Source organism: Christiangramia sp. 3-2217-3z (genome assembly GCF_051195275.1).
Classification (GTDB): domain Bacteria; phylum Bacteroidota; class Bacteroidia; order Flavobacteriales; family Flavobacteriaceae; genus Christiangramia; species Christiangramia marina.
This window is the reverse complement of sequence record NZ_JBNJLI010000002.1, coordinates 1-57,369: the sequence shown is the minus strand read 5'-3', so window position 1 is coordinate 57,369 and position 57,369 is coordinate 1. Positions and strand designations below refer to the sequence as shown.

Below are 57,369 nucleotides of genomic sequence, written 5' to 3'. Positions count from 1 at the left end.
TTTCACTACTTAACTTTATTGTAAAACCTATCCTGGTGCTTTTTACTTTGCCTGTTACCATACTAACTCTCGGGTTATTTCTTTTAATCATCAACGCGATTATCATATTTATGGCAGATGGTTTCATCGATGGATTTAGTGTGAGTGGATGGTTTATGGCTATAATTTTCAGTTTATTGCTTTCCCTGTTCCAGTCGGTACTTTTTTCTATTCTGAAATCAGATTAGATTTAACTGAATTTCAACAAATTGAAAGTTTGCAGACTTTAAGAAAAAGCGTAATTTTGCACTCCAATTTTTATATAAGATCAAAATGAATATTACCAGAGAGAATATTGATGAATTAAACGCGGTAGTAAAAGTTGATATCGCTAAAGAAGATTACGCCGGTAAAGTAGATAAGATTTTAAAAGATTACCGAAAGAATGCCAATATTCCCGGTTTTAGAAAAGGTCATGTACCAATGGGAATGGTCAAAAAGCAATATGGACAGGCTGTTTTGGTGGATGAAGTGAACAAGCTTCTTCAGGATAGCCTTAATAAATACCTAACGGAAGAAAAGTTGGATGTTCTTGGAAATCCACTTCCGAAGGAACAGGAAAATTTTGACTGGGATCGTGAGAACTATTCTTTTGAATTCGAACTTGGACTTGCTCCAGAATTTGATGTAGATCTCGATCTTAAAGATCCGGTAAGAAAATATAATATCGTTGCCGATGAGAAAATGGTGAACGATCAGGTTGAAAGCATCCAGAAGCAATATGGTAAGCTGAAGACTAAAGATGTTGTAGAAGAAGGAGATACCGTTGCGGGAACTTTCAAGAATGAGGGAGAAGGTATTGAGAATGATACCACAATTGAGCTGGCTGCAATCAAAGGAAAGAGAAACCTTGGGAAATTTGTAGGAGCTAAAGTTGGAGATACTCTAACTTTGAAGACTAAAAATCTTTTTGAAGATGAGCATGCTTTGGTAAATCACCTAAGCATCGATCAGGAAAAAGCTAACGATCTTGATATTGAAGTAGAATTCACTATTTCTGAGATCAATGAAAGAGAACTTGCAGATCTTGATCAGGAATTATTCGACAAACTTTTCGGTAAGGATAAGGTGACTTCTGTGTCTGAATTGAAGGATAAGATCAAGGAGGATGCAGCAAAGCAATTTGAGCAACAGAGCGATCAGCAATTGATGAATGATATTACTGAAAAGCTTATCGAAAATACTAATTTCGAGCTACCTAAAGATTTTCTTCAGAAATGGATACAGACTGTTGGTGAGAAACCACTAACAGATGAGGAAGCTGCTGAAGAATATGAAAAAAGCGAGAAAGGTCTTCGCTACCAGTTGATCGAAGGTAAAGTAGTAAACGATAATGATCTTAGTGTAGATTTCAACGATCTGAAAGCATTTGCTTCAGAAAAGATCAAGGAACAAATGGCTCAATTTGGTCAAATGGATCCTTCAGAAAAAGAACTTGATGATATCGCTGCAAGAATTCTATCTAACCAGGATGAGGTTAAGAGACTTTCAGAGCAGTTAATGAACGAGAAACTTCTCAAATTTTATAAGGAAAGTATGAAATTTGATGAAAAAGAAGTGACTTACGAGGAATTTGTGAAAGCAATCTATAAGTAAGCCTTTTTAGGATATATTAATTATCTTTAAGGCGTTAACTCAACCCGAGTAACGCCTTTTTTGGTTTTATTCGGGAAATTGTTTAAGATTAGAAAAATTCAAAAAAATTGATGGACTACGGAAAGGAATTTCAAAAATATGCTGTTTCAGATCATAACATCAACAGCAATTATTACGATAAGATAGTGAGCAGCATGCTTCCTACAGGGATGACTCCTAACATCATTGAAGAGCGACAAATGAATGCTGTAGCAATGGATGTTTTTTCCAGATTGATGATGGATAGAATTATCTTTTTAGGAACAGGAATTAATGAACAGGTAGCAAATATTGTACAGGCTCAACTTTTATTCTTAGAGAGTACAGATGCTTCTAAAGATATCCAGATATATATCAACTCACCAGGAGGTAGTGTTTATGCGGGTTTAGGTATTTATGATACTATGCAGTTCATAAAACCTGATGTGGCTACGATCTGTACGGGAATGGCTGCCAGTATGGGAGCTGTGCTATTATGTGCAGGTCAGGCTGGAAAGAGAAGTGGTTTGCCACATAGCCGTGTGATGATTCACCAGCCAATGGGTGGTGCTCAGGGACAGGCGAGCGACATTGAGATCACTGCCAGAGAGATCGTAACTTTGAAAGAAGAATTATATAAGATCATTGCGAAACATTCAGGACAAACCTACGAGAAGATCCATGAGGATAGTGATCGTGATTACTGGATGAAGGCTGAAAGAGCCAAGGAATACGGAATGATTGACGAAGTACTTAAAAGAGAGGCATAATTGTGCGGGACTTCAAAGGAAGTCAAAATCTGAAAAATTAAATAATGGCGAAAGAAGATTTAGAATGTTCCTTTTGTGGTAGAAAAAAACCTGAGACCAATTTATTGATCGCAGGCCTTGACGCTCACATCTGTGATAGATGTATCGAGCAGGCTCATGGCATTGTGATCGAGGAGTCGAAACAGGGAGAAGCGAAAGAACTTTCTTCAGATCTTATGCTTAGTAAGCCTAAGAAGATCAAATCCTTTCTGGATGAGTACATCATAGGGCAGGAGGAAACGAAGAAGGTGATGTCTGTTGCGGTTTATAATCACTACAAAAGACTATTACAACCTGAGAAGAATGATGATGTAGAAATTCAGAAAAGTAATATAGTGATGGTTGGGGAAACCGGTACCGGTAAAACCCTTATGGCCAGAACTATTGCGAAAATGCTGAATGTGCCACTAGCCATCGTAGATGCTACGGTACTTACTGAGGCAGGATACGTAGGTGAAGATGTTGAAGGTATACTTACCAGACTTTTACAGGCTGCCGATTATAATACTGAAAAGGCCCAGCGTGGGATTGTATTTATTGATGAGATCGATAAGATCGCCCGTAAGAGCGATAATCCTTCTATTACCAGAGATGTTTCCGGGGAAGGTGTTCAGCAGGCGTTATTGAAATTGCTGGAAGGAACTACGGTTAATGTACCGCCTAAAGGTGGTCGTAAGCATCCAGATCAGAAATTTATCGAGGTAGATACAGAGAATATTCTGTTTATCGCCGGAGGAGCTTTTGATGGGATCGACAAGATCATAAGCAAGCGATTGAACATGCAGGCTGTTGGTTTTAGTGCATCAAAAAGTGAGGACAAGATCGAGCGTACGAATCTATTGAAGTATATCATCCCTAAGGATCTTAAGGAATTTGGGTTAATACCGGAGATCATTGGTAGATTGCCAGCGCTTACTTATATGAATCCGCTGGATCGCGAAACACTTAGAGCAATTCTTACTGAACCTAAGAACGCCATCATCAAGCAGTATAAGAAACTCTTCGAGATGGATGATATCGATTTTGATATCACTTCAGATGCTCTGGATTATATTGTAAATAAAGCCATAGAATATAAGTTGGGAGCACGAGGATTAAGATCCTTATGCGAAGCTATTTTGACCGATGCTATGTTCGAGATGCCAGAGAGTGATCAGGATCACTTTACGGTAACCAGAGAATATGCTGAGGATAAACTGAATAAATCTACTATGAGCAAGCTTAAAGCAGTTTCATAGAATGATAATTATATAGAAAAAAAACCGCCAATTCGGGCGGTTTTTTTATTGTTTGATATTTAAGCTGAACTTTGTAAGTAGGCCTGGTAACGCTTCCAAATCTAATTTAGCCTGCTTTATAAGGTTGACCTCAGGGTCGAGCCTAAGATTACTTGTATTCAAAAGATCTGCCTTCTTCAACTCTGTGCGTTCGAAAATAGCATTTGTAAAATCTGATCCTTTAAAATAGGCTTCTTTCAGGATTGCCTCAGTGAAATCTACATTATTAAAGCTACAGTTCTGTGCTCGAAAACCTGGTAATCTGACTTTATAAAAACTGGAATGATCGAAAATGCTGTTCTGTGCTTTGAAATTAAAACCAAACATTTCGCATTGATCAAAAGATAGTCCCATCAGTTTGCAGGTATCAAATAAACAGTCCTGAATGGATGTTTTAAAAAGCCTGCAGTTACTTTGATCGATTTGATCAAAGCTGCATTCACTGAAGCGAACATGGGACAGATCTCTATCGGGAAAGCTACAGTTTATAAACTGGCATTGCTCAAATTCGGAATCCAGTAGGTCAATTTTCTGAAATGTGGTGTGTTTGAAAGTTTTGTCGAAAAATACTCGGTTTTGCATAATACGGTTTTACCAGCTTCCACCAGCTCCACCGCCACCAAATCCACCACCGCCGAAGCCGCCACCGAAGCCGCCACCGCCGCCAAAACCTCCACTGGAGCCACCTCCAAAACCGCCACCACCACCAAAACTGCCTCTTCCAAGACTACTTAAAATGATAGCGTCCCATAAGATGCTTCCGCCGTTTCTACGCCCGCCATTACGACCACCGCCACGTTTATTGAACATGGAAATAATGACGATCACGAACAACACGAGGAAAACGATTGCTCTAACAGGAATGCCTCCACTATTATTGTTGGTTTGTGGAACACCTTCGTAGCTGCCAGCGAGAACCTGAAACATAGCATTGGTTCCTTTATCTAGACCAGCATATATATTATTATTTCGAAATTCTGGCAGGATTATTTGTTCTACTATCTCTTTAGACTTTGCATCGGTCATATAACCTTCTACGCCATAGCCCGTGGTGACCCAGATCTTTCGGTCTTTCTCAGCCACCAAAACAAGAAGTCCGTTGTCTTCATCCTTTGTCCCAATTCCCCACTCATGTGCCCAATCTGCCGCATACGTACCTATATATTCTCCCTGCAGGCTTTCAATCGTAGCAACTACTATTTGGGTACTTGTAGTATCGGCATAATTGATAAGCTTTTGCTCAAGGGCTTTTTCTTCAGAAGCATTTAGCATATCTGCTTCATCAAAGACACTGGTTTCAACTGCTGGCTTTGGGGGTATTTCCCGTTGCGCCTGGAGATTGAATGTGCAAATTAAGACGAGTAAAAGTAGTAGTTGTTTGATAAGTCTAGCCTTTTGAAATTTGATCTGAAAGTTCGTTAGTATCCATTTCATCCCAAGGGAAATGCTTTTGAAGTTCCTCGCCAGCCTTTAGCACACCATCGATAAGACCTTTAGCGAAATCTCCCTTTTTAAATTGAGTAACGATCATATCCTTGGTGCTTTCCCAGAAGTTATCTGGAACCACATCATTAATCCCTTTATCACCATAGATCACAAAATTTCGATCTTCAACAGCAACATAGATAAGGACGCCATTAGCCTGCTTGGTGTTGTCCATTTTCAGAGCGTGAAAGACCTCCATAGCCCGATCAAAAATATCCAGTTTACCAGCACTTGGTTCAATATGAACACGAATCTCTCCGCTGGTTTTTCTTTCTGCCGTTCTAATGGCATCAACGATCTTCTCTTCCTCCTTTTTGCTTAAAAAAGCTTCTACATCCTTATTCATAAGTCTAAAAATCGAATTCTACGTCTGGTGCGTTTTCAGCTCCGGCATCTGCCTGGAAGCGCTCCATTTTTTCGAAACCGAACATCCCTGCAAACAGCGTATTCGGGAAGGTTCTTATGTAAGTATTAAAGTCGGTTACCGCAGCATTGTAACGGTCTCTCGCAACATTGATCCGGTTCTCTGTTCCTTCCAGTTGTGATTGTAGTTGTAAGAAGTTCTGGTTGGCCTTTAGATCAGGGTATCTTTCCACAGTTACCAATAATCTTGATAATGCTGAAGTGACTCCTTGCTGAGCCTGCTGAAATTGTTCAATTTGTGCAGCGCTAAGATTTTCAGCATCTACATTTACTGAAGTAGCTTTGGATCGTGCTTCTATAACATCCTTTAAGGTTCCTCTTTCAAAGTCTGCAGCTCCTTCTACAGTTTTCACCAGATTACCAATAAGATCATTTCTTCTCTGGTAACTGCTTTCTACGTTGGACCAGGCTAGTTTGGCATTTTCTTCTTTGGTAACCGCGGTGTTATTGAATCCGGCAGTTACTTGCCAGACTACTATTACAAGGACTACTATGATTGCTATTGGAAGCCACTTTTTCATGTTATAATTGGTTTTTTAGGTTAACTAGTTCAGCTTTAATTGTTTCTAATTTTCGAATAATATCGAAGTTACTTAGCGTTTTATTCTTTTCTTCCTTAAGATGGATTTTAGCACCTTCCAGCGTAAAACCTCGTTCTTTTACCAGGTGATAAATCAGCTCAAGATTTTTAATGTCTTCAGGGGTAAATTTACGATTTCCCTTGGCATTTTTCTTCGGTTTGATGACATCAAATTCTTTTTCCCAGAATCTAATTAGTGACGTGTTAACGTTGAATGCCTTGGCAACTTCACCAATACCATAATAACGTTTTTCAGGAAGTTCGATATGCATTAATCCAGGGATTGGTTTTCACGTTGAGCTCTTTCCAGCACTTCGCCAAATTCTTCAGGAGATAAGTTTCCGTAGTAAAAATTAATAGGATTGATCCGGTCTTCATCTTTAAAGATCTCGTAATGTAAATGCGGCGCTTCAGATCTTCCGGTGCTTCCCACAAATCCAATAACATCACCTCTTTTTACGGTTTGTCCCCTACGAACGTTGTACTTATATAGATGGGCGTAAAGACTGGTATAGCCATAGCCATGATCTATTCTAATATGATTCCCATAACCAGTAGACCTGCTATCTGCTCTTACAACCTTGCCATCGCCGGTTGCATAAACGGGAGTACCTCGTGGAGCGGTAAAGTCCATACCGTAATGGAATTTTCTAACTTTGGTGAATGGGTCATTTCTCCAACCATAACCAGAAGCGATCCTGCTTAGATCCTGGTTTTTGACCGGTTGAATAGCTGGGATAGCTTCCAGTAATTCACCTTTTTCCCTCGCAAGTTCAGCGATCTCATCTAGGGATTTGGATTGAACCACAAGTCTTTTGGTAAGGATATCCATCCTTTTAGTGGTTTCGGTGATAAGTTTACTGTTGTCAAATCCTTCCAGGTCCTTATACCTGTTAATACCGCCAAAACCAGCCTTTCGCTGTTCTTCAGGAATTGGATTCGCTTCAAAATAGAGTCTGTAGATGTTGTTATCGCGATCTTCAATATTAGCCATCACATCCTGGATCTGGTCCATCTTTTTATTCAGTAGGCCATATTGCAACTGCATGTTATGTAATTCACGCTTTAATGCTTTTTCCTTCGGAGTTTCAATTTGAGGAATATTCAAATAAATGACGAGTAAAATAAAACCGGCCAGAAACGATCCAGTAATACTTAGAAGAGCGATACCTAGTCTTTTCCCTTTTTTCTTCTCAATTTTCTGATAAGAAAGGGTCTCGCTATCGTAATAATATTTAACCTTCGACATGAGTTAAAATTATGCTATTTTTGCCATTCGAAAACGGCTCGAATACCGTGTTATATCGTACGGTAAACGAACAAATATATGAATTGTTTTGCCGTCTTCATAATTTAATGAAATTTGCAACAAATTAGCCAAATGAAGTCACAGGAGATACGCCAGCAATTTCTGGAATTTTTCAAATCAAAAGCTCATAGTATTGTTCCCTCTGCGCCAATGGTGATTAAGGACGATCCTACACTTATGTTCACCAATGCAGGAATGAACCAGTTTAAAGAATTTTTTCTGGGAAATTCAGAACCTAAGAACAGCAGGCTTACCGATACTCAAAAATGTCTTCGGGTAAGTGGAAAGCACAATGATCTGGAGGAAGTGGGGCATGATACCTATCATCACACCATGTTCGAGATGCTGGGTAACTGGAGTTTTGGTGACTACTTTAAAAAGGAGGCGATCAGCTGGGCATGGGAACTGCTTACAGAAGTTTATAAGATCGATCCTGAAATGCTATATGTTTCAGTTTTTGAAGGTAGCGAGGATGCAGATCAACTTGGTCAGGATACCGAAGCACTGGAACTTTGGAAAAAGATCGTTCCGGAGGAGCGTATTATCTTCGGAAATAAAAAAGATAATTTCTGGGAAATGGGAGACCAGGGGCCTTGTGGTCCTTGTTCTGAAATTCATATCGATATAAGATCTGAAGAAGAGAAAGCGAAAACTGCGGGTAGAGATCTTGTGAATATGGATCACCCACAGGTTGTGGAGATCTGGAACCTGGTATTTATGCAATATAATCGTAAAGCCAATGGTTATCTCGAGGATCTTCCAGCCAGGCATATCGATACCGGGATGGGCTTCGAACGTTTGTGTATGGTATTACAGAATAAGAAATCCAATTATGATACAGATGTTTTCACTCCCCTACTAAGTGAGATTGAAAAGATCACTAAATCTTCTTACGGTCCTTCGGAAGAAAAAAATATTGCGATGCGTGTAATTGCAGATCACGTAAGAGCAGTATCATTTTCCATTGCAGACGGACAATTACCGAGCAACACTGGAGCAGGTTACGTGATAAGAAGAATTCTGAGAAGAGCGATTCGTTATGGCTTTACATTTCTTGATACAAAAGAAGCTTTTATCTACAAGCTGGTGCCGGTATTGAGTAAGCAAATGGGTGCTACTTTTCCTGAAATGACATCTCAGCAATCACTTATCGAAAATGTAATTAGAGAAGAAGAGCAGTCGTTTCTAAGAACTCTTGATCAGGGATTGGTACTTCTGGAGAATCTAATGCAGAATTCAGGGTCCAAAACAATTTCCGGAGAGAAGGCATTTGAGTTGTATGATACCTTTGGATTCCCAATCGATCTCACCGGACTTATTTTACGTGAGAATGGGTATGAGCTGGATGAGAAAGGTTTCGAAGCAGAATTAAAAAAGCAAAAAGATAGGTCAAGGGCGGCTACACAGGTGAGTGCAGGAGACTGGACCGAGATCAAAGCGGTAAAGGAGCAAGCTTTCATAGGTTATGATGAGCTTGAATCGAGTGCATATATTTCGAGATATCGAAAAGTAGACTCTAAGAAAAAGGGAGAAATGTACCAGCTTGTGCTGGATCAAACTCCTTTCTATCCGGAAAGTGGAGGACAGGTTGGAGACAAGGGAATGTTAATGACTGCAGATGGTGAAACGATCAAGGTTCTGGACACCAAGAAGGAAAATAACCTGATCATTCACTTCACTAAGAAATTACCTGCCAATCCTGAAGCAGAAATCAAAGCAATCGTAAACTACAGAGAGCGTGCAAATACTGCAGGTAATCATACTGCAACTCACTTGTTACATCAGGCGCTTAGAAGTATTCTGGGTACTCATGTAGAACAGAAAGGATCTATGGTGAATGACAACTACTTAAGATTCGATTTTTCACATTTTAGCAAGCTTACTTCAGAGGAGATTGAAAAGGTTGAAAATTTTGTAAATGCTCGTATTCGTGAGAACTTGAAATTAGAAGAGCAGCGTAACACCAGTTATGAGTCTGCCCTTGAACAGGGAGCTATTGCATTATTTGGAGAAAAATACGGTGATTCCGTAAGAGCCATCAAATTTGGTGATTCTTTGGAACTTTGTGGTGGAACGCATGTTTCGAATACTTCAGATATATGGTATTTCAAAATTACCGGGGAAGCCGCTGTGGCTTCAGGAATTCGTAGAATCGAGGCTATTACCGGAGAGGCTGCAATGCAGTATTTTCAGGAACAGGCATCAACTCTTAGCGAGATAAAGAATGGTTTAAAGAATTCCAATGATCCTGTAAAAGCGATCCAGAATATTCAGGAGGAAAATAATGAACTTAAGAAACAGGTGGAGAGTCTTTTAAGGGATAAAGCGAAAGCTCTTAAAGTTGAATTAAAAACTGAGGTTGAAAATATTAACGGGGTCAACTTTTTATCAAAAAAGGTAGACCTGGATGCAAATGGTATTAAAGATCTGGCATACCAGCTAGGTGAGGAGTTCGATGATCTTTATATTTTATTTGGAACAGAGCAAAATGGTAAAGCGCTTCTGTCCTGTTATATCTCCAAAGGACTTGTGGAGAAATCTGATCTAAATGCCGGGCAGATCGTTCGCGAATTAGGCAAGTATATTCAGGGAGGTGGAGGAGGCCAGGCCTTCTTTGCCACCGCTGGAGGTAAAAAACCAGAAGGTATAGACGAAGCCCTTCAACATGCTAAAGACTACTTAAATAAATAGTAAGAATCCCGACCTCTCGTCGGGATTCTTTATTTTTATAGCATGCAGTTTAGAACCATTGTGCCCGTTAATCCGTCTCCCTGGAAAATAGATCATAAAACCAGGGTCATGTTAATGGGTTCTTGTTTTGTGGAGAATATTAGCAGGAAGCTCGAATATTCAAAGTTCCCGGTCTTACAGAATCCCTTCGGAATTGTTTTTCATCCTATGGCGATGGAAAGACTCATCAGGCGTATAGTTTCCAGAAACTTATTTACAGGAAGTGATCTATTACTGAAGAATGACCAGTACTTGAGTCTGGAAACGCATTCTATCATGAATAGGAGTAATGCTGAAGAATGTGTTCTAAATCTTAATGAGTCGCTGGAAACATCCTATGAATTTCTAAGGGAAGCAGATGTTTTAGTGTTGAGCCTGGGGACGGCCTGGGGTTATGAACACGAAAGCCTGCCCGGAGTTGCTGCAAATTGCCATAAGATTCCGCAGAAAGAATTTGAGAAAAAGTTGTCTTCCATAGATGAGATCACAAATTCCTTAAAGGGAATTGCTAAATCTCTTCGGGAGATCAATAAAGATATTAAGGTTCTTTACACGCTATCACCGGTAAGACACTGGAAAGATGGGGTAGTGCAAAACCAGCGGAGTAAAGCTCATTTGCATGCTGCGATCCAAGAAGCGGTTGAGGTTGATGCGAAATCTTATTATTTCCCATCCTATGAAATTTTACTGGACGAACTACGAGATTATCGATTCTACGCTAATGATATGTTGCATCCCAATGAGGTGGCAATTGACTATATCTGGAACAGGTTTTCTGAAGCCTATTTTAATGAAAGTACGAAGCAATTAAACACTGAAATCGATAAAGTGCAGAAATCGCTTGCTCATCGACCGCTAGCAGAAAACTCACTTGATCATCAGAAATTTCTTACGAAATTACAAGCTAAAATCGAAGAAATCCAACAAAAACACCCTCAAATAACGTTTTCTTAGGCTGCGTTGTTATTGAGTTTATCGGTTTTTGAAGTTATGATAATCTAATTTTAACGTTTTATTCTAATTTATTTGTAAATTTACAAAGCAAGTCCGTTACAATTTACGTCTGGAAATTATTTGAGCATTGCTCAGGTAATCAGATAATTATAAGGATTTGTTTTCTAAAATTTGTTGGGGTAGATTTTAGAGTTTACAAAAGGACGGGTGGGGCCGTCCTTTTGTTTTTTACTTCTCAACTTTAACTTTCTTTAATATTCTTCAGGCATTTTCAACAGGCTATTTTTTATACTTTGCTCTCTTATAGATCTTAGCTTATGAAGAACTTTCTTATAGTAATCCTTTTCGCTGTCTTGTGTATATTCGGCTATTTATACTGGGAAAAACGCAATGATGAGAAGGAAAGTCTTCAGCAAAATACTGCGCTTATCCAGGAACAGATTAGGAATGTAGGTAAGCTCGTGGTTACTGAAGGAACTTTCTCGCAGGTGTTCACTTATAAGAACTCGAAAAGCTTCTATTTCGATGTGCTTTCAGCAAGGAAAAAAGCGCTTATCATCGTAAATGCCGACGTTAGCGTAGCTTATGATCTAAGTAAACTTGATGTCGAGATCGATGAAGAGAATAAACGAGTCATTATACATAGCATTCCAGAAGAAGAAATCAAGATAAATCCTAATTTTAAATACTATGATGTCACTCAGGATTATCTCAATCAATTCGAAGCCGAAGATTATAACAAAATTAAATCCAGGGTAGAGAAGGGTTTGCGAGAGAAGATCGAAAAATCACGACTTAAGACTAATGCGAAAAACCGACTCATAAGTGAGCTTCAAAAGATCTATATTCTAACGAACTCAATGGGATGGTCACTGGAGTATCAGGACCAGGTTATTGAAAATAATAAGAAACTCGAAAGAATAAAGCTTTAGGGGCTAACAAGTTTTGTTTCGGTCATTTCGATGCCATCCTCGATCAAATGAGCAATTTCTGGTCTTCGCTTCTTAAGTTCCAGAAGATAAGTTTTTACTTCATCTGCCATACTTTGATCATTATCGACAGCAAGCTCATAAATCTCTATCGCCAGTAACCAGTCATTCTTATGATGTTTTTTCAGAATATCAAAAGCAGCGTTCAATGAGAACTTTGTATTCTCCCCGTGACGAATGTTCGAAACTGCCTTGTACAAGGACTCCAGTTCTTCCCGTTCTGGTGTTAGTTGACTTTTAATCGTTGTACTGGATGGGTTGTGTGTAATTAGATCAAAAGAATAATGATCTGCAGGTCCGGCAAAGGCAGAAATGATTTCTTTTCCTACCGCCATATCATATCGTCCCCAATCTGGTTTAAATAAGATCTCATCTTCATGAGTAACAGTACAATCTTCAAAACTAATAATGATGATCTTGCCCTGTAGGTTTCTAGTTCCTGTAATGATCGAACCTTCCACCTTGATGCCGCCCTCAAATTCAAGACTTACTCTTTCACCTTCGTAAATTGCATAAGCTCTAAGATCCCGCGGACTCATATCCTCAATAGCAAGATTAATGCCTTTTAGTTTTCCAATTGGTGACCCAAATCCATCTGCATGGGAAGATGTGCCATGTCCAACAAGCTCTTTTTCACGGTATGAAATTGCAGTTTTCCCGGTTGTTTGAATATATATGGGGCGATCTTCGTGTTCCAGAACCCGGCTAAAATTACCAGAAACCTGGATGCCGGTCGTAAACTCTATAGTTCCAAGATTTTTAGAATCAATTAATTTTTTAATTCCTGAGAGTCCACCACGTCTAAGCGCCATTTTATTCGCGAATTCTTCCAATACAAGGCTAAGATGCGCAAAATCTGGAGTCACGTAGAGTTGTGGCTGAGGTTTAGTGATATCAAACTCCTGTTGTGAAGCTTCAATCGTGTAAGGAATCTTCTTTACTTTACTGGTCATGCAGGATTTACTTTCTCCAATAGAGGAAAGTAAGCCTGCTCCATAGATCTTAGGATCTTCAGGAGTACCAATCAAACCGTATTCTACCGTCCACCAGTGTAAATTTCTAATCTGCGACATTTCGCTAGGATTCACTTTTTTATTCTGAAGATCCTCCACTCGTTTTTCAACAGCGATGATCTTTTCTTCGGAAGTGTTTTCAGCTTCCTTTAATATGGATAGTTCACGAATAGCTTCGTAAACTTCAAAATCATGAGAGCTGGAGATCGCTTTACATCCAATTTCACCAAACCTTCTCAGGTATTCAGCATATTCAGGATTGGCAATGATGGGTGCATGTCCTGCTCCTTCGTGGATGATATCTGGCGCCGGCGTATATTCAAGATGTTCGAGCTGGCGAATATCACTTGCAATCACTAAAACATTGTAGGCCTGAAATTCCATAAAAGCTGCAGGAGGAATAAAACCATCTACAGCAACTGCCGCCCAGCCTATTTCCTCGAGGATCCTGTTCATTCCATACATATTCGGAATACTGTCTATAGAAATCCCTGTTTTCTTGAGTCCGTCAAGATAGGATCTATGGGCAACCTTGCTCAGATAATCCACGTTCTTACGCATTACATATCGCCAAACCGCCTGATTAATAGGTGTATAATCTTCGTAATTTTGCGGTTTGATATATTGCTGAAGATGGGCAGGTAACCTGTCCAGAATTTCGTTTGATTGAATATTATCGAGCATGATCTTCCTTTACTAAAACGTTTGCGTTAAAAGTACAAAATTTGACATAGAATTTCCATAATCCTCGCAGAGCATTGGCCATAAAAAAAGCCCCGAATAGGGGCTTTACTATTTTTTATTTCTCCATTCCGGGAGGATATTTTTCCATGATCTTGGCAACGATCTCATTGATACGTTCCTGTTTTTTATTTACTTCCCTGGCTAATGCTGCAGTTCCCATTCCCTGCCACACTAATTCTTTATTTTCAGAATCGATAAGGTCTATATAAAGCGTTCCTTCACTGGTTCTATTTACGGTATTGAATCCGCTTCCCCAGTACCACGGGTTCCAACCCCATCCATAACCCCAACCAGCAAAGTTGTTCTGGTAGATATTGATGTTCTCGTTAGTTTTTGTAAAGATGCTCACTAGAAGATCAGGGTTTTCAGATTTTGTGAAGCCATTCTTTTGCATTTCACTCTCGATGGCTCTAAGAATTCTTTTCTTATCAAGATCAGAAATATCGGCTTTATCTATTCCTGGCTTGAAAAATGCGAAGGATTTGTATTGATTAAAATCGGCTTCCCGATCGTAATCCGATGCTACACGCACACTACTACACGAGCTGAAGATAAGTGCCAGTAGCAGCACTAGAGGAGTAATTTTTAAAAATCTCATAGGTTAGAATTTAAATTGTTCGTTGTAAACTGAAGAAGAAAATCATATTTCCAGTAAGAATACCAGATAATATCAGATTCTTCAGTCATTTAAAAGTCTCAAATATCGTGCCGAAGGATTGATTAGAAGGCGATTGAAGTTCAAGAGCCAATAGAGGATATCAGTTAATTTACTCCTGTTTATTTGTTTTCTTATTATATCCATAAGGACAATGACGACAACCACTTTCACAACAATAACCACGTTTCAAGTGATATTTTTCAGTAAAACAGCGGTATCCTTCCGGGGTCAGGTAATAGTCTCCGTCTTCGAGTGGGATTCTTTTTCTCTGAAAATTCATAGCGCTAAAATACAATTTCTTATATTCATTCCATGATTTTGATCGTGAACAGAAGGTTGTTATCAGGGAGATTCAAAGGTATTAGCCTCTGGCCTTTTGTAATACTTGAGAATATTCATCTTAAGAAAGACAAATATTTTATCAACCATGAGCGTATTCACCTTCGGCAGCAAATTGAGTTGCTCGTGATATTCTTCTATATATGGTATGCGCTGGAATTTTTTGTTCGATATGCTTCACTTAAGAACGGGATGCAGGCTTATCGAAATATTAGCTTTGAAAAGGAAGCTTACAGACGCGAGACCGACCTTAATTATTTAAAAAAACGCTCCTTCTGGGCTTTCACTAACTATATGTGATAAGCCCGTAGAATTTCACTGCTAATTCTTTCTTCTAAAGCGGATGCATTATTTTTGCAGTTATGAATTCCATTTTTCAGACTTCTGAAGTTATTGTTTCTGAAAATCAATTTGTTACTGAATTTTCAAATTCAGTGACTCTATATATCAAGCGTGAAGATCTTTTACATGCTGAAGTTTCCGGCAACAAATTCAGAAAACTGAAGTATTCGATATTACAAGCTTCAGAATTGAATAGGAGCAGCCTACTTACTTTTGGTGGTGCGCATAGCAATCATATCGCAGCCACGGCAGCAGCTGGAAAACTGGAAGGTATCTCAACTATTGGTTTTATTAGAGGGGACGAACTGGAATTTGAGAAAGAAAAATGGAGTCCAACATTGAAGTATGCAGATTCCTGCGGAATGAAACTGACATTTATTAGCAGGGAAGCATATCGGGATAAAGATTCTGAAGCATTTCTGAATCAATTGGAATCCCAATTTCCCGATGCGATGATCATTCCTGAAGGCGGAACAAGTGAACTGGCGATCAAAGGTTGTGAAGAAATTCTTTCTGAAACCGATGGGGAATATCATTATATATGTACTTCAGTAGGAACCGGAGGCACTATGGCCGGGCTTGTTAATGCTTCTCTCTCTCACCAAAATATACTGGGATTCTCAGCACTCAAATCTGAACACCTTTCCGAAGAAATCAAGAGAATGACCACCAATACGAACTGGTCCATCAATACCGATTATCATTTTGGGGGTTACGCGAAGACCTCTGCAGAGCTAATTCAGTTTATGAATGATTTTTTCAGAAAAACCGGAATCAAACTCGATCCGGTTTATACCGGGAAATTACTTTTTGGTATTTTTGATCTTGCGCAGAAAGATTACTTTCCGAAGGGTTCAAAGATCCTGGCAATTCATACCGGAGGCCTGCAGGGAATAGAAGGAATGAACGAGAGATTAAGAAAAAAAGCGCAGCCACAAATTATAACCGAACTATGAAATTGAATAGAGTTTTACTGCTGCTCATTGTTGCCGTGTTTGCTGTTTCCTGCGGAAGTCGTAAAAAGGTGGATACCAGGAAAGATGATGTTGTGAAAAGCGATCGACGGGAAGAGAATAAAAATTCCCCAGCAGAAATCGTTGATGATGTGCTGGAAGAAATGCCGCGCAATTCGTACCATTATCGGATAGAGGATTATATTCGGGATTATGCCGGTATTGCCCAGGAAGAAATGAAATTATATAAGATCCCGGCGAGTATCACACTTGCACAAGGAATTTTAGAGTCTGGTGCCGGTAATGGGCAGTTGACCAGGCGGGCAAATAATCACTTTGGTATTAAATGTCATGATTGGAATGGTGAAAAAGTGTACCATGATGATGATAGAAAGGGAGAATGTTTTAGAAAGTATAAGCACGCAAAATATTCGTACAGGGATCACAGCCTCTTCCTTTCGGGACGTGGTAGATATTCAGAACTTTTTGAACTGGATGCTGATGATTATGAAGGCTGGGCCAAAGGTTTAAGAAAGGCCGGTTATGCGACAGACAGGCGTTATCCAGATAAATTAATCGATCTTATTGAACGTTACGAGTTGTATAAATTTGATGAAAACGTCAACGGAAAATCTACTCGTAGCTATGCTGCACAACCTGAAACTACAAGCGAAAGTCATGTGGTTCAAAAAGGAGACACCTTGTATTCGATCTCCAAAAAATACGATACTACAGTTGAAGATATTAAACGAAGGAACGGCCTGAACGGAAATAACATCACCATTGGCCAGATCCTGAATGTAAAATAGAGGAATAGAATTATGATTTATAAGAGAAGTAGTGCCTTGTTCGCAGATGCCAAAAAAGTAATTCCGGGCGGGGTGAATTCACCGGTGAGGGCTTTTAAAGCTGTTGGCGGAGATCCGGTTTTTGTAAAGCGCGCCACAGGAGCCTATTTATATGATGAGGATGATAATCAATTAATAGATTATATAAATTCATGGGGTCCGCTAATTCTGGGCCACGCCCACAAACCGGTAGTAGATGCTGTAGTTGAAAAAGCGAGGATGGGAACATCTTTTGGAACGCCTACAGAAATTGAAACCAGGATCGCAGAACTGGCGGTTAAAATGGTACCCAACATTGATAAAATAAGAATGGTAAATTCCGGGACTGAAGCCTGTATGAGTGCTGTGCGACTGGCCCGAGGTTTTACCGGAAAAGATAAAATCATCAAATTTGCAGGTTGTTACCACGGGCATAGTGATTCTTTCCTTATACAGGCTGGGAGTGGCGCAGTAACCTTTGGATCACCAAACAGTCCGGGAGTTACCCAGGGAACGGCTAAAGACACCTTACTTGCTAATTTCAATGACCTTGAAAATGTAAAAGAGCTGGTAGAAGCGAATAAGGAGGAAATTGCCTGTATCATTCTGGAGCCGGTGGCCGGGAATATGGGATGTATTCCACCTGCTCAAGGCTTTTTGCAAGGTTTGAGAAAACTATGTGATGAAACCGGAATTTTACTTGTTTTTGATGAGGTAATGACTGGTTTCAGGCTTGCAGCCGGAGGTGTGCAGCAGCGGGAAAACGTTGTTGCTGATATTGTTTGCTTCGGAAAAGTAATTGGAGGTGGATTGCCTGTTGGAGCTTTTGCAGCAAGAAATGAGATCATGGATCATCTGGCTCCCATTGGACCAGTGTACCAGGCCGGAACATTAAGTGGAAATCCACTGGCTATGGCTGCAGGGTTAGCTATGCTAACAGAATTGGACTCTAATCCAGAAATCTTTGAAAGCATTGATAAGAAAACAGCCTACCTGCACGAGGGTATGGAAAAAGTATTAAAACAAAATGAGATCGATTTTACGGTCAATAGATACGGTTCTATGATCTCGGTACATTTTGGACTGGACGCTGTTACAGATTTTGCTTCCGCGGCGAAGTCTGCGAACTTAGGGACTTTTAATAAATTCTTCCACGGGATGTTGAAGAACGGAATTTATATCGCACCTAGTGCCTATGAAACATGGTTTATAAGTGATGCACTTAGCTATGAAGATCTTGATCGTACGATCGAGGTAGTAGATAAAGTAGCTAAAACACTTTAGAAATATTAGATCCGGCGGTAATTATTGTCGGATCTTTTTTAAAAACTTCTATTCTTAAAATAGAAGTCTTCATCAGCTTTAGTGATCTCCCTGATCACTTTGCAAGGATTTCCTGCTGCAATCACATTGGAAGGGATATCACGGGTTACTACACTTCCAGAACCAATTACTGTATTATCACCAATACCCACCCCTGGATTTATTACTGAATTTCCACCAATCCAGACATTATTACCAATTGTTACAGGAATTGCATATTCCCATTCTTCATTTCGCTTATTTGCAGCTATAGGATGTCCGGCGGTAAAGATACTTACGTTTGGAGCGATCATTACATGATCACCTATCCTAACTTCAGCACAGTCCAGTATGGTTAGATTATAATTCGAATAAAAATGATTTCCAAGGTGAATATTGTAGCCATAATCACATTGAAATGGCGGCTGGATATAAAATTCCGGAGAAACTGAACCCAGAATTTTGCGAATAAGATCGTGTCTTTCTGTAATTAGTTCAGGCGAACTATTATTGAAATCAAAACAAGTTTTCTGAGCATGCAGTCGCTCTTCAAATAAATCTTTGTCTGAAGCTTTATAGGCTTTCTCACTGAGCATCTTTTCTTTCTCGCTCGCCATAGACTAGTTGCTTAATTTCAGCAATTCCTCAAGATAAGTCCTGGAATTTGAAAGTCTTGGTACTTTATGCTGGCCACCAACTTTATTGTGCATTTTCAACCAATCGTAAAATAAATCAGGACGCGCCTGGTGTACAAGTGGCGCATTAAGGGTCATGTTGTTATACCTTTTTGCCTCATAATCACTATTAACCTCCTGCAAGGCAAGATCAAGCTGAAACTTGAAATTATCGAAATCTTTCGGTTCGTTCTTGAATTCAATCATCCATTCATGCGCACCTTTCTCCCGGCCTTCCATAAATATAGGCGCAACTGTATAATCCTTGATCTCACAGTTGGTTAAAAGGCAAACCTTTTTGAGAGCAGATTCGGCATTTTCAATGATAAGTTCTTCACCAAAAACGTTGATATGATGTTTGGTTCTTCCGGTAACTTTAATACGGTAAGGATTGGTATTGGTAAACTTAATGGTATCACCAATCTTATAGCGCCACAAGCCGGCATTTGTCGTGATCACTACGGCATAGTTCACGCCTATTTGCACTTCATCAAGTGGGATCGCGTGTTCCAGGGCAGAGCCGTAGCTATCCATAGGGATAAATTCATAGAATATCCCATAATCCAGCATGAGGAGCATTTCTTTGGAATCGTTAAGATCTTGACAGGCGAAAAAGCCCTCAGAAGCATTGTAGATCTCATAGAACCTGAAATCTTCCTTCGGTAATATTTTTTGGTACTGGGAAGCATAGGGCTCGAAACTTACTCCGCCATGAAAATATGCTTCCAGGTGAGGCCAGACTTCAAATACGTTTTCCTTGCCGGTACTTTGCAACACATTATTCAGTAAAACCAGCATCCAGCTAGGAACACCGGCAAGACTGGTTACCCGTTCCTTAATGGTTTCGTTTACAATTGCCTGCATTTTGGTTTCCCAATCATGCATCAACGAAACTTCATTACTTGGAGTGCTGCTAAACTCTGCCCAGAAAGGCATATTGTCGATAAGAATGGCAGAAAGATCTCCGTAACTAGTTCCGTTTTCCTGGTAAAGTTCCTTACTGCCTCCCAGGCGCAAACTTTTACCGGTAAACATCTGTGAACTAGGATTATTATTCAGGTAGATACAGATGAGGTCTTTCCCGGCAGCGTAATGGCAGGCTTCCAGTGAATCCTGACTAACGGGAATAAATTTGCTTTTTGCATTGGTCGTACCGCTTGATTTTGCAAACCATCGAATAGCTCCCGGCCAGAAAATATTATGTTCACCTTTACGGCTTCGCTCAATATCACTTTCGATATCTTCATATTTCTGAATAGGAACACGTTCCCTGAATTTCTGGTAATTATTTATCTCAGAAAAATGGTAGCGCTTCCCAACTTCAGTATTCTTTGCTTTGGTAATGAGGTTTCGAAGCAGCTCTTGTTGTACCTCATGAGGATACTTAATGAACAATTCCATTTGATGAATTCTCTTCTTTAAGAACCAAGAAGCAATGGAGTTGACTAATGGAATTGGCATTATTTATTTCTATCTTTAAACCTTGTTTTGCAGGCGTGACGTTATCTGGTTAAAAATAACGGATTCTTTGAAGCCTGCAAAAAAATAATTTAGTCTTAAAAATAAAATTCAATGATCTATAGCGGTGTCCTTACCAAAATGAGAACCGAACTTAGCGATACAGTACAGTATTATTTAGTCTGGAAGGATGATTTCATTCATATGAATCAATTGATAGGCAAGAAAATATGTATCAATTTTCTAAAATATGAGTGTTTAAACTGTGGGCTTCAGAAAAAAATTTTCAGACAGGGTCTATGTTATGATTGTTTCAGCTCTATACCGCAGGCTGGGGAATGGGTGATTAGTCCGGAGAAAAGTAAAGCGCATTTGAATGAAGAAGATCGTGATCTGGAGTATGAAAAAAGATCGCAGCTGCAACCGCATATCGTCTACCTGGCAAATTCCAGTGATGTAAAAGTTGGGGTTACGCGCAAAACCCAGGTGCCTACAAGATGGATCGATCAGGGTGCGCATGAAGCGATCGAAATTGTGGAGGTTCCCAATCGTTACCTTGCCGGTATTACGGAGGTTGCCTTAAAAAATCATGTAGCTGATAAAACCAACTGGAGGAAGATGTTAACCAACGATGTGCTTGATCTGGATCTTCATGCTGAAAGAGATAAACTGAAGCAATTCATTCCAGATGAAGCGCGTGACTATTATCTCGCCAGTAACAAGGAGACTGAAATTAAATTTCCAGTAGAGAAATACCCTGAAAAAGTAAAAACCCTGAATTTGAGTAAGAGTCCGTTTTATGAAGGCTTATTACGCGGGATCAAAGGTCAGTACCTCATCTTTGATGATGGAACTGCATTTAATGTAAGAGGACACGAAGGTCACGTAGTCGAGATCAAAGTAGTGCTGTAATTTTAGATACAAATCAAAGAAAAAGAAGAACCGGAAGGTTCTGCTTTTTTGTTTCTAATTGTTTTTGGTAGTGGTATCGGTTTTCTTTTTGTTATTCTTCAAGATGCCACCTAGAATATTCTTTGCAGCATTCTGAACCTGCTCCTTCTGTGACTTCTGAATACTATCAGATTTAGTCGTTTTACTTTCGGCGATGCTGTCCTGTTTTACGGCAGTTGTATCATTTTTACTGAAAGGTTTTTTGGGATCACGTTTCCCCTGAAGGATATCGTTGATCGCGTCTACAGCCTTCTCTTCCAGCTTGCCTTTTTGCTTTTCAACCACCTTCTGGGTAAGACTGTTAACCGCCTGCTGCATATTTAAATTGATTTTTGGATTCTGAAAACTCCCGGTGATTCCAACGGGTAGTGCAACCATCATATTAGCGAAGTCCTCACCACTCAGTTTTCCGAGTGTTCCGCCGACATCATTCCCAAGATATTTTGCCGGAATGTCCAGCTTCAGGTCATAGTTCATATTCATATCGAATCCATGAGTACCACTAACCTGAAACTTTACTCCTTTAATGTCAAAATCAAATGGTGCAATAGCTACCTGTCCATCATTGAATGAAAGCTTCGTTTTAAGGTTGGAAAGATCGATCTTATCGAAATTGATGAAACCAAGCTGACTATCAAGTTTTGATAATAATGCTGCTTGTTGCGGGTCGAGTTCTGCAGTAAGTAACTCTGCAAGCGCATCACCCACAAGGCTGGTAAGTTGCGGGGTAAGATCTTCGTTCAGGTTACCCTTTAAATTTACTTTGGACTGTACTTTTCCTTTCATGGCTTTTGCCAGTGGAGCAAGATTCTGCATAAGTTCAAGTCCGTTAAAAGAGGACGCGATATCCAATGAATTAAGATCGAGGTTCATCTCGAAAGTAGGAGTAGGGTTTTTTGTGGATAAAAACCCATTGGCACCAATACTACCATTAAAGATATTGGTGGACACGTTCTGCAATCTGGCAGATTCATCTTTAATAATCAATAATCCAGTTACATTCTTTAATTCCAGATTATCATAAAAAACCGTATTAGCATCAAATTGTAACTGAATATCCAGAAAAGAAGGGATCTTTACGGCTTCCTTTCCAGTGGTCTTGCTTTCTGTCTTTTGTTCTCCATCTACAGTGGTCGTGGTGACCTCTTCAGTTTCAGCTAACATAAAATCATTCACAGAAAACACATTCGATCTAGCTTTAAAATTACCTTTTAGCTGCTGATCTGTAAACAAAAATCCAATCAGGTTTTGAATGGTTCCATTTGCAGTAAGATCGGTTTTTCCGGTGCTAAGCTTCAATTCTGGAACACTTACATTTCCCTGGTTGAAACTCATATTTGCATTGGAAATATTGATCTTGTTTGGAATTTCAGGAGAGGCATAACTAAAGTTTGAAATAGAAGCCGTTCCCTTACTTTGTACATTTTGATATTGTTCTTTTTCAATAGAATTCATATCGAAACTGGTCTGTACATCTGCAGTAAGCCTTCCATTGAGATCTTGTTCAAGTTCCAGCGGATAGGCTTCGTTGAGGTTAGCCAGATTTATACTTCCCTTTAAGGCTAGACTTACCAGCATATTTTCAGTAAGATTGCTCACTTTTCCATTGGCAGAAAATTGATCTTCATCTATTCTGAAGGTAGCCGTATTGATATCGATATAAGTGTCTTCTGCAATTCCCGTATTATTAAGAATCACCATATCCAGATTGATATCCTGAACACTTTTAGGCAGTTCTGGATATTTGAAAGAAGCGTTACTGGAAGATATTTTCACGTTCAACTTCGGAATATAGGTGTCGTCAGCTTTTCCGAAGATTCCACCGTCAACGATAAAGTCTCCGTTGGTCTCCACGTTCTCAATATTCTGCGCGTAAGTTTGCGGAATCACCGCCAGGAAATTCTTGAAATCTGAAGAAGGGGTTTTAAAGCTCAGGTCCATCTCCGTATCACTTTCATTTACCTGTACATAACCATCAAAGGTTAATGGTAACTGGTTCACCATGGCTTCGTTTTCAAGAAACGTATAGCGCATGTTCTCCAGGTCCATTTCCAACACAGCATCAAGGCTAACAGAATTCTGATTCAGATAATTTACTCCGTCATATTCGAGACTTACCAGCGCTTCGGAATAGGTTTCCAGTTCAGAAGTAGCAAGAGAGAAATCGCCATTACCTTCATGATTCAGGTTTTCAACATCCAGAGCGATTTTCGCCGACTCATCCTTATACTTGATCCTGGTATTGTTGATTTCGTAGTGCTTCAGGTCTAAGCTGAATCCTGTAGCGGTCGAATCTCCGGCGGTTGCCGTGGTATCTTCAATAGCAATATCATAATTAGCCTGTCCCAGTGAGTCTACCTTAATATTTAGATAAGCGTTATTGATCTTTATCTGATCTACTTTTTTAGGTTCAGAACTACTCTTAAAAAGTTCCTTGACAGACATTTCCAGAATGATCTCCTCACTAAGTGCCAGGGTATCTCCTTTAAAAGGTTCATTATTTATAATACTAAGATCCTCGATCACCAAAGTGGCATCCGGAAAATTTCGAAACATACTAAGGTTAATATCTTCAAAATCTACCTGAGCATCCATGTTCTCGTTCAAAGTCTTCCTCACGAGATCCTTCAGCTGAGATTCAAATACAAAAGGTGCAATCACTAATAAGATGATGATCGTGAGTAGTGTAAATCCAATTATTTTAAATGCTTTTTTCATAATTCTATGTTTTAGAACAGCTATGCTATTCGAGAGTAGGTTGATCAAATTGTAATTCTTCCGTAGGCTCCAGCTTAAAATATTTTCTGAAGGCGAAAACCGCAGCATACAAAAATGGTGTGTCTATCGCAGCGATTAAAACTTTAAAAAGAAATCCGCTCAATAAAAGTCCGCCAAAGAGTTCCCATGAAATTTTATTGAAAGTACAGAGCAAGAATAGGACCGAGAATGTATCTACAAACTGGGAAAGGAAGGTAGAGAAATTGTTTCTTAGCCAGAGATGTTTCCCGCGGGTCAGTTTCTTCCAGAAATGAAATAGCTGAATGTCCACATACTGAGCTAGTAAATAGGCGACCATGCTGGCAAAAACCGCAATAGCTGTAGCTCCAAAGACCCGTCCAAAAATTTCGTTATCAATAGGTGACCAGCTGGTAGCAGGAACATAATCTGCGATATAAATAATCAATAAGGAAAAAACCGAGGCAAAGATTCCAGTAGTTACTACCTGGTTGGCCTTCTTTTTTCCATAGATTTCGCTAATAGTATCGGTGATCAAAAAGGTTATTGGATATGGTAAAATTCCTACGGAAATCTCAAAAGTGCATATTCCGAAGAAATCCCAGTAAAAAAACTTTTGAAAGATCAGGTTGGAGACTACCAGAGAGGTAATGAACAACGCGCTCAGGATCATATAAATTTGTAAAGCCCTGTGATTCTTTTTCCGGGAAAGTTTACTCAAATTTTTTTATTAAGTCTTGTTGCAAAATTAAGAGTATGTGCTTTTGTTTTGCTTAATTTGCTGTGAAATTATTTGAAGCTACCTATTAAAATTTTCTTAATCCGTTTTGAATTCCCCTAAAACAGTACTATTGGCCTTAGGTAGTAACCTTGGCGACCGTCTAGGTTATTTGCAAACTGCACTTGATCAAATTCATGAAAAGATTGGTTGGGTTCGGGAGGTTTCAGGTATTTACGAAACTCCGGCCTGGGGATTTGAAGGTAATTCATTTTTCAATGCCTGTACGAAGATCGAAACAAGGCTGGATCCGCAACAAATTCTAAAAAGTTTACAGAGAATAGAAAATGAACTGGGACGAGAGAGAAATAATTCCGGTGTCTATCAAAACCGGGTAATTGATCTGGATCTTCTAATTTTTGAAGATGAGATCATTCAGGTCGAAAACTTGCAGATCCCGCATCCCGGAATTCCAGATAGAAAATTCGTTTTACTACCGCTTCAGGATATTGCGGCTAAGGAAATTCACCCGGTTATTAAAAAATCTTATCGCGATCTACTGGCAGATACCAATGATACTTCAGAAATCAATAAGGTTTCAGAGAAATTAAATATTCCGGGTAAGAAGTATAATTTTCCTGGTTGTAATTATATCGCGGTAGAAGGAAATATTGGTGCCGGTAAAACGAGTTTTTCCACGATGGTTTCCGAAGATTTTAATGCAAAACTGATCCTCGAACGCTTTAAGGACAATCCATTTTTACCTAAGTTTTACGAGGACAAGGATCGCTATGCATTTTCATTGGAAATGTCTTTCCTGGCAGACAGGTATCAGCAACTCTCAGATGACCTGGCGCAGTACGATCTATTTAAGGACTTTATCATTTCAGATTATGACGTGTTCAAGTCGCTTATTTTCGCAAGAATAACACTTCATGAAGATGAATATTCACTGTATCACAAGTTATTTCATCTCATGTATAAGGAGTTGGTAAAGCCGGAACTTTATATCTATTTGTATCAAAATACCGACAGGTTGCTTCAGAATATTAAGAAAAGAGGCAGGGATTATGAGCAGAATATTCAACCGGAGTATTTGATTGAGATCAATAAGAGTTACCTGAATTTTATCAAGTCTCAAAGTAATATGAAGGTGCAGATCATCGATATTTCTGATCTGGATTTCGTGGCGAACCGGCAGGATTATTTAAAGCTTCTGGCCGAGATCGATAAAGCTGTAAACTAGTTTATCGCTGTAATTTCGAGAATAGATCCCATACTACAACCCCTGTGCTTACTGAAATGTTCAGAGAATGTTTGCTGCCCAGCTGAGGTATTTCGATAACCGCATCACTGGCAGTTACTACTTCCTGTTGCACACCTTTCACCTCATTCCCTAATATTACTGCGGAAGTCTGATCCTTTAAAGGTTCAAATTTATCCAACATTACAGCATTTTCGGCTTGTTCTATGGCGTAGACCTTTTTTCCTTCCTGCTGAAGTTTTGTGACAAGTTCAAGAGTATCTTCGACATATTCCCATGTGACAGTTTCCGTGGCACCCAGAGCAGTTTTTTGGATATCCTTGTGTGGTGGTCTGGCAGTAATTCCGCATAAATAGATCTTTTCGATCAAAAATGCATCGGCAGTTCTAAAAACCGATCCAATATTATTCAGACTTCTAATATTGTCCAGAACGATGATAATTGGAGTCTTGGTTGCTTCTTTAAATTCTGAAACCGTTTTCCGGTCCAGTTCTGCATTTTTAAGTTTCCTGTTGGCCATGTTGGCAAAAATAGCAAAACTTCAGAAGCAAATAGGGCTATCCAATTTCACAGCTTGTACAAATGTTAGGATTAAGTTGTAATTACGACCTAAGCAGCTCATTTTTTATCGCTTTCGCTTAAATTGCGAGGCATCCAAAAATTAGAATTTGCCAAGAAGAAAAAAGACCTTAGAAGCTAACAAGATCAATTTTAGAGAGAGTTTTGCCTCTCTAAAATTCATCCCCAGATTTTTTAAAGAAATAAGGAAAGTGAATCCATCACTTTTTTATGCTAATATTTTTGGTCGTGTTTTAAATGCGGTGTTACCGGTGATCATGCTTTTGCTGGGAAAATTAATCATTGATGAAGTGATCCTGCAAATAGGGAATGAATTAAAAGACCTGGATAGATTATGGATGCTGGTGGCGGCAGAATTTGGACTGGCTATACTTTCAGATCTGTTAAGTCGTGGGATTAGCTTAAGTGACGCACTTTTAGGCGATCAGTACTCTATTGATACATCGGTAAGAATAATAAAAAAAACTTCAGAGCTTAATCTGGATCAGCTTGAAGATTCTGAATTTTATGATAAACTGGAAAGAGCGCGGCAGCAAACCACGGGAAGAGTAGGATTAATGTCTAATATTTTAACCCAGGGTGAGGATGTTATTGTGATTATCTCCTTACTTGCCGGGGTCGTTGCTTTCGAGCCGTGGTTAATCATTCTTTTGATCGTTTCGATCATTCCTACCATCATTAACGAGATCAAGTTTAGCGGAACAAGCTATTCTCTGGCCCGAAGCTGGACCCAGGAAAGACGGGAACTTGATTACTTGCGTTATGCGGGTGCCAGTGATGTCACTGCAAAAGAGGTAAAGTTGTTCGGACTCTCAGATTACCTTGCGGGAAGATTTCAGAATCTATCAGCCAAATATTATAAGCAAAGTAAGAGCCTGGCGAAGCAAAGAGCTGGTTGGGGTTCAGTCTTTAATATTGTTGGAACAGGAGCCTATTATGGTGCTTATGTCTTTATCATCTTTAGAACCGTTGCCGGGATCTTCAGTATTGGTGACCTGACATTCTTATCTGGATCCTTCAATAGATTGCGATCTAAACTACAAGGTTTCTTCACCCGCTTTACTCAAATTACCGAGAGTGCTCTTTATCTTCAGGATTATTTCGAATTCCTGGATCTGTCTTTCAGTAATGAAAATTTAAAAGAAAAGCTTGAGTTACCAAAAGAGATCAAACATGGTTTCGAGTTCAAAAATGTCGGGTTTAAATATCCAAAATCTGAAAAATGGGTAGTAAGAAATATCAACTTTCATTTGAGAGCTGGAGAAAAACTGGCCTTTGTTGGAGAAAATGGGGCGGGAAAAACGACTTTGATCAAACTGCTTCTACAATTTTATGAACCTACGGAAGGGGAGATCTTACTTGATCACGTTCCAATTCAAAAGTATAACCAGGCGGCGTATCAACAATATTTTGGCGTGATCTTTCAGGATTTCGTGAAATTTGAATTGACGCTACGAGAGAACATTGCAATGGGTGAAATTGGAGAAATAGGTAATCAATCGCGAATAGATAGTGCTGCTCAGAAAAGTCTGGCGCAGGAAGTAGTTTCAGAATTACCGCTTGGCTATGCACAGCAGCTAGGGAAAAGATTTAAGAACGGGAAGGATCTTTCCGGAGGTCAGTGGCAAAAGATCGCGATCGCCCGGGCTTATATGAAAGATGCAGAGGTGCTGATCCTTGACGAACCAACTTCGGCTCTCGATGCCCGTGCAGAAACCGAGGCATTCCAGCGCTTTATTCAATTAACTCAGGGTAAAACTGCGGTGATCATTTCGCATAGATTTAGTACCGTGCGTATTGCAGACAGAATTATGGTATTAAAAGACGGTCAGGTAGAAGAAATTGGAACTCACCAGGAGTTGATGGTGAAGGATAAATTATATGCCGAGTTGTTTAATTTGCAGGCTGCGGGATATCAATAATATATGGAGTCGATGGAATTACAAACGATCAGACTTTTGCTTGATTTCGGACTTATGGTCCTGATCTGGATCGTGCAACTGGTTATATATCCTGGGCTTTGTCATTACGGGCAGAATGAACTTGGTGACTGGCATAAAAAGTACACCGGAAGAATTGGGGTGATCGTGGGGCCTTTAATGATCTTGCAATTGATCGTTGCGATTTGGCAATTTTTCCTACATCAGGGTGTTTATGAGATTACAAGCTTACTTTTTATAGTAGCATTATGGCTGCTGACCTTTCTTATTTTTGTGCCTTTACATAATGCGATCAAACCATCTGAAAGTTGCGAGCATATCACCGGGAAACTGGTTTCCAGAAATTGGTCCAGAACTATTTTATGGTCAGCACTATTTCTTTTAACGCTTCTTGTCGAAATTTTAGATTAAATTTTCGGACAAAGTCCTGAATCTTTACATTAGCATTCCATAAAATCCCGGAAAATTGGCAGAGAAGAAATCGCAGAAGGTGACTCCTTTAATGAAACAGTACAATAGCATTAAGCTGAAATATCCTGATGCCATGCTGCTTTTCAGGGTTGGTGATTTTTATGAAACTTTTGGGGAGGATGCAGTAAAGGCTGCGCGAATTCTCAATATCGTACTTACCAATCGTAATAATGGTGGTGAGCGCACGGAGCTGGCGGGCTTTCCTCATCATTCACTCAATACCTATTTGCCAAAATTAGTCAGAGCAGGTCAGCGAGTTGCGATTTGCGATCAGTTAGAGGACCCGAAAATGACTAAAACGATCGTTAAAAGAGGCGTGACCGAACTGGTTACTCCCGGGGTTGCGTTTAACGACGATATATTAAGCAGTAAATCGAATAATTTCCTTTGTGCGGTTCACTTCGGAAAGAAAAACCTGGGAATTTCTTTTCTGGATATTTCTACAGGTGAATTTTTATGCGCACAGGGAAATCAGGAATATATTGATAAACTACTTCAGAACTTTTCACCTAGTGAAATTCTTGTTCAGAAGAAGTACAAGAAGGATTTTACATCGGCTTTTGGTAAGGATCATCATTGTTTCTTTCTCGACGACTGGATCTTTAAAAGTGATTATGCTCATGAAACTCTCAACGATCACTTCGGAACAAAATCGCTAAAAGGTTTTGGTGTAGACCATCTTGAGGAGGGAATCGTTGCTTCTGGAGCCGTTCTCTATTATCTTGGTGAAACCAGGCATCATCGCCTTCAGCATATTGTTTCTTTAAACCGAATCGCGGAAGAGCAATACGTATGGATGGACAGGTTTACCATCAGGAACCTGGAATTGTATCATTCCAATGCGGCAAATGCTGTGACCTTGCTTGATGTGATCGATAAAACGATCTCACCAATGGGTGGCCGACTTTTAAAACGCTGGCTGGCACTACCGCTCAAAGATGCGAATCTTATAGAGCAACGACTGGAAGTTGTAGATTTTCTACTGAAGAATCCGGACAGGTTAGAAAGAATTCAGGAGCAATTAAGAGAAATGAGCGACCTGGAACGTCTAATTTCCAAGGTTGCTACGCAGAAGATAAGTCCGCGTGAAGTGAACCAGCTACGACATTCGCTGAATGCTATTATCCCAATTAAAGAACTCGCTCTGGAATGCGATAATGAAGCAATCAGGGTTATTGGGGATACTTTGAACAGCTGCGATCTGTTGCGTAGTAAGATTTCTGAAAGTATTACGGAAGAAGCACCGGTCAATGTTCAGAAAGGAAATGTGATCGCGAAAGGATTTTCTTCAGAATTAGATGACTTGCGGGCCATAGCTTTTTCTGGAAAGGATTATCTCGAAAATATGATCAAACGTGAAAGCCAGGAAACAGGCATTACATCCTTAAAGATCGGGAAGAACAATGTGTACGGTTATTATATTGAGGTTAGAAATTCACATAAAGACAAGGTGCCGGAAACCTGGAATAGAAAGCAAACCCTTGTAAACGCTGAACGTTATATAACAGAAGAACTTAAGGAATACGAATCTAAAATTCTTGGAGCAGAAGAGAAGATCCAGCAACTTGAACAGGAATTATTCTCAAAACTGATCTCCTGGATGGCGGAATATATTGATCCAGTACAGCGAAATGCAAAGTTAATCGCACGACTGGATTGTCTTGCTTCGTTTGCTCAACTGGCGAAACTGGAGAATTATTCCCGACCGTCTATCACCGATAGTCATGCACTGGCGATCGAAGAAGGAAGGCACCCAGTGATCGAGAAGCAGTTACCATCTGGAGAAGTTTATGTGACTAACAATGTTAATCTTGATCGAGAGGATCAGCAAATCATTATGATCACTGGTCCAAACATGAGTGGTAAATCGGCTATATTACGACAAACTGCGTTGATCGTTCTTATGGCTCAAATGGGGAGTTTTGTACCCGCGAAAGCTGCAGAAATTGGTTTGGTGGATAAGATCTTTACCCGGGTAGGAGCGAGCGATAATATTTCGATGGGAGAATCTACTTTTATGGTAGAAATGAATGAAACTGCGAGTATTCTGAATAATATTTCTGAAAGAAGTCTCGTGCTGCTTGATGAAATTGGAAGAGGAACTAGCACCTATGATGGGATTAGTATTGCCTGGGCGATTAGCGAGTATTTGCACGAACATCCGGCCCGGCCAAAAACATTGTTCGCTACACATTACCATGAGCTGAATGAGATGTGTGAAACCTTTAGCAGAATAAAGAATTACAATGTGTCGGTCAAGGAATTAAAGGACACTGTGTTGTTTCTTCGGAAGCTTGTGCCCGGAGGTAGTGAACATAGTTTCGGGATACATGTCGCAAAGATGGCGGGGATGCCGCAAATGGTTTTACATCGAGCGAACAAAATTCTTGCGAAACTAGAGGCTTCCCACTCGATGGAAGATTCTGGTGCGGTTATGAAAAGTTCTGCGGAAGAGGAAATGCAGCTTAGTTTTTTCAATCTGGATGATCCCTTACTGGAAGATTTGAAGCAGGAGCTATTGGGAATCGATATAGATACACTAACGCCTGTAGAAGCCTTGATGAAGCTGAATGAGATCAAGAGGATGCTCAGTAAGCAATAAGTATTTTTATGTGTTGCACTTTAAGTATGACAGTTAATTATTGCTGATGAACGAATTAAGTAAAAGTTGTTTAATTCCTCATTGCTGATAATGAAGAGGTAAGCATCGTGGCTGGAAAGAATTAGTTTTGAGTCAGCTTTTTTCTTAAATAATTCTTTGCTGTTATAAGATTTGTTTTAAATTTGCTTCCGCAATAAACGCTATGATAAAAAGCGTTTTGTTCTTTAAAATCGCGAAAATAGCTCAGTTGGTAGAGCGCCACCTTGCCAAGGTGGAGGTCGCGGGTTCGAATCCCGTTTTTCGCTCTTTAATAATTTTAAGCTCGGGTGGTGGAATTGGTAGACACGTTGGACTTAAAATCCAATGACCATTAGGTCGTACGGGTTCAAGTCCCGTCCCGAGTACCAAAGACCCTCTTAATCTGTTGATTTTGAGGGTTTTTTTCATGGCTTCCGCACAGAATTCATTATTTTGCTAAATTCAAAACAGAATTTATTGAACCATTAAGGATCCATCAGTAAGGTGTGATGCATTAACCGCAAACTCGAAATGGTTCTATACACTAATTCAAGAAGTTCCGATTTTCAATATTCTAAATAATTTATTTTCAGAATAAGTGACTTTCAATTTATGTCTATCGCTTCTGCGGAATAAATCTGTCCAGCTCCCGTTGCCATTGGGATGTCTGTATTACTTTCAAAATAGAACGATTTAGATCTTTGCGTAACTTACTATTATAACGGATTCCTAAGGCATATAGTCGGGGAATAAGTAGGATAGGTTGAACACGAAGACTGAGAGCTGCATCGCTATTTATATAATAATTAAGCTGCTGAATAATATGCTGCATGACATCAGCCTTTTTGGAGTTTTCGAGCTGTACACCATCTTCAAGATCAGAAACCTTTTGAAAACTTACTCTTTCTTCGTCTAAATATATAGATGCTATTGTTTCCTGCAATGCAAATACCTTCATGTCTCTAAGATCGGTTGGATTGCTATTTTTTTACTGGATGAACTCCCCATAATGGCGCTTACTAAAGATACAGTTAAGACTGCCGTGACCGTCATGGCGATAAGCATCCAGAAAAGTGCGATGACTCTGCCCCAAATGTTACCGGAGCCTTATCACCATATCCAATAGTAGTTATAGTAACGCCTGCCCACCAAAAACCTAAACCTATACCTTTTATTATTGAGCGTTCGCCTCCAAAATTTTCATCGTTGCTTCTGCGCTCTACAAAATACATGATGGTTCCTACGATTAGCAACAATACAGAAAGTACTAAAACTATGATCCAGAATCTTTTACTGAAAAAACTTTTAATAATGGCTCCAAGATCCATTGCCGGGGAGGTCGCTGCTCCCATATTCGCAGTATAATAAATATGACTAAAGTCTACCAGGCTGTCTTACTCTGTAGTTAGTTCACCTAAAAGTAAAATATCGACCTGTTTATCTTTTAGACTACTATTCGCTAATTCCGGATCGATTTCCTGGAAATCGAAACTATAATTTAGATCATCGGCAACATTTCTCTAAAGTCGGATGCTAATACCGTCCCAATTTCCCTTATTATCCTTGAACATGTAAGGTGCTTGTTCAAAAACGCCTACCTGAAGTTGCTCTATTTTCTTAATGGTAGAATCCTGCGGAATATTACTGGCTCTTATAAAACCTGGAAGCATTAAAAGTACAATCCCTATGAGTGGTGAAAAATTAAAGCGTGTCATTTAATAAATTATAAATTTCACATTTAAGATATCGTATAAGCCTCTAGATTCTCGGAAGATTTCGTTAAAACTGACATTAGTTTAAATGGACAAGTTTGAATGTCAGTAATTTAAGGAGCATTATTTTCTGCTGAAATGAGTTTATTACATTCTGAAAATTGCAACTCTTGTTGGGCTTTAGGCTATTTTTCTATTTAAAATTCAGAATGTCGAATGAAGCGGCTAGAAATTATTAGAAGACATTAGTAGAGGTAGTTTTGAGGATAGCTTATAATAATTAGAAATCATATCATAGTTTAGATTCCTGAATTGAAACCTCAATTTTTTATTGGTTTTTATATGATTTTCAATGATTACTTCAATTTATCTGAAAACTAGCAAAGTACAAGCGTGATTTTTATTAAATTCAGAAATCTTAACAAAAACATTAATTATATGACAAATGTCAGATTTAATATGAAAGCTTTAGCGCTTTCATTTACATTTTTGGCTGCAGTATCCTGTAAGGTTAAGGATACTCCGCAGAATATTTCCACAGGACCAGATCAGGCCATGGTGGAACAAGACACGGTTCAAGCCGAAGCAAGTGCAGACCTGAGTCTTGAATTCAAAAAGTATGAGCTGGAAAACGGCTTGAATGTTATTCTACACGAGGATAAGTCAGATCCTATTGTTTCCGTAGCGATTCAATATGGTGTTGGCTCTAACCGTGAGAAAAAAGGTAGAACAGGCTTTGCACACTTGTTTGAGCATATGCTGTTCCAGGAATCTGAAAATGTTCCGCAGGATCAGTTTTTCAAAACAATTCAGGATGTTGGTGGTACTTTAAACGGGGGAACCTGGCAGGATGGGACAATTTACTATGAAGTGGTGCCCAAGAATGCTCTGGAAACGGTACTTTGGTTGGAGTCTGATAGAATGGGCTTTTTGATCAATACAGTGACCGAAGCTGCTTTTGCCAATCAGCAGGAAGTGGTTCAGAATGAAAAAAGACAGCGTGTTGATAATAATCCTTATGGGCATACGGGTTGGGTAATAGACAAAAATATGTACCCTGATGGTCACCCATACAGCTGGCAGGTAATTGGAGAACTGGAAGATCTTCAGAATGCCACTGTTGAAGATGTAAAGGAGTTTTACGATAAATTTTATGGCCCTAATAATGCTACCCTTGTACTAGCTGGAGATTTTCAGGAAGATGAGGCTAAAAATCTTATTGAAAAATATTTTGGTGAGATTAAAAAAGGTCAGGAAGTAGAGCCATTAGAAACGCAATTGGTAACTCTGGATGAAACTAAACGTTTATATCACGAAGACAATTTTGCCACGGCGCCGCAATTAAATATGGTTTGGCCTGTTGTTGAACAGTATAGCGAAGATTCTTATGCGCTAAATTACCTTGGACAGATTTTATCCAACGGAAAAGATGCGCCATTATACGAAGTTCTTGTAAAGCAGAAAGAACTTACATCTCGCGCAAATGCGTATAATAGTCCGAGTCAATTAGCGGGTCAGTTCACTATTAATGTGACGGCAAATTCAGGAGTAGATCTTGATAGTATTGAAATGGGTATTGAAGAGGCTCTTGAACTTTTCGAACAAGAGGAAGTTACAGATTTTGATATTGAAAAGATCAAAGCAGGATTGGAAACAGATTTCTATAACGGTATTAGCAGTGTTCTTGGAAAGTCATTCCAGTTAGCTCGCTATGATGTTCTTGCTGGCGACCCTAATTTTTATAAGCAAGATCTGGAAAACATTAAAAATGTAACCAAAGAGGATGTGATGCGTGTCTATAATGAATATATCAAAGACAAGCCTTATGTAATGACCAGTTTTGTGCCGAAGGGTAAGACTGATTTAATTGCTGAAAATTCTGAAAAAGCTCAGGTTGTAGAAGAGAAAATTACTGAAAATAAGGAAACTGAAGTAGTAGAAACTAATACTGAAGAAGTTGAAAAAACTCCTTCAAATTTTGACAGATCTGTACAACCTGAAATGGGCAAATCTCCAAGTCTCAGTGTTCCTGAAGCGTGGAATACGGAACTGGCAAATGGTTTAGAAGTTTACGGAATCGAACAAAATGAATTGCCCCTGGTAACCTTTAGTTTGGTAATAGAAGGCGGACATTTGCTGGATGATCTTGAAAACAATGGTGTTGCTAATTTAATGAGTGATATCATGATGGAAGGAACGGCTAACAAAACTCCGCAGGAACTGGAAGATGCCATTGCGCTACTCGGTGCGAGCATTTATATGTATACAACCAATGAATCTATCGTCATTCGCGGAAACTCTTTGAAAAGAAATTTTTCAAAAACCATGGATCTCGTTGAAGAAATTCTATTGGAACCAAGATGGGATGAAGAGGAATTAGCAAGGATTAAAACCAGTACGATCAATGGGATAGAAAGAAATGATGCAAACCCTAATGCCATTGCAAACAGGGTTTACAATAAAATTCTTTATGGTGAGGATCATCCATTCGCTTATACTACTTCAGGTACGAAAGAAGATGTGGAAGCGGTTAGCATGGAAGACCTGAAGCAATTCTATTCTGAAAACCTTTCACCTTCTGTGGCAAGATTACATGTAGTTGGTGATGTAAATAAAGCTGAAGCTTTGGCGGCAGCTGAAGGTCTTAAGAATAACTGGGAAGCGAAAGAAGTAACTATTCCAGATTTTCAGATCCAGAATAATCGTGAAAAGGCATCTCTGTATTTTGTAGATGTACCAGATGCAAAACAATCCATCATAAATATCGGATACATTGCGATTCCAAGAACTAATGAGGATTACTATCCTTTGGAAGTGATGAACTACAAATTAGGTGGATCCTTTTCAGGGAATGTAAACCTAATTCTTAGAGAGGAAAAAGGATATACTTATGGAGCACGTTCTGGTTTTAGTGGATCTAAAATTCCAGGAACCTTTACGGCATCGTCTTCTGTTAGAACAAATACTACAGGAGAATCAGTAAAGATTTTCAGAGATGAAATTTCTAAGTATAAAGATGGGATTTCGCAAGAAGACCTACAATTCACTAAAAACGCATTGATCAAGTCAAACGCACGCCGATTCGAAACTCAAGGATCGCTTTTAGGAATGTTACAGGAAATGAGTGCCTATGATCTTGATTCAAATTATATCGAGAAAGAAGAAAATGTTGTTAATAATATGACTTTGGAGCAACATCAGGAATTGGCGAAGCAGTATCTGGATGAATCAAAGATGGCCTATCTTGTTGTTGGAGATGCTAAGACTCAGTTTGAACAATTTAAAGATATGGACTTTGATGAAGTAAAACTTCTGAATAAAGAAGGTGAAGAAATCAAGATGGAGGACGTTAAGTAATCTTCCTTTTATTTCTGAACAAAAAAACCTGCCAGAACTGGCAGGTTTTTTTGTTTTTGACAGGAGATTCAGGTAATGGATACTTACGATTACAATTAAAATAGAATCTTCTTTTTTAATTGCCTTGTTCTTCTGAATATAAAAGTCTAAAAACCCATAGTTGCAATTGCAATACAGTCTAATTCCGTTTTATGCAATTAATGTTCAACACAGCTCCTAATCGATACTGTACAAATTTGGTTGATAGTATCAGGGATTAATTTATTTTCTTATCCGGCAGTATTGAATCGGTTTCATTATCACTTCATCTTAAATATAAGGCTTTCACAGAAGTTAAAATTAAGATTTCTTTAGGAAATCATGTTTAACTTCTTTTAATTAGTATTACTCGAAAGTTAAAGACTTGTTAATATGAAGCGATACACATTGACCCTAGATAATCTTCAGGATGGTACCATGGCGACAGACCTGAGACAAAGCACTTCTATAGACTTTATTAATACATTGAGAGATAAGAAACTTATATATATTAATGACCGCGGACAGGTTTATCTAACTAATAAAGGTAAACTGGCCAACAGGTTGGGGTTTCAGCGGTATTTCAAAATGGAAAAGGAACAGCAGGAATTATTTGAGCAGGAACTGGAAACCATTCAGGTTGAAAATAGAGGTCTTCTCATGATCTTTTCAGGAATGATTATTAGTCTTCTACTTATCATTGCATTCTGGATAATTGAACTTCAAACTTTATAATATCAATCAGTAGTTTAAAAACATTAAAATTTAACCGAATTCTATTAAATGATCTTCCATTAGTAGGATAAATTGCCGGATGAAATTTTACTACCTCAGTAAACAAACGAACAGAGATGGCGTTATGTCTATCCACGCGGATAGCTGTACACAACTCCCTTCAATTCTTGAACGGGTTTACCTGGGAATATACGATAATAGTAGGCTGGCTTCAGAAGCAGCTTTAATTAAATATCAGGTTTTGAACCTCGATACTTGCAGTTGTTGCAGATAATCTAATTTTATCAGTATAACATTCACGGATCCCTCAAGACTTTTGCAGAGCGAGATACTCGCAATTATATCAAATGTACAACCTACCTCTTTTTGTACTTTTTTGGTGTGGATCAGAAATCATTCTTAGATATGAGGAAGTCGCCTTCACAAGGGGCTAATTTCTACCGATATTTTTTTACATTCTAACAACTTATACTTCCTTGGCTTCCTCACATTTTATACTTCCAACCATTTAATTGTACCTTTAGATTAAATATTATTGAAAGAAATGTCAGGACATAATCACGGTTGTTGCACGCCACATAATGACGGTATTTTTGGAGAAAGAACAGAATTAATATTTGCTGTTTTAAGCGGAATTTTTCTCATAAGCGGATATTTGCTCCAGGAGTTTTCAGGGTTTGATTTCATTTATGCTTTAGTTCCATTCTTGCTTTCTTATTTTTTTGGTGGATTTTTCACAGCTAAGGAAGCGTTTGAAGAAATTTCTAAAGGTAGATTTGAAATTGATTTTTTGATGCTGGTAGCAGCTATCGGTGCTGCTTTTCTGGACAAGTGGGCTGAAGGTGGATTGCTATTATTCTTGTTCAGTCTTGGTCATGCGCTGGAACATCTCGCTATGAATAAAGCTCAGAAATCTATTGAAGCGCTTACAAAACTAGCTCCCAGGGTAGCCTTAAAAAAGATTGATGGTGAGTTCAGAGAGGTGAGTCTTGAAAATTTAGAGGTTGGCGACATTCTACGCATTAGACCTAATTCAACCGTGCCGGCAGATAGCATTTTAGTCCATGGAAGAACTAATATTAATCAAGCTCCAATTACAGGAGAAAGCATTCCAGTAGACAAAGAACCTGTAAAGGATGAAGTTCTAGATTATAATAATATTACTTCCATTCCAGATAAACATCGTGTATTTGCAGGAACGATCAATGGAGACGCTACGATAGAGGTGAAGGTGATCAGAAAGGCTGAAGATTCCACTCTTAGCCGGCTTATTGAAATGGTACAGCAGGCGCAGGATAAGAAGTCTCCAACCCAATTACTGACAGATAAATTTGAAAAGTTTTACGTGCCTGCAGTGCTTATTCTTATTTTAATTCTAAACCTTGCATTTCTGGTCCTGGATGAACCATGGTCCGCTAGTTTTTACAGGTCCATGGCTGCTCTGGTAGCTGCAAGTCCCTGTGCACTCGCGATCTCCACACCTTCCGCAGTATTGAGTGGAATCGCTCGTGCAGCGAAAGGCGGAGTCTTATTCAAAGGTGGTAAACCGCTGGAAGATCTTGGAACCTTGAAAACTTTGGCTTTCGATAAAACCGGTACACTTACTGAAGGGAAGCCAAAACTAACAGATGTTATTTTGCTGAATAATTCTTCGGAAGCTGAATTCCTTTCAGAAGTGATTGCTTTGGAAAATACAAGTAATCATCCGCTTGCCAAGGCTATAGTTCGTGATGGAAGCGCGAAACTGCCAGTAGAATATCAAATACCTCAGTTATCTGCTTCCGAAGCAATTCAGGGGAAGGGTATAAGCGGTCACATTAATGGGAATCAAATATCTATAGGGAACCTGGAACTGTTTGAAGGTGAAGAACAACTTGATTCGAAACTGGTTAAAAGGATCAGAGACCTGGAAAAGGATGGGAAAACTACCATGTTGGTGAAATCTGGAGGCCATTTTAGTGGGATCCTTGGATTAATGGATGAGCCCAGGGAATCAGCGAAGCCTACCTTAATGCGTTTAAGGGAATTGGGTATAAAGGAAATGGTGATGCTCACCGGTGACAATCAATTTGTAGCAGATGCGGTCGCTAAAGAAATTGGTCTCACTAAGGCTTATGGTAGTTTATTGCCTGAAGAAAAAGTTGAAAAGATTCGCAAACTTAGCAGCGGGAAAGCCAAAGTTGCCATGGTAGGGGATGGGGTAAATGATGCTCCAGCAATGGCAAATAGTACGGTGGGAATTGCGATGGGCGCTGCTGGAAGTGATGTTGCACTTGAGACTGCAGATATTGCTCTTATGGCAGATAGACTTGAAGTTCTTCCATTCGCCATAGGTTTGAGCCGTAAAGCGCATAACATCGTAAAACAGAATTTATGGATCAGTCTGGGTGTAGTGGCTTTGCTACTTCCGGCGACAATCTTTGGTTGGGCCAATATTGGAGTGGCGGTGGTTTTTCATGAAGGCTCAACGCTTGTGGTGGTTTTGAACGCACTTAGACTTCTGGGTTACAAATCTGAATAGAAACTTTAAGCATTTCAAAACTATCAGACGATCATATCCTTACGCTTATAAACAAGCCATATTCGGAAATGACAAACAGTCGCTTACGTAATTTTAATTCAATAATTTTCTGAATTCTGAGGAAAGATTCCATTTATTATTATAAATTTGGAATAATTCCAATATTAATAGTTTATGGGCACACCGGGATCGATTGAAATCAAGCATTTTAAAGAAGTTCGTGAAGAGCATAATTATACTCAAACAGAATTTGCTTCGCTATTGGGTATAAAAAATTCAACAGCAGATATTGAACGTGGCCGGACGAAGCTTTCAGGAAAAGTAGTGGCTGAATTGCTAAGGCAATTTGCAATTAATCCTTTATGGCTGTTTGGAGACAGTGGGCAGAAGTATCTTAAGATTAGTAAAGGAGATGTAAGTCCAAAAGTTGTCACCGTAGATAATGCCGATAACGAGAACATCGTTCTTGTAAACCAAAAGGCGGCTGCAGGGTATCCTCACAACGTACAGGATGTGGAATGGTATAACCAACTTCCTGCATTTGATATTCCATTACCTGAATTTAGAAATGCGACTTACCGTGGTTTTCAGATCGAGGGAGATAGTATGTTGCCAGATTATCGTCCCGGAGAATGGGTGATGGGAAAAGCTGTTGCAGGTATAGAAGAAGCTAGTAACAATAAAGTATACGTAATCGTAATGTATGACTCGGTATTGGTGAAGAAGATACAGAAAATGCCTGATCCTTCAAAGGTTTTACTGATATCGCTTAATGAAGAATATTTACCTTTAGAGATCAATGTTCATGATATTCAGGAGATCTGGCAGGTGAATTCCAAACTTACCTTTAACCTGGACAATCCAACAAATAATGGACTTTTTCAGGAGCTACAACAATCTATGAACGAATTGAAAAGAGAATTGAAATCTTTCAAACATTAAAAAAGCCCCATCTCAATTAGAAAGGGCTTTTAAATACTTATTTCATTAAAGACTAGTAATCGTCGTTTCCTTCAACTTCGTCTTCAACATCCTGAGCTGCATTTTCTACTGCGTCTCCAACATCGTTAGCTGCATTTTCTACTGCATTACCAGCATCATTAGCTGCATTTTCGATATCATTTCCCGCGTCGTCCATATCATCCATGTCATCCATATCGTCAGACTCCATTTGCTCCATGTCATCAGTCTCATTCTCGTTAGTTTCTCTACAAGAAGTAAAGAATAAACTTGTAGACAGTGCTAAAGCAAGCATTAAAATTGGTTTCTTCATAATTTAATTATTTAGTTATTAGTAGTTTTTAGTAATTCAATGTATTAAAATTCGAGATTTATTACTAATTGTCGTCTCCAATTTTTTCTATTTCCTCGTCGATTTCCTTATTTACTTCATTATCGACTTTTTTAGCTGTTCGCTCAAGAATTCCTTCTCGTTCATCAGCCTCCTCAGGTGATTTCACCTGCTTTTCAACTTCTACTTCCTTGACGATGGTTTCTTTTTCCGCTTCCTGTCTACATGAGGTTAGTAAAACAGAACTAGTCATTAATACAATCGCAAGGATTGATAAACGTCTCATTTGTATTTATTTAGTTGTTAATACGGGTCGAAATTACAACTATAAACAATTGTACGAATTATTTTTACTTTTTTTTAGCAATGTTTGTTAATCTCTATTTTTTTCAGCTTTTAAATGGGATTCCAGAAGTCTGGTAGCCCCTGTATTACTGTTAATAAAGTGCCCGGCTATCATTCCGCTCTTTTTTCTGAAGTTAGGATTGCTTATAAATTTGTCCATAACCTCTTCAAATTCCTCGGAATTTTTAACAGAAAACAACCCGGCTAAATATCTCAATCGTGCCGCTTCCGGAAATTTATTGTAGTTCGATCCTATGACTATTGGAATTCCGAAGGTAGCCGGTTCAAGAATGTTGTGTAAACCGGTTGAACCTGCTGCACCGCCAACATAGGCAATATCTGCATAGCTGTAGGCTCTTCCCAGGTAACCAATGGTGTCCAGAATAAAGACGTTGAAATCTTTAATTTTAGCCTCATTCATTTCTGAAAACTGCAGCACCGGTTGTTTTATTTTATGGATTAAGATCTGAATTTTTTCAGCATTGATCTCATGTGGCGCGATCAGGAATTTCTGTTCAGGATGTTTATTTATATAATCAATAAAAAGTTTCTCATCTTCTGGCCAGCTACTTCCAAAGACCGTCAATACTTTATTAGCTTTAAAATTTTCGATAAACTCTATATGATTGTCCTGGGTGATCTGTGCTGCAACCCTGTCGAACCTCGTATCTCCTGCAACCGTTGCATTCCCAAAGCCTATTTTCTTCAACAAGTCTGCAGATTCCTCATTCTGAACAAAAAAGTGATGAAAAGCCTGCAAGGATTTGATCATCCATTTTCCATAGAGTTTAAAGAAACTCTGATTTTCACGAAAGACGCCAGAAACCAGGTATGTGGGTATATTACGATCTTTAAGACCTAGTAAAAAATTTGGCCAGAAATCATATTTGATGAAGAATGCCATTTTTGGGTTAATAAGGTCAATGAACTTTTGAGCATTATATTCAGTGTCGAGCGGGAGATAGGTAAAGATATCCACCAGCTTATGCTTTTTTTTATTATTGAAACCTGAAGGAGAGAAGAAACTAACAATGATCTTTTCTGAAGGATAATTATCTTTCAGCATTTTTAGAACTGGTACTGCCATTTCAAACTCTCCAAGCGAAGCTGCATGTATCCATATATAATGTGATTCTGGACATAGCAATTTTTCAAGCCGCGGAAACAGATCTTTTCTTCCTTCTGAAAATTCCTTCAATTTTGGACTGAATTTCCCGGCTATTGAAATTACCGGCTGGCTGAAATTTATAAGTGAGTTATAGAGAGATTGCATGAATGTAAATCTAATTTCAAAAATAGCCGTTTGTGATTAAAGTGATTGCCAGTAGATGGTATATTTTGTATTTTCGTGAACCTGAAAAAAAATGCAGATGAAAAAGATTCAAATGGTTGATCTTAAAGGTCAGTTCGAAGGTATAAAAAACGCAGTAAATGCTTCTTTCCAAGAAATCATGGAAGAAACATCTTTTATCAATGGCCCTCATGTGCATGCATTTCAGAAGGATCTTGAAGAATATTTGGGTGTAAAGCATGTCATTCCTTGTGCGAATGGTACCGATGCTTTACAAATAGCTATGATGGGACTGGGACTCAAACCAGGCGATGAGGTCATAACTGCCGACTTTACATTTGCCGCTACTGTAGAGGTAATTGCTTTACTTCAGCTAACTCCGGTGCTAGTAGATGTAGATCCCGAAACTTATAATATTGATCCTGATAAAATTCGTAAGGCTATCACCCCAAAAACTCGTGCCATCGTACCTGTGCATTTATTCGGACAGGTGGCAAATATGGATGCGGTGATGAAGATTGCTAAAGAGCATGATCTTTATGTTATTGAAGACAACGCACAGGCTATCGGTGCTAATTATCATACCCGGGAAGGCAAGACGTTCAAAGCTGGAACCATGGGTGATGTAGGAGCTACTTCATTTTTTCCAAGCAAGAATTTAGGATGTTATGGTGATGGCGGTGCCATTTTCACGAACAAAGATGAACTGGCACATACAATTAGAGGTATCGTAAATCATGGAATGTATGAGCGCTATCATCATGATGTAGTTGGAGTGAACTCGAGATTGGATAGTTTACAGGCCGCAGTATTAAAAGCTAAATTACCAAAGCTGGATATCTACAATGAAGCGAGGAAGGCAGCTGCTTTTAAATACACAGAGGCATTTAGAGATCATGAGCAAATTGTCACGCCTTACCGCGAAGGTGATTGCGACACTCATGTTTTTCATCAATATACTTTAAGAATTCTTGATGGGAAGAGAGATGCACTGGCAAAACACCTTCAGGAGAAAGGTCTCCCATTCGGAATTTACTATCCTATTCCATTACATAAGCAAAAAGCTTATGCTGATCAGCGATATAATGAAGCCGATTTCCCTGTAACCAACAGACTGGTTCAAGAAGTTATTTCGCTACCTATGCACACGGAGCTTGATAATGAGCAAATTGATTATCTTACAGGTACAATAATCGATTTTCTAAAATAATCTCATGAAAAACATTCTTTTTATAGCAGTCGCTATTTTGTTCAGTTTGAACTTAATGGCCCAGCAAACTTATATCCACGCTGGAAAATTGATCGACACTAAAAATTCAAAAGTACTGGAAGAGCGTACCATTATTGTTGAGGCTAATAAGATATCTTCCGTAGAGAAAGGTTTTAAAAAACCCTCTATTGATAGCATACAAGTTATCGATCTTAGAAATAAAACGGTTCTTCCCGGGCTTACCGATATGCATGTACATATGGAGGGAGAGTCCAGTCCTGGTGAGTATTTAGAAAGTTTTACTAACAATCCGGCAGATAATGCCTTCAACTCGGTAGGTTTTGCTGAAAAAACACTGATGGCTGGTTTTACTACCGTTCGGGATCTTGGAGGTTCTGGTATAAATATCTCTCTTCGGAATGCCATAAATAGGGGAAAAATAGCTGGTCCAAGAATTTTCACTGCCGGCAAAAGTCTTGCAACAACTGGTGGTCATGCAGATCCTACTAATGGAGTTAATGCGGAATTAATGGGAAATCCTGGACCGAAGGATGGCGTAGTGAATAGTCTGGAGGATGCAAGAAAGGCAGTTCGCCAACGCTATAAGAATGGAGCAGATCTCATCAAGATTACTGCTACCGGAGGAGTTCTTAGTGTTGCGAAGAGTAGTTCGAATCCGCAGTTTTTTACTGAAGAGATCGAAGAAATAGTAAAGACCGCTAAAGATTACGGCTTTCATGTTGCTGCACATGCCCACGGAGATGAGGGAATGCAGCGGGCTGTTATAGCAGGAGTGAAAACGATCGAACATGGTACTTTAATGAGTGAAGAAACCATGGACCTTATGAAGCAGATGAATGCATACCTCGTTCCCACCATCACCGCCGGAAAGGAAGTGACTGAAAATGCACAAATTGAAGGCTATTACCCGGAACTTGTAGTTCCAAAAGCTCAGGAGATTGGACCTAAGATTCAGAATACTTTTGCTAAAGCCTATAAGAGGGGAGTACCAATATTGTTTGGTACAGATGCAGGTGTTTTCAAACATGGAGAAAATGCTCGTGAATTCGAATATATGACCGAAGCCGGAATGCCAGTCATGGACGCGATTATTTCAGCGACCATCACTCCTGCGAAAGTTTTAAATATGGAAACCGAAAGCGGACAAATAGCACCAGGATTTTATGCTGATATTATCGCGGTGAACGAGGATCCTACTCAGAATGTTTCCACCCTCAAAGAAGTGGTATTTGTGATGAAAGAAGGAAAGGTGTACAAGCAGGAATAAATGTAATCTTAGAAATGAAAGTGCAATTTTGATACTACGCGTTTTTAAATCCTGACTAGCTTAGTATGAGAACAAAAAAGCCCGATCGATTGAGATCGGGCTTTTTTTTAAACCAACTACCGTATTTTATCCGATTACTGCAGAAGATGTAGTCATGCTTCTATTGATCTTTTTTACTAATCCCTGTAAAACTTTTCCAGGACCAACTTCAACAAATTCATTAGCTCCGTCATTGATCATATTTTGAACCGATTGAGTCCATTTTACCGGAGCGGTTAATTGGAATACGAGATTCTTTTTAATTTCCGAAGCATCTGTAACTGCAAATGTGCTTACATTCTGGTAGATAGGGCAAATAGGCTTGGAGAACTCTGTGTTCTCTATAGCTTCAGCAAGATCCTTGCGCGCAGGTTCCATAAGAGGCGAGTGAAACGCGCCTCCAACTGGCAGGATCAAAGCTCTTTTTGCTCCTCTTTCTTTCAAATTTTCACAGGCTTTTTCAACTGCTGCATAAGCGCCTGAAATAACGAGTTGTCCCGGGCAATTATAATTTGCAGCGACCACAGTTCCTTCAGTTTCCGCACAAATAGATTCCACCATTTCGTCTTCCATTCCCAGGACAGCAGCCATAGTGGACGGTTCCAGTTCACAGGCTTTTTGCATCGCCTCGGCACGTTGAGAAACCAGTTTCAATCCGTCCTCAAAGCTTATAACTTTATTCGCGACAAGTGCAGAAAACTCTCCAAGAGAGTGACCGGCAACCATATCTGGTTTGAAAGATTCACCAAGAACTTTGCTAAGAATTACAGAATGTATAAATATTGCAGGTTGTGTAACTTTCGTTTGTTTCAGGTCTTCAGCCGAACCTTCGAACATGATATCGGTAATCGAAAATCCGAGGATATCATTAGCTTGTTCAAATAGTTCTTGCGCTTGCGGGGACTTTTCATAAAGGTCTAATCCCATTCCGGAGAATTGTGCTCCCTGACCTGGAAATACGTATGCTTTCATAAAGATTGTTTAGGCTAACAAAAATAGGGATAAATAGAAAGACCTCATAACGAAGTTTCGCTATGAGGTCTTATCTAAAATCTTAATGCTAATCAACTATACATTTAGCTTTCCTTTTTCGCCAATATCCTGTTTCTCGCCAGTAACTGCTGCCATTCCTAACTTGAATAAGGTCACCATTTTGCTACCCTTGTTATCCCAGTAATAAGCTTCCTTTGGGTTCACTTTGATTGCGGTAACACTTGGATCATCTTCACCATCAAACCATGCGTTATCTGCTTTTGAATATAACTCCTTGATCACCTCTCTATTGGTCTCGATAAATGCTTCACCGTATACACTGAGAAACTCCATGTCTGAAGTTCCGCTATATAGTAATTGCACATCTTTATCTTTTTCGATATCACGATTATGATCGCTATCATTTTTGCTTAAAAACCATACTGCTCCATGATCATCTACTTCTTTAGTAGACATGGGAATTGCGCTTAATGGCTTCTCATCCATATTGGTAACCAGCATGCAGAAATCTACATTTTCTGCCAGTTCCTTAATTTTTTCTCTTGCTTTATCGTCGTATAAATTCTTAGTACTCATAGTAATTTTATTTTGAGTGGAAGATACTTTAGATACTCATGAAGCTGAGCTAAGGAACTGCTAAAAAAGAGCCTGGTCTTGTTAAGAAATGTAAAATCAGGAGTATTTATGGATAATCTCTGTGACTTGTGACTTATAGCTAGCTCCAAAAACATTTAAATGCATAAGTAAATAGTATAATTGCCAGAGCTCTATTCTTTGCTCCCAGTCATTTTCCAGTGGAAAGTAATCTTGATAAGATGAAATCATTTGATTGTCAAAACCACCAAATAGCCTGGTCATTGCAATATCCATTTCTCTTGGTGCATATGCTACCGCAGGGTCGATAATGCAGGGACGGCCATTCGCATCAACCAGGTAATTACCACCCCATAGATCCCCGTGGATCAACGAGGCTTTTTCATTCGGAATAATGGATTCACAATTTTTGAAAAGAATAGATGCATCAGGTAAATTGTGACCTTTCTCTCTCGCCAACTTCAGTTGAGGTTCCAGACGCATTTCAGTATAAAAACTAATAGCATCAGTACGATAGGAGTTTTGCTGCGGAAGACTGCCCAGGTAATTATCATGATCGAGACCAAATTGATCACTTTGCACAGAATGTAATTGTGCTAGTTGGCTTCCGAAGACCCGCCAGAAATCAGAGTTTTTAGTGCCTGATGGGATAAATTCTAATAACAGGTAGGAATGATCATCAAGAGTAGCAGTTTCGAAGGTTTTGGGAATACGAATAACTCCGGGACCAGCAAGTAATTCCAGGCCCTTTTTCTCTGCTTCGAACATTCCGGGAAATTTTAAAGCAGAGTTAACTTTAAGAACCAGCGTTTGATCCTTGCATTCTAATTTATAGACCTCATTGATATCTCCACCAGTGAGTGACTTAAAACCCTGGAGATTTAAGCTGTGTTTTTCAGCAATCCTCTCAATAAGTTTTGTCCTGCTTTCTCTCATAGGTTAGATAGGTAAACGAATAGTCGTGTTTTTCATCTTTATCATGAAACTGATCTTTGACTATTTCCCATTCACTTTTATCAATTTGCGGAAAATGGGTGTCGGCTTCAAACTCACCATGAACTCGGGTCAGTTCAATTCTATCCGCATGTTCCATTCCCATTTTGTAAATTTCACCGCCTCCAATTATAAAAGCCTGATCATCCAGCTTTGAAACTTTTAAAGCCTCTTCTATAGAATGTACTACAATAGTGTTTTCAGGAGAGTAATCTTCCTTTCTCGTAATGATCACGTGCGTTCTGTCGGGAAGCAATTTTGGGAAAGACTCAAAAGTTTTACGCCCCATAATAATATGATGTCCGGAGGTAAGTCGTTTAAATCTTTTAAAATCGTCTGGAAGATGCCATACAAGATCGTTATCCTTGCCTAGTGCATTGTTTTCTGCTGCAGCAGCAATCATTGTGATCATATTTAACTGTTTATTTGTCTATCCGGATCTCCAGGGGTAATTCTGTTCTGGAAATCTGTATCTTTATTCTTGGCGTGGGTGGAACGATCAGGTATTGGATGGTCTTTCTCTACTTTGCTTTGAAGTTGAGCAATTTTCTCTTGTTGCTTCTTAACCAGTCTGTCTACCTGTTTCGCTTCCCAATCCTTACCCATAAAGCTATTAATGATAAAGACATTGAAGAAGTGGATCAGGAATAACAGGGTCCATAAGAGAACGGCCCATACGAACCAGTTATATCCAAGGGGTTTGAAATCTTCCTGGTAACCCACAACCACATTCAAAACAATAAGAAAAGCGGCACCAATTAAAAATATTACAAAATGCCGGAATAATCTTTTTTTCTGTCTTGCTCTCTGCCTGGCATTCTCATAGAGCTCCCGTTGTTCATAATCTATTTTGGATTCGTTTTTCTTTTTGGAAAACATAATAAAAAGTACCTTAGTGTAGTTTCAAATTTACATTTTTATCAAAAGAATTTCCAATAGCTTATGGATAATTTAAGAAAAGGCTTTCCTGTACTTCAGCAATATACATACTTCAATACCGCTGCTTGCGGTTTACTTCCAGAAAAAGTATGGGAATTCAGGCAGGATCATGACATGGATTTTTTCTTAAAAGCAAGTGTTTTAAAGGAAAAAATGGGAGAGATGCTTACGGGAGTAAGGGAAAGTATAGGTTCTTTATATCATTGCGCACCAAATCGAGTGGCTTTAATTCCAAATTTCTCTTATGGATTTAATAGTATCCTGGGAGGAATCGATTCCGGTTCCAAAATTCTACTAATTAAGGACGATTATCCATCGATCAACTGGCCGGTGGAATCCAGGGATTTTCAGGTCTGTTATGCAAACCTGGATAAAGATCTGGAAAATAATATTCTCGAAGCCATCAAAAAAAATAAACCCGACATATTTGCTTTTAGTATTGTCCAGTACATAAATGGGGTGCAACTGAGCTCAAATTTTATAAATGATCTAAAACAGCAATTCCCGGATCTTCTACTTATTGGCGACGGAACTCAATATTTTGGAACCGAGGCCTATGATTTTGAAAATAGCGGATTGGATATTGCGATCTCCAGTTGCTACAAATGGATGAATGCGGGTTACGGTAATGGCTTTATCCTATTTAGCGATCGTGTAGAAGGAAGACTGAATCCTAAACATCTTGGTTTCGGTTCGCTGCAAGGAAAGTACAAAGAACATGAGGGAAATTTCCTTGGGAAGTTCGAGCCGGGACATTATGATACACTCAACTTCGGAAGCTTAAAAACTGCGATTGAAATTATTCAGAAGATTGGTTGGGATCCTATTGAAGGTCAGATTTCCAAGCTGAAGCATATAGCCCGGGAACGGTTTAAATCGGCTGGTATATTAGAAGAATGGGTTGCAGAGAGAGAGATCTATTCATCCTTATTTAATATTGCGGGTGATGAAAAACTATTTCAGAAATTGAGATCAGAAGATATTATCACATCTATGAGAGGAAACGGAATTCGAATTAGTTTACACTATTTCAATTCTGAGAAAGAGCTGAATAAACTGTTTGCTGTACTCGGGATTTAATCTTAAAATTCTACATATAATCAATATTTTTATATCCTAAACCGTTTTCGGAATAAAGAATCATCTCTTTAAATAACGAAAATTAGTAATTCTGTAAAAATGATGTAGATCGCTGATATGTATTGGTTTACAAGCATATTTTAATTTAATTTGAAGAGTCAATCAATAAATTAAAAATATGCCAATTAGCAAGCAATACTTGAAGTCCAAACCGGAATGTAAGATCACTTTCAACCTTCCTGCAAAAGAAGCAGACCAGGTAGAATTAGTGGGTGAGTTCAATAATTGGAAGCCAGCAAAATTGAAGAAGTATAAAAATGGTAATTTCAAGACTCAGGTCAATCTACCAGTAGATAAAGCATACGAATTCAGATATCTTGTAGATGGGCAGTGGCAAAACGATCCAGCTGCAGATGCCTACAAGTGGAATGATTTTGCGGGAGATGATAATAGTGTTGTGAGCGTATAGAAACTATTCGATAACCTGAACACCCTTCCAGAAGGCTACATAATTTTCAATTGGTTTGGCCGCGTGACTTGCCTCTGGGTAGAACCATGCTGCATCTTCATTTTTTTCACCATCTACCTCTATGTCATAGTAGGAAGCTTTGCCTTTCCATGGGCATCGGGTGGTGAACTCACTTGGCTTAAAGAACTTATCCTTAATATCTTCAGGAGGAAAGTAATGATTGTTCTCAACGATCCTCGTTTCAGAACTTTCTGCGATTACGGTGCCTTTCCAAATAGCTTTCATAGTTCAGTAAATTTATTTCCTTCTAAAGATATAATTTTTAAAGCAGTTATTTGAATCTGCAAAATTACGCTCTACTACTAATCCAGATTCATCTGCTAACCAGCTTACGATTGCATCATCATATTTTTGAGAAATCTCGGTATGTATACTCTCCCATGCATCGAACTTTACTTCCAGTTCGAGTTTATTGATCTTAACTCTTTGCTCTACCTTGCTCACCAAGAAACTGCGGGCAGTACCAGTTTCTGGATCATAAGTTTCCCAATGCTTGAATTTTTCTACTTCAAATTCACCGTCCAGTTCGTGGTTAATTCTTACCAGTAAGTTCTTATTAAATCTTTCCGTAATGCCAGCGGGATCATTATAGGCATTCATGATGATCTGTGGGTCCTTCTTTTGGTCAAAACCCATAAACAACATATCATCAGCGCTCATCGCTACAGCAATATTCCGAAGAAAATCTACGGCTTCGCTATGCGAAAGATTACCAATATTACTACCCAGAACAAGGATGACTTTTTTCCTTGAATTATACTCTGCAAGTTTCTCCAGCGTCTCAAAATAGGTACCTTGTTGAGTTTTGACAGATACTTGCGGAATTTCACCCTTTAACGCATTTTCAAGTTCATCCAGCACATTCTGACTAATATCTACAGGTAAATAGTTGAACTTATAATTTTTGTCCACCAGTTCCTTGAGAAGAAGCTTGGTCTTTTTACCGTCTCCTGCCCCAAGTTCAATAAGATCAAAACTGTTCTCACTACTGAATATTTTAGCAATATCAGTCTTGTTCTGTTTCAAAATATCAAACTCACAGCTGGTAAGGTAATATTCAGGCATCGACATGATCTCCTGAAATAATTTGTCTCCTTTTTTATCGTAGATATACTTGGAATGCAAAAATTTTGGATAGCTGGTAAGTCCTTTATGCGTGTCTTCAGCAAAGACAGATTCGAACATGGTTTCAGATTGATTTTTCATATAATATTATTTAACGAGTCTGAAACCCGTAAACTGCCATCTTAATTGTGGATGGAAGAAGTTTCTATAAGTATAACGGCTATGCTTGCTGGAAGTAGCGACCGAAGCTCCACGCAGAACCTTTTGATTTACCATGAACTTTCCATTGTATTCTCCTAGAGCGCCGTCTGCCTTCTGGTAATTTGGATAAGGAGAATAGGCGCTTTCTGTCCATTCCCATCTGCTTCCCCAGTCAAAATCTTTTTGAGCAATTTCCCATTCCTGCTCGGTTGGTAATCTCATACCTTTCCATTGGGCATAAGCGAAAGCTTCATAGTAACTAATATGGGTAACTGGAGCATCAGGATTCAAAGGTTTTAATCCTCCTAACGTATATTGATGCCATTTGTTCTCGATCTTATGCCAGTAAAATGGTGTTTTAATTTCATTAGTGTTTACCCAATCCCAGGCTTCAGCGTGCCATAAAAGAACATCATCATATCCACCAGCTTCAACAAATTCCATGTATTCTGAATTAGTTACGAGCTTATTCGAAATACTGAAGTCATGTAAATAGATTTTATGAACTCCCAATTCATTGTCGTAGCAGAAATCTTCTGAAGTATGACCAATTTCATAAATACCTTCAGCAACATCCACCCATTCTCTTTCAAAATCCTGAACAGGATTTTCTTCAAACTGCTGATTGTATTCAGGCATTAGTGGATTATTTCCTAAAATATACTTGATATCTGCATACAACAGTTCCTGATGCTGTTTTTCATGATGACAGCCAATTTCCATAACACCTAGAGCTTCCTTCGAAAGCGTACTATTTTCCAGCAATCTGATAATTTCGGTGGTAACGTATTCTCTAAATTTAAAGATCCAGGCAACAGTTGGTCTCGAAAGATTTCCTCTGTCTGTTCTTACTACTTTTTCGCCAACACTTTCGTAATAGCTATTGAAAACAAATGCAGTATTCTCATCGAATAACGTATGGTCTTCAGCGTATTTTTTTAAAACAAATTCTTCAAAGAACCAGGTGGTATGCCCTAAATGCCATTTAGGAGGTGAAACATCTACGATCGGTTGTACAACGTAATCTTCAGTTTCCAGGAAGGAGCAAATATTTTCTGAATCTTTTCGGGTTTCTTTGAAAAGGTGTAGTAATTCGGATTGTGACAACATAAAAATGAGCGATACTTTTTGGTATCTCTCAAATTTACAATTTTTTCAAAATGAGTTTACAAGTAACTCGTTAAGGTCGAGTTAAAGTGTTAAATGTTTGAAATTCCGACTACAACTGGCAGACTATAAGTGACCGCTACAGGTTTGTCATTGAGTATTGCCGGTTGCATTGAAGGAATAGTACTTACTACTCGAATAGCTTCCTGGTTGAATACTTCATTTTCTCCATCTGCTGTTACATTAACAGTTTTACCTTGCTCGTTAATGACAAAATGCACTGTAGTTCGAAATATCGAGTTGCCTTTTTTCTTTGATCTCAGAATATCAGTATTGAAAGATCTATTGACATAACGCGAAATGTTTTCAGATAAACAGGTTCTTTTATCATCATTATTCTCACAATTACGAGGTATAGGGGGGATATCTACAGATTTAATGTTAGAAATCTCATTTTGTTTCTCCAATTCGATCCTGTACGAAACCATAACATTTACCGGCTGATTATTCACCAATCCTGGGCTATACGCGGGTAAACTGGACAATATCCTACGTCCTTCCAATTCTAGCTCATCATTATTACCTTTTACAGATGACCATCGCAATTTGCCATCTGTACCAATAATGATCCTAAAATTTAAGGTATAAGCAGACTCAGATCCTGAAATCAATTCGTGATTAAATTGATTGATCACAAAATCAATAAATGCTTTCTTAGAACACATACTAATATTTCCAGATTCTGAGCAACCCACGAAAACTGGAGTTTTTTCCACTTCATCCCATGCAACTATTTCAGAATTTTGAGATTGAATAGGGTATGAAAATAAAAACAGTATACTTAAAAAACTTATGAATTTCATTTAGAAAGTTAAGGGGATTTTGTAGCTAATCGCTCTTGGCTTTCCAGCGAGCTGTCCTGGCGTCATCGTTGGTATCGCTTCGATCATTCTTTTTGCTTCCTTGTTGATCTTTGGATGTTTACCAGTGACTTCTTTAACCACCACTTTTCCTTCTTCGTTTACAACTAATGAAATTGTTGCTTTTCCTCTAATGTATTCGCCCTTATCATTCTTCGGATACTTGTAGTTCTCCTTGATATGTTTCATTAACATGGAATTGAAACAGCTTTTCGTGTCTTCACTTGCTTCGCAACCAGGCCAGACGGGTGCAGTCTCTTTCATAGAAACTGTATTCCCTTCTACGGAAACATCATCTTGAGCGAAGGCTCCAAATCCTATAAATAACAATACTACTAGAAATATATTTTTCATATTCTCAATTTTGGTTCATTCTATAGAGTGCAATTATCCCGCCACAATGGACTGGAAAATATTCTGCTTATTAAACTGCTACTTTCCCTTTGATTGCCGGATGTGGATCATAGTTTTCTAGACTGAAATCATCAAACGTGAAATCAAAGATGTTTTTTATTTCAGGATTTAGTTTCATTTGAGGAAGTTCTCTGGGTTCTCTGCTTAGCTGAAGTTCCACCTGCTCCATATGGTTACTGTAGATATGGGCATCACCAAAAGTATGGATAAAGTCACCAGCCTCATACCCGCATACCTGAGCCATCATCATAGTGAGTAGGGCATAAGAGGCAATATTAAATGGAACTCCCAGAAAAATATCTGCACTTCTCTGGTATAACTGGCAGGATAGTTTTCCGTCTGCCACATAAAACTGAAAGAATGCATGACATGGAGGCAAGGCCGCCTTTCCATTTGCTACGTTTTCTGAAAATGAAACAGAAGTATCTGGCAGCGCTGAAGGATTCCAGGCAGAAACCAGCATTCTCCGACTGTTGGGATTTGTTTTTAATGTCTCTACGATCTCCTTGATCTGGTCGATCTCCTCGCTATTCCAGTTTCTCCATTGATGTCCATAGACAGGGCCAAGATCACCATTGTCATCTGCCCACTCGTTCCATATTCTTACGCCATTTTCTTTTAGATATTCAATGTTCGTGTCTCCTTTTAGAAACCACAGCAATTCGTGAATGATTGATTTCAAATGAAGCTTTTTGGTGGTAACCATAGGGAAGCCTTCACTAAGATCGAAACGCATCTGATAACCGAAAACGCTTTGTGTTCCAGTGCCGGTTCTGTCACCTTTTTGAGCACCCGTTTCAAGTACATGTTTAAGAAGGTCGTGGTATTGTTTCATTTCAGCAAGTAAGATTGGGCTGGTGGGTTTAACCTTAAAATGCTAAATATAAGAAAATGATTAGTGAATTTTTATAAATCTAGAAAGCGTTAATTGACGGTTTTGATCAAAACCTTGGCGATTTTCATATTATGGGTTTAAAATCTTTGTTAATTAACTTCAATTAAAGAATGATCCTATAGAAATGAAAGTAATTTAGGTTCTAACCATAAAAATTTTAAGATGAAGAATTATTTACTTTACAGTATAGTTTTACTTATGGGCACCAATACTTTCGCCCAGGATGTTTACACTGATACTTTTACAGACACTATTATTTCGCCTCAATTTTTTATAACCGTAATCGCAGGTGTAATTTTAGCGCTAGGATTTCAATTTATCCTTACAGCCCTTTCTGTAGCTGCAGGAATAACGGCCATAGGAGATGTGAAAAAAACTTATGTTAAGAGTAAAAATCATACTTCCGTTAAGCATGATTTTAAAGATAGTAACGATAACGATGATGATGATAATTCGGGTTCTACAGGGACTATGGTTACTACCGCTTTTGGAATCTGGAGTACCCTAACCGTTGCGATTTCTTTATTTGGAGCTACCGCTTTTGCCATGAATCTTAGTCTTGTTGCCAATCCATTAATTGCGGTTACACTCGCACTTGTAATTTGGGCAACTTTTTTTATTATGCTTTTTTATCTTGAAACTAAAGTAGTGAACACTTTTGTTGGTGGACTAATAAATGCAGCAACTTCTGGATTAAGGTCTTCTGCAAGTGCTGTGAAGGATATGTTTTCTACATCTGAAGCTTCAAAAGTTGAGCACGTAGCAGATCATACCATTGAGAAAGTTCGTAAAGAATTTCAGAATGTATTTGATTCTAATATGCTCGATAGCGCAGTGGATGAGTTTTTCACAAAATTCGATAAAAAAGTACCTAATTATGATAAGGTAAAAAGTGATATTGAAAAAATCGTAGATGATTCCGTAGAGAAGTCTAACAAACAAAGCAGTTCAGATAGCAGCGGTGGTAGTAGTCCGGGTAAATGGATGGCTGTGCAGAGTGTGTTGAATAATGCGATTGGAGAAGCTTCAGATGATAGTTCTGAAGAAGGAAAAAGTAAAACTGAACAACTTAAAAAACTTCAGAAAGAATTAAAAGAAGCGTACGGTGAAGGTGATAATAAGGAAGAGAAAGTTCAGAAAGTAGTTGCAAAATTAACACCTGCAGAAGAAGAACAAGTAGGTTCTTATATAGATAAGATCAAAAATTTCATTTCTACTGAAGGTTCTGGAGAAATGAATAGTCAGTCTTTAGACCAGCGAGTTAAAGAGATTGTGAAAAATCCGAAGGTTGAGGCCAACAAAATTGGTCAGAAAATGGAAGATCTTGATCGGGATACTATTGTTAAACTGGTATCTCAAAATACTTCTATGGACCGCATGCAAGCTGAAAAATATGCTGATAAGGTTGAGAAAACTATCCGTAGGGTACAAGTTGAACTTAACGGGAATGCTCATAATGACGGTGTTGTTACCGAAATTAAAGAGCAGATACAAAGTATACTTTCAGGCCTTGGTAGTGGAAGTTCAGATTTTAACTTTTCAGATCTTACTAATATTATTCAGAATAAAATGGATAATCAAAAAGACAGCCTTGAGGTGATAAAAAGTAGGTTGCAAAATTCTGATAAAGATGATGTAATCGCTTTAATTACGAACAATACAAAAATAGATCGCAAGGATATTGATAAAGTAGCAAATTCTGTTGAAGATGCCCGAAATAACGTGTTAAATAGAATTCAGAAGATTGAAGACACGGCTAAAGGTCGATTGAAGATGGTGGAAAGAAAAGCAGTAATTCAGGCAGAACACGCTCGTGAAACTGCTGCATCTGCAGCCTGGTGGTTAGTAGTTAGTGCAGTATTTTCAGCATGTGCTGCTATCGGAGGTAGCTTGTTGACGTTGTTCTAGTTCTCAGAATATCCAATAACTAAAAAAAATCGTCCAGAATTAATCTGGACGGGCACTATATTAAAAACTGTGTAAGTATTGAATAACGGGGTTTGTTAGCCCCGTTATTTTTTTAACCTTGCCTGC

General features: G+C 38.8%; 56 protein-coding genes and 2 tRNA genes (1 of these 58 only partly in view). 27 read left to right on the top strand and 31 right to left on the bottom strand.

What is annotated here, in order from left to right:
* From ACSHZO_RS03605 to clpX, 4 genes are all read left to right on the top strand, one after another.
* Positions 1 to 227: the 3' portion of a phage holin family protein gene (locus ACSHZO_RS03605; protein WP_295177931.1), read on the top strand. The gene continues 115 nt to the left of window position 1, outside the view; the window shows 227 of its 342 coding nt (coding positions 116–342); the start codon falls outside the window, past its left edge; the stop codon is at positions 225 to 227.
* Between the two features lie 85 nt (positions 228 to 312).
* Positions 313 to 1,635: a trigger factor gene (gene tig / locus ACSHZO_RS03600; protein ID WP_298246174.1), complete on the top strand. Its 1,323-nt coding sequence runs from the start codon at positions 313 to 315 to the stop codon at positions 1,633 to 1,635.
* A gap of 110 nt (positions 1,636 to 1,745) precedes the next feature.
* On the top strand, positions 1,746 to 2,423 hold the full coding sequence (gene clpP, locus ACSHZO_RS03595; RefSeq protein ID WP_141878723.1) for an ATP-dependent Clp endopeptidase proteolytic subunit ClpP: 678 nt from the start codon (positions 1,746 to 1,748) through the stop codon (positions 2,421 to 2,423).
* 44 nt (positions 2,424 to 2,467) lie between these two features.
* Complete coding sequence (gene clpX / locus ACSHZO_RS03590) at positions 2,468 to 3,700, top strand: ATP-dependent Clp protease ATP-binding subunit ClpX (RefSeq protein ID WP_298246175.1); 1,233 nt, start codon at positions 2,468 to 2,470, stop codon at positions 3,698 to 3,700.
* A gap of 45 nt (positions 3,701 to 3,745) precedes the next feature.
* Here the strand turns inward: clpX and ACSHZO_RS03585 are convergent, their stop codons facing one another.
* The 6 genes from ACSHZO_RS03585 to ACSHZO_RS03560 all read right to left on the bottom strand — a co-directional run bounded on the left by ACSHZO_RS03585 (position 3,746) and on the right by ACSHZO_RS03560 (position 7,476).
* Positions 3,746 to 4,093, bottom strand: coding sequence for a pentapeptide repeat-containing protein (locus ACSHZO_RS03585; RefSeq protein WP_435066564.1), 348 nt, complete (start codon positions 4,091 to 4,093; stop codon positions 3,746 to 3,748).
* Between the two features lie 237 nt (positions 4,094 to 4,330).
* Positions 4,331 to 5,173, bottom strand: a complete 843-nt coding sequence (locus ACSHZO_RS03580) for a TPM domain-containing protein (RefSeq protein ID WP_298246176.1) — start codon at positions 5,171 to 5,173, stop codon at positions 4,331 to 4,333.
* Positions 5,127 to 5,570: a TPM domain-containing protein gene (locus tag ACSHZO_RS03575; protein WP_298246177.1), complete on the bottom strand. Its 444-nt coding sequence runs from the start codon at positions 5,568 to 5,570 to the stop codon at positions 5,127 to 5,129. The genes ACSHZO_RS03580 and ACSHZO_RS03575 overlap by 47 nt, the downstream gene beginning before the upstream one ends.
* Positions 5,571 to 5,574: 4 nt before the next feature.
* Positions 5,575 to 6,168, bottom strand: coding sequence for a LemA family protein (locus ACSHZO_RS03570; RefSeq protein WP_295177946.1), 594 nt, complete (start codon positions 6,166 to 6,168; stop codon positions 5,575 to 5,577).
* A 1-nt stretch (position 6,169) separates the two neighbouring features.
* Positions 6,170 to 6,499, bottom strand: coding sequence for a MerR family transcriptional regulator (locus tag ACSHZO_RS03565; RefSeq protein WP_141878717.1), 330 nt, complete (start codon positions 6,497 to 6,499; stop codon positions 6,170 to 6,172).
* A complete protein-coding gene (locus ACSHZO_RS03560; RefSeq protein ID WP_298246178.1) occupies positions 6,499 to 7,476 on the bottom strand; it encodes a M23 family metallopeptidase in 978 nt (325 codons plus the stop codon). The genes ACSHZO_RS03565 and ACSHZO_RS03560 overlap by 1 nt, the downstream gene beginning before the upstream one ends.
* 132 nt (positions 7,477 to 7,608) lie before the next feature.
* On the opposite strand from ACSHZO_RS03560, the gene alaS reads away from it, so the two are divergent.
* From alaS to ACSHZO_RS03545, 3 genes are all read left to right on the top strand, one after another.
* Complete coding sequence (alaS, locus tag ACSHZO_RS03555) at positions 7,609 to 10,227, top strand: alanine--tRNA ligase (protein ID WP_298246179.1); 2,619 nt, start codon at positions 7,609 to 7,611, stop codon at positions 10,225 to 10,227.
* A gap of 42 nt (positions 10,228 to 10,269) precedes the next feature.
* Positions 10,270 to 11,220, top strand: coding sequence for a GSCFA domain-containing protein (locus tag ACSHZO_RS03550; RefSeq protein ID WP_298246180.1), 951 nt, complete (start codon positions 10,270 to 10,272; stop codon positions 11,218 to 11,220).
* A 317-nt stretch (positions 11,221 to 11,537) separates the two neighbouring features.
* Entirely contained in the window at positions 11,538 to 12,152 is a 615-nt protein-coding gene (locus ACSHZO_RS03545; protein ID WP_298246181.1) for a DUF4230 domain-containing protein, read from the top strand.
* On the opposite strand, the gene ACSHZO_RS03540 is transcribed toward ACSHZO_RS03545, so the two are convergent.
* From ACSHZO_RS03540 to ACSHZO_RS03530, 3 genes are all read right to left on the bottom strand, one after another.
* A complete protein-coding gene (locus tag ACSHZO_RS03540) occupies positions 12,149 to 13,906 on the bottom strand; it encodes an aromatic amino acid hydroxylase (protein ID WP_298246182.1) in 1,758 nt (585 codons plus the stop codon). The genes ACSHZO_RS03545 and ACSHZO_RS03540 overlap by 4 nt on opposite strands.
* Before the next feature lie 115 nt (positions 13,907 to 14,021).
* Complete coding sequence (locus ACSHZO_RS03535; RefSeq protein WP_141878711.1) at positions 14,022 to 14,564, bottom strand: DUF4136 domain-containing protein; 543 nt, start codon at positions 14,562 to 14,564, stop codon at positions 14,022 to 14,024.
* Positions 14,565 to 14,733: 169 nt separating this feature from the next.
* On the bottom strand, positions 14,734 to 14,904 hold the full coding sequence (locus ACSHZO_RS03530) for a DUF5522 domain-containing protein (RefSeq protein ID WP_298246183.1): 171 nt from the start codon (positions 14,902 to 14,904) through the stop codon (positions 14,734 to 14,736).
* A gap of 32 nt (positions 14,905 to 14,936) precedes the next feature.
* On the opposite strand from ACSHZO_RS03530, the gene ACSHZO_RS03525 reads away from it, so the two are divergent.
* From ACSHZO_RS03525 to hemL, 4 genes are all read left to right on the top strand, one after another.
* The gene (locus ACSHZO_RS03525) at positions 14,937 to 15,263 is read left to right on the top strand and encodes a hypothetical protein (protein WP_298246184.1); all 327 of its coding nucleotides are present in this window, start codon (positions 14,937 to 14,939) and stop codon (positions 15,261 to 15,263) included.
* Between the two features lie 62 nt (positions 15,264 to 15,325).
* Positions 15,326 to 16,261, top strand: coding sequence for a 1-aminocyclopropane-1-carboxylate deaminase/D-cysteine desulfhydrase (locus tag ACSHZO_RS03520; RefSeq protein ID WP_298246185.1), 936 nt, complete (start codon positions 15,326 to 15,328; stop codon positions 16,259 to 16,261).
* On the top strand, positions 16,258 to 17,067 hold the full coding sequence (locus tag ACSHZO_RS03515) for a glucosaminidase domain-containing protein (protein ID WP_298246186.1): 810 nt from the start codon (positions 16,258 to 16,260) through the stop codon (positions 17,065 to 17,067). The genes ACSHZO_RS03520 and ACSHZO_RS03515 overlap by 4 nt, the downstream gene beginning before the upstream one ends.
* A gap of 12 nt (positions 17,068 to 17,079) precedes the next feature.
* Entirely contained in the window at positions 17,080 to 18,369 is a 1,290-nt protein-coding gene (gene hemL, locus ACSHZO_RS03510) for a glutamate-1-semialdehyde 2,1-aminomutase (RefSeq protein ID WP_298246187.1), read from the top strand.
* 38 nt (positions 18,370 to 18,407) lie between these two features.
* On the opposite strand, the gene ACSHZO_RS03505 is transcribed toward hemL, so the two are convergent.
* Together ACSHZO_RS03505 and ACSHZO_RS03500 are read right to left on the bottom strand one after the other, a co-directional pair.
* Positions 18,408 to 19,004 (bottom strand): sugar O-acetyltransferase, encoded by a 597-nt coding sequence (locus ACSHZO_RS03505; RefSeq protein ID WP_298246188.1) that lies wholly within the window; start codon positions 19,002 to 19,004, stop codon positions 18,408 to 18,410.
* A 3-nt stretch (positions 19,005 to 19,007) separates the two neighbouring features.
* Positions 19,008 to 20,522, bottom strand: coding sequence for a GH3 auxin-responsive promoter family protein (locus tag ACSHZO_RS03500; RefSeq protein ID WP_298246189.1), 1,515 nt, complete (start codon positions 20,520 to 20,522; stop codon positions 19,008 to 19,010).
* Positions 20,523 to 20,633: 111 nt separating this feature from the next.
* Between ACSHZO_RS03500 and ACSHZO_RS03495 the strand changes: the two genes are divergently transcribed.
* Positions 20,634 to 21,431 (top strand): DUF2797 domain-containing protein, encoded by a 798-nt coding sequence (locus ACSHZO_RS03495; protein WP_298246190.1) that lies wholly within the window; start codon positions 20,634 to 20,636, stop codon positions 21,429 to 21,431.
* A gap of 54 nt (positions 21,432 to 21,485) precedes the next feature.
* Here the strand turns inward: ACSHZO_RS03495 and ACSHZO_RS03490 are convergent, their stop codons facing one another.
* Complete coding sequence (locus ACSHZO_RS03490) at positions 21,486 to 24,188, bottom strand: AsmA family protein (RefSeq protein ID WP_298246191.1); 2,703 nt, start codon at positions 24,186 to 24,188, stop codon at positions 21,486 to 21,488.
* Positions 24,189 to 24,213: 25 nt separating this feature from the next.
* Positions 24,214 to 24,879 (bottom strand): queuosine precursor transporter, encoded by a 666-nt coding sequence (locus tag ACSHZO_RS03485; RefSeq protein WP_298246234.1) that lies wholly within the window; start codon positions 24,877 to 24,879, stop codon positions 24,214 to 24,216.
* A gap of 154 nt (positions 24,880 to 25,033) precedes the next feature.
* Here ACSHZO_RS03485 and folK point away from each other — a divergent pair, with 154 nt between their 5' ends.
* On the top strand, positions 25,034 to 26,170 hold the full coding sequence (gene folK / locus ACSHZO_RS03480) for a 2-amino-4-hydroxy-6-hydroxymethyldihydropteridine diphosphokinase (protein WP_298246192.1): 1,137 nt from the start codon (positions 25,034 to 25,036) through the stop codon (positions 26,168 to 26,170).
* Between the two features lies 1 nt (position 26,171).
* Here the strand turns inward: folK and ACSHZO_RS03475 are convergent, their stop codons facing one another.
* A complete protein-coding gene (locus ACSHZO_RS03475) occupies positions 26,172 to 26,708 on the bottom strand; it encodes an RNA methyltransferase (protein WP_298246193.1) in 537 nt (178 codons plus the stop codon).
* Positions 26,709 to 26,856: 148 nt separating this feature from the next.
* Between ACSHZO_RS03475 and ACSHZO_RS03470 the strand changes: the two genes are divergently transcribed.
* From ACSHZO_RS03470 to ACSHZO_RS03450, 5 genes are all read left to right on the top strand, one after another.
* A complete protein-coding gene (locus ACSHZO_RS03470; protein ID WP_298246194.1) occupies positions 26,857 to 28,689 on the top strand; it encodes an ABC transporter ATP-binding protein in 1,833 nt (610 codons plus the stop codon).
* Positions 28,690 to 28,692: 3 nt separating this feature from the next.
* On the top strand, positions 28,693 to 29,118 hold the full coding sequence (locus tag ACSHZO_RS03465) for a hypothetical protein (RefSeq protein WP_298246195.1): 426 nt from the start codon (positions 28,693 to 28,695) through the stop codon (positions 29,116 to 29,118).
* A gap of 91 nt (positions 29,119 to 29,209) precedes the next feature.
* Positions 29,210 to 31,780, top strand: a complete 2,571-nt coding sequence (gene mutS, locus ACSHZO_RS03460; RefSeq protein WP_435066724.1) for a DNA mismatch repair protein MutS — start codon at positions 29,210 to 29,212, stop codon at positions 31,778 to 31,780.
* 232 nt (positions 31,781 to 32,012) lie between these two features.
* Positions 32,013 to 32,085: transfer RNA gene (locus ACSHZO_RS03455), tRNA-Gly, on the top strand.
* Between the two features lie 15 nt (positions 32,086 to 32,100).
* Positions 32,101 to 32,187: transfer RNA gene (locus tag ACSHZO_RS03450), tRNA-Leu, on the top strand.
* Between the two features lie 227 nt (positions 32,188 to 32,414).
* Here the strand turns inward: ACSHZO_RS03450 and ACSHZO_RS03445 are convergent.
* The 3 genes from ACSHZO_RS03445 to ACSHZO_RS03435 all read right to left on the bottom strand — a co-directional run bounded on the left by ACSHZO_RS03445 (position 32,415) and on the right by ACSHZO_RS03435 (position 33,513).
* Positions 32,415 to 32,756, bottom strand: a complete 342-nt coding sequence (locus ACSHZO_RS03445; protein ID WP_298246197.1) for a hypothetical protein — start codon at positions 32,754 to 32,756, stop codon at positions 32,415 to 32,417.
* Positions 32,757 to 32,847: 91 nt separating this feature from the next.
* Positions 32,848 to 33,150: an ion channel gene (locus ACSHZO_RS03440; protein WP_298246198.1), complete on the bottom strand. Its 303-nt coding sequence runs from the start codon at positions 33,148 to 33,150 to the stop codon at positions 32,848 to 32,850.
* A 168-nt stretch (positions 33,151 to 33,318) separates the two neighbouring features.
* Entirely contained in the window at positions 33,319 to 33,513 is a 195-nt protein-coding gene (locus ACSHZO_RS03435) for a hypothetical protein (RefSeq protein WP_298246199.1), read from the bottom strand.
* A 435-nt stretch (positions 33,514 to 33,948) separates the two neighbouring features.
* Here ACSHZO_RS03435 and ACSHZO_RS03430 point away from each other — a divergent pair, with 435 nt between their 5' ends.
* From ACSHZO_RS03430 to ACSHZO_RS03415, 4 genes are all read left to right on the top strand, one after another.
* Positions 33,949 to 36,867, top strand: coding sequence for a M16 family metallopeptidase (locus ACSHZO_RS03430; protein ID WP_298246200.1), 2,919 nt, complete (start codon positions 33,949 to 33,951; stop codon positions 36,865 to 36,867).
* A gap of 411 nt (positions 36,868 to 37,278) precedes the next feature.
* Positions 37,279 to 37,620, top strand: a complete 342-nt coding sequence (locus tag ACSHZO_RS03425; protein WP_298246201.1) for a hypothetical protein — start codon at positions 37,279 to 37,281, stop codon at positions 37,618 to 37,620.
* Positions 37,621 to 38,164: 544 nt separating this feature from the next.
* The gene (locus ACSHZO_RS03420; protein ID WP_298246202.1) at positions 38,165 to 40,141 is read left to right on the top strand and encodes a heavy metal translocating P-type ATPase; all 1,977 of its coding nucleotides are present in this window, start codon (positions 38,165 to 38,167) and stop codon (positions 40,139 to 40,141) included.
* Positions 40,142 to 40,315: 174 nt separating this feature from the next.
* Positions 40,316 to 41,083 carry a LexA family transcriptional regulator gene (locus ACSHZO_RS03415; protein ID WP_298246203.1) on the top strand — a complete coding sequence of 256 codons (768 nt, stop codon included), beginning with the start codon at positions 40,316 to 40,318 and terminating at the stop codon, positions 41,081 to 41,083.
* Positions 41,084 to 41,135: 52 nt separating this feature from the next.
* On the opposite strand, the gene ACSHZO_RS03410 is transcribed toward ACSHZO_RS03415, so the two are convergent.
* From ACSHZO_RS03410 to ACSHZO_RS03400, 3 genes are all read right to left on the bottom strand, one after another.
* A complete protein-coding gene (locus ACSHZO_RS03410) occupies positions 41,136 to 41,414 on the bottom strand; it encodes a hypothetical protein (protein WP_295180885.1) in 279 nt (92 codons plus the stop codon).
* Positions 41,415 to 41,478: 64 nt separating this feature from the next.
* Positions 41,479 to 41,718, bottom strand: coding sequence for a hypothetical protein (locus ACSHZO_RS03405; protein WP_295180887.1), 240 nt, complete (start codon positions 41,716 to 41,718; stop codon positions 41,479 to 41,481).
* 87 nt (positions 41,719 to 41,805) lie between these two features.
* Entirely contained in the window at positions 41,806 to 43,050 is a 1,245-nt protein-coding gene (locus tag ACSHZO_RS03400; protein ID WP_298246204.1) for a 3-deoxy-D-manno-octulosonic acid transferase, read from the bottom strand.
* A gap of 97 nt (positions 43,051 to 43,147) precedes the next feature.
* Between ACSHZO_RS03400 and ACSHZO_RS03395 the strand changes: the two genes are divergently transcribed.
* Both ACSHZO_RS03395 and ACSHZO_RS03390 read left to right on the top strand, forming a co-directional pair.
* Positions 43,148 to 44,278, top strand: a complete 1,131-nt coding sequence (locus ACSHZO_RS03395) for a DegT/DnrJ/EryC1/StrS family aminotransferase (protein WP_298246205.1) — start codon at positions 43,148 to 43,150, stop codon at positions 44,276 to 44,278.
* A gap of 4 nt (positions 44,279 to 44,282) precedes the next feature.
* Complete coding sequence (locus ACSHZO_RS03390; RefSeq protein WP_298246206.1) at positions 44,283 to 45,566, top strand: metal-dependent hydrolase family protein; 1,284 nt, start codon at positions 44,283 to 44,285, stop codon at positions 45,564 to 45,566.
* A 126-nt stretch (positions 45,567 to 45,692) separates the two neighbouring features.
* On the opposite strand, the gene fabD is transcribed toward ACSHZO_RS03390, so the two are convergent.
* The 5 genes from fabD to ACSHZO_RS03365 form a co-directional block, all read right to left on the bottom strand.
* Positions 45,693 to 46,577 carry an ACP S-malonyltransferase gene (gene fabD, locus ACSHZO_RS03385; protein ID WP_298246207.1) on the bottom strand — a complete coding sequence of 295 codons (885 nt, stop codon included), beginning with the start codon at positions 46,575 to 46,577 and terminating at the stop codon, positions 45,693 to 45,695.
* 96 nt (positions 46,578 to 46,673) lie between these two features.
* Positions 46,674 to 47,174, bottom strand: a complete 501-nt coding sequence (locus tag ACSHZO_RS03380; RefSeq protein WP_298246208.1) for a pyridoxamine 5'-phosphate oxidase family protein — start codon at positions 47,172 to 47,174, stop codon at positions 46,674 to 46,676.
* A 96-nt stretch (positions 47,175 to 47,270) separates the two neighbouring features.
* Positions 47,271 to 48,128, bottom strand: a complete 858-nt coding sequence (locus ACSHZO_RS03375; RefSeq protein ID WP_298246209.1) for a fructosamine kinase family protein — start codon at positions 48,126 to 48,128, stop codon at positions 47,271 to 47,273.
* Positions 48,100 to 48,597: a dihydrofolate reductase gene (locus ACSHZO_RS03370; protein ID WP_298246210.1), complete on the bottom strand. Its 498-nt coding sequence runs from the start codon at positions 48,595 to 48,597 to the stop codon at positions 48,100 to 48,102. Before ACSHZO_RS03370 ends, ACSHZO_RS03375 begins: the two co-directional genes overlap by 29 nt.
* Positions 48,598 to 48,599: 2 nt before the next feature.
* Positions 48,600 to 49,064: a 2TM domain-containing protein gene (locus ACSHZO_RS03365; RefSeq protein ID WP_298246211.1), complete on the bottom strand. Its 465-nt coding sequence runs from the start codon at positions 49,062 to 49,064 to the stop codon at positions 48,600 to 48,602.
* A gap of 63 nt (positions 49,065 to 49,127) precedes the next feature.
* Between ACSHZO_RS03365 and ACSHZO_RS03360 the strand changes: the two genes are divergently transcribed.
* Together ACSHZO_RS03360 and ACSHZO_RS03355 are read left to right on the top strand one after the other, a co-directional pair.
* Positions 49,128 to 50,204 (top strand): aminotransferase class V-fold PLP-dependent enzyme, encoded by a 1,077-nt coding sequence (locus tag ACSHZO_RS03360; protein WP_298246212.1) that lies wholly within the window; start codon positions 49,128 to 49,130, stop codon positions 50,202 to 50,204.
* A 178-nt stretch (positions 50,205 to 50,382) separates the two neighbouring features.
* A complete protein-coding gene (locus tag ACSHZO_RS03355) occupies positions 50,383 to 50,673 on the top strand; it encodes an isoamylase early set domain-containing protein (RefSeq protein WP_298246213.1) in 291 nt (96 codons plus the stop codon).
* Between the two features lie 3 nt (positions 50,674 to 50,676).
* Here the strand turns inward: ACSHZO_RS03355 and ACSHZO_RS03350 are convergent, their stop codons facing one another.
* From ACSHZO_RS03350 to ACSHZO_RS03325, 6 genes are all read right to left on the bottom strand, one after another.
* Positions 50,677 to 50,958 (bottom strand): DUF427 domain-containing protein, encoded by a 282-nt coding sequence (locus tag ACSHZO_RS03350; protein WP_295180909.1) that lies wholly within the window; start codon positions 50,956 to 50,958, stop codon positions 50,677 to 50,679.
* Between the two features lie 12 nt (positions 50,959 to 50,970).
* Complete coding sequence (locus ACSHZO_RS03345) at positions 50,971 to 51,939, bottom strand: L-histidine N(alpha)-methyltransferase (RefSeq protein ID WP_298246214.1); 969 nt, start codon at positions 51,937 to 51,939, stop codon at positions 50,971 to 50,973.
* Between the two features lie 6 nt (positions 51,940 to 51,945).
* The gene (gene egtB, locus ACSHZO_RS03340) at positions 51,946 to 53,109 is read right to left on the bottom strand and encodes an ergothioneine biosynthesis protein EgtB (RefSeq protein ID WP_298246215.1); all 1,164 of its coding nucleotides are present in this window, start codon (positions 53,107 to 53,109) and stop codon (positions 51,946 to 51,948) included.
* Between the two features lie 89 nt (positions 53,110 to 53,198).
* On the bottom strand, positions 53,199 to 53,969 hold the full coding sequence (locus ACSHZO_RS03335) for an energy transducer TonB (RefSeq protein WP_298246216.1): 771 nt from the start codon (positions 53,967 to 53,969) through the stop codon (positions 53,199 to 53,201).
* The gene (locus ACSHZO_RS03330) at positions 53,970 to 54,380 is read right to left on the bottom strand and encodes an energy transducer TonB (protein WP_298246217.1); all 411 of its coding nucleotides are present in this window, start codon (positions 54,378 to 54,380) and stop codon (positions 53,970 to 53,972) included.
* A 70-nt stretch (positions 54,381 to 54,450) separates the two neighbouring features.
* The gene (locus ACSHZO_RS03325) at positions 54,451 to 55,275 is read right to left on the bottom strand and encodes a thymidylate synthase (protein WP_298246218.1); all 825 of its coding nucleotides are present in this window, start codon (positions 55,273 to 55,275) and stop codon (positions 54,451 to 54,453) included.
* 222 nt (positions 55,276 to 55,497) lie between these two features.
* Between ACSHZO_RS03325 and ACSHZO_RS03320 the strand changes: the two genes are divergently transcribed.
* Positions 55,498 to 57,243, top strand: coding sequence for a hypothetical protein (locus tag ACSHZO_RS03320; protein WP_298246219.1), 1,746 nt, complete (start codon positions 55,498 to 55,500; stop codon positions 57,241 to 57,243).
* The last annotated feature ends 126 nt before the right edge of the window (positions 57,244 to 57,369 follow it).

Coding starts and splice junctions, on each gene's coding strand:
- ACSHZO_RS03445 (WP_298246197.1), bottom strand. CDS start 32,756: ATGAAGGTATTTGCATTGCAGGAAACAATAGCATCTATATATTTAGAC.
- fabD (WP_298246207.1), bottom strand. CDS start 46,577: ATGAAAGCATACGTATTTCCAGGTCAGGGAGCACAATTCTCCGGAATG.
- ACSHZO_RS03370 (WP_298246210.1), bottom strand. CDS start 48,597: ATGATCACAATGATTGCTGCTGCAGCAGAAAACAATGCACTAGGCAAG.
- ACSHZO_RS03425 (WP_298246201.1), top strand. CDS start 37,279: ATGAAGCGATACACATTGACCCTAGATAATCTTCAGGATGGTACCATG.
- tig (WP_298246174.1), top strand. CDS start 313: ATGAATATTACCAGAGAGAATATTGATGAATTAAACGCGGTAGTAAAA.
- ACSHZO_RS03410 (WP_295180885.1), bottom strand. CDS start 41,414: ATGAAGAAACCAATTTTAATGCTTGCTTTAGCACTGTCTACAAGTTTA.
- ACSHZO_RS03355 (WP_298246213.1), top strand. CDS start 50,383: ATGCCAATTAGCAAGCAATACTTGAAGTCCAAACCGGAATGTAAGATC.
- ACSHZO_RS03500 (WP_298246189.1), bottom strand. CDS start 20,522: ATGCCAATTCCATTAGTCAACTCCATTGCTTCTTGGTTCTTAAAGAAG.
- clpP (WP_141878723.1), top strand. CDS start 1,746: ATGGACTACGGAAAGGAATTTCAAAAATATGCTGTTTCAGATCATAAC.
- ACSHZO_RS03325 (WP_298246218.1), bottom strand. CDS start 55,275: ATGAAACAATACCACGACCTTCTTAAACATGTACTTGAAACGGGTGCT.
- ACSHZO_RS03395 (WP_298246205.1), top strand. CDS start 43,148: ATGAAAAAGATTCAAATGGTTGATCTTAAAGGTCAGTTCGAAGGTATA.
- ACSHZO_RS03485 (WP_298246234.1), bottom strand. CDS start 24,879: ATGATCCTGAGCGCGTTGTTCATTACCTCTCTGGTAGTCTCCAACCTG.
- ACSHZO_RS03535 (WP_141878711.1), bottom strand. CDS start 14,564: ATGAGATTTTTAAAAATTACTCCTCTAGTGCTGCTACTGGCACTTATC.
- ACSHZO_RS03530 (WP_298246183.1), bottom strand. CDS start 14,904: ATGAATTTTCAGAGAAAAAGAATCCCACTCGAAGACGGAGACTATTAC.
- ACSHZO_RS03440 (WP_298246198.1), bottom strand. CDS start 33,150: ATGGGAGCAGCGACCTCCCCGGCAATGGATCTTGGAGCCATTATTAAA.
- ACSHZO_RS03545 (WP_298246181.1), top strand. CDS start 11,538: ATGAAGAACTTTCTTATAGTAATCCTTTTCGCTGTCTTGTGTATATTC.
- ACSHZO_RS03475 (WP_298246193.1), bottom strand. CDS start 26,708: ATGGCCAACAGGAAACTTAAAAATGCAGAACTGGACCGGAAAACGGTT.
- ACSHZO_RS03390 (WP_298246206.1), top strand. CDS start 44,283: ATGAAAAACATTCTTTTTATAGCAGTCGCTATTTTGTTCAGTTTGAAC.
- ACSHZO_RS03405 (WP_295180887.1), bottom strand. CDS start 41,718: ATGAGACGTTTATCAATCCTTGCGATTGTATTAATGACTAGTTCTGTT.
- ACSHZO_RS03495 (WP_298246190.1), top strand. CDS start 20,634: ATGATCTATAGCGGTGTCCTTACCAAAATGAGAACCGAACTTAGCGAT.
- ACSHZO_RS03580 (WP_298246176.1), bottom strand. CDS start 5,173: ATGAAATGGATACTAACGAACTTTCAGATCAAATTTCAAAAGGCTAGA.
- ACSHZO_RS03490 (WP_298246191.1), bottom strand. CDS start 24,188: ATGAAAAAAGCATTTAAAATAATTGGATTTACACTACTCACGATCATC.
- ACSHZO_RS03540 (WP_298246182.1), bottom strand. CDS start 13,906: ATGCTCGATAATATTCAATCAAACGAAATTCTGGACAGGTTACCTGCC.
- ACSHZO_RS03345 (WP_298246214.1), bottom strand. CDS start 51,939: ATGAAAAATCAATCTGAAACCATGTTCGAATCTGTCTTTGCTGAAGAC.
- egtB (WP_298246215.1), bottom strand. CDS start 53,109: ATGTTGTCACAATCCGAATTACTACACCTTTTCAAAGAAACCCGAAAA.
- ACSHZO_RS03350 (WP_295180909.1), bottom strand. CDS start 50,958: ATGAAAGCTATTTGGAAAGGCACCGTAATCGCAGAAAGTTCTGAAACG.
- clpX (WP_298246175.1), top strand. CDS start 2,468: ATGGCGAAAGAAGATTTAGAATGTTCCTTTTGTGGTAGAAAAAAACCT.
- ACSHZO_RS03335 (WP_298246216.1), bottom strand. CDS start 53,969: ATGAAATTCATAAGTTTTTTAAGTATACTGTTTTTATTTTCATACCCT.
- ACSHZO_RS03415 (WP_298246203.1), top strand. CDS start 40,316: ATGGGCACACCGGGATCGATTGAAATCAAGCATTTTAAAGAAGTTCGT.
- ACSHZO_RS03525 (WP_298246184.1), top strand. CDS start 14,937: ATGATTTTGATCGTGAACAGAAGGTTGTTATCAGGGAGATTCAAAGGT.
- ACSHZO_RS03320 (WP_298246219.1), top strand. CDS start 55,498: ATGAAGAATTATTTACTTTACAGTATAGTTTTACTTATGGGCACCAAT.
- hemL (WP_298246187.1), top strand. CDS start 17,080: ATGATTTATAAGAGAAGTAGTGCCTTGTTCGCAGATGCCAAAAAAGTA.
- ACSHZO_RS03435 (WP_298246199.1), bottom strand. CDS start 33,513: ATGACACGCTTTAATTTTTCACCACTCATAGGGATTGTACTTTTAATG.
- ACSHZO_RS03380 (WP_298246208.1), bottom strand. CDS start 47,174: ATGAGTACTAAGAATTTATACGACGATAAAGCAAGAGAAAAAATTAAG.
- ACSHZO_RS03575 (WP_298246177.1), bottom strand. CDS start 5,570: ATGAATAAGGATGTAGAAGCTTTTTTAAGCAAAAAGGAGGAAGAGAAG.
- ACSHZO_RS03550 (WP_298246180.1), top strand. CDS start 10,270: ATGCAGTTTAGAACCATTGTGCCCGTTAATCCGTCTCCCTGGAAAATA.
- ACSHZO_RS03570 (WP_295177946.1), bottom strand. CDS start 6,168: ATGAAAAAGTGGCTTCCAATAGCAATCATAGTAGTCCTTGTAATAGTA.
- ACSHZO_RS03560 (WP_298246178.1), bottom strand. CDS start 7,476: ATGTCGAAGGTTAAATATTATTACGATAGCGAGACCCTTTCTTATCAG.
- mutS (WP_435066724.1), top strand. CDS start 29,210: ATGAAACAGTACAATAGCATTAAGCTGAAATATCCTGATGCCATGCTG.
- ACSHZO_RS03430 (WP_298246200.1), top strand. CDS start 33,949: ATGACAAATGTCAGATTTAATATGAAAGCTTTAGCGCTTTCATTTACA.
- ACSHZO_RS03585 (WP_435066564.1), bottom strand. CDS start 4,093: ATGGGACTATCTTTTGATCAATGCGAAATGTTTGGTTTTAATTTCAAA.
- ACSHZO_RS03365 (WP_298246211.1), bottom strand. CDS start 49,064: ATGTTTTCCAAAAAGAAAAACGAATCCAAAATAGATTATGAACAACGG.
- ACSHZO_RS03375 (WP_298246209.1), bottom strand. CDS start 48,128: ATGAGAGAAAGCAGGACAAAACTTATTGAGAGGATTGCTGAAAAACAC.
- ACSHZO_RS03400 (WP_298246204.1), bottom strand. CDS start 43,050: ATGCAATCTCTCTATAACTCACTTATAAATTTCAGCCAGCCGGTAATT.
- ACSHZO_RS03515 (WP_298246186.1), top strand. CDS start 16,258: ATGAAATTGAATAGAGTTTTACTGCTGCTCATTGTTGCCGTGTTTGCT.
- ACSHZO_RS03420 (WP_298246202.1), top strand. CDS start 38,165: ATGTCAGGACATAATCACGGTTGTTGCACGCCACATAATGACGGTATT.
- alaS (WP_298246179.1), top strand. CDS start 7,609: ATGAAGTCACAGGAGATACGCCAGCAATTTCTGGAATTTTTCAAATCA.
- ACSHZO_RS03505 (WP_298246188.1), bottom strand. CDS start 19,004: ATGGCGAGCGAGAAAGAAAAGATGCTCAGTGAGAAAGCCTATAAAGCT.
- ACSHZO_RS03330 (WP_298246217.1), bottom strand. CDS start 54,380: ATGAAAAATATATTTCTAGTAGTATTGTTATTTATAGGATTTGGAGCC.
- ACSHZO_RS03565 (WP_141878717.1), bottom strand. CDS start 6,499: ATGCATATCGAACTTCCTGAAAAACGTTATTATGGTATTGGTGAAGTT.
- ACSHZO_RS03465 (WP_298246195.1), top strand. CDS start 28,693: ATGGAGTCGATGGAATTACAAACGATCAGACTTTTGCTTGATTTCGGA.
- ACSHZO_RS03360 (WP_298246212.1), top strand. CDS start 49,128: ATGGATAATTTAAGAAAAGGCTTTCCTGTACTTCAGCAATATACATAC.
- ACSHZO_RS03520 (WP_298246185.1), top strand. CDS start 15,326: ATGAATTCCATTTTTCAGACTTCTGAAGTTATTGTTTCTGAAAATCAA.